The organism is Chthonomonas sp., assembly GCA_016788425.1.
Lineage (GTDB): Bacteria > Armatimonadota > Fimbriimonadia > Fimbriimonadales > Fimbriimonadaceae > JAEURQ01.
In genome coordinates this window covers 398,320-455,990 of record JAEURQ010000004.1, presented here as the reverse complement: position 1 = coordinate 455,990, position 57,671 = coordinate 398,320, and the positions used below count along the sequence as shown (strand labels likewise).

At 58.1% G+C, this 57,671-nt stretch carries 55 protein-coding genes and 1 tRNA gene (2 of these 56 only partly in view); 23 read left to right on the top strand and 33 right to left on the bottom strand.

All coding sequences use genetic code 11. From position 1 onward, the window contains the following. Positions 1-1,153 carry the 5' portion of a CofH family radical SAM protein gene (locus JNJ45_12020; GenBank protein ID MBL8049396.1) on the bottom strand. Its footprint begins 5 nt before the window's first position, so the window shows 1,153 of its 1,158 coding nt (coding positions 1-1,153); the start codon lies at positions 1,151-1,153; its stop codon lies off the left edge, out of view. 141 nt (positions 1,154-1,294) lie between these two features. Between JNJ45_12020 and JNJ45_12015 the strand changes: the two genes are divergently transcribed. Continuing rightward, on the top strand, positions 1,295-1,993 hold the full coding sequence (locus tag JNJ45_12015) for a polysaccharide deacetylase family protein (GenBank protein MBL8049395.1): 699 nt from the start codon (positions 1,295-1,297) through the stop codon (positions 1,991-1,993). Here JNJ45_12015 and JNJ45_12010 read toward each other — a convergent pair. The 5 genes from JNJ45_12010 to JNJ45_11990 are packed head-to-tail and all read right to left on the bottom strand — an operon-like array spanning position 1,968 to position 4,834. Continuing rightward, positions 1,968-2,282: a hypothetical protein gene (locus JNJ45_12010; protein MBL8049394.1), complete on the bottom strand. Its 315-nt coding sequence runs from the start codon at positions 2,280-2,282 to the stop codon at positions 1,968-1,970. The two genes, JNJ45_12015 and JNJ45_12010, sit on opposite strands and share 26 nt — an antisense overlap. 1 nt (position 2,283) lies before the next feature. Beyond that, complete coding sequence (gene folB, locus JNJ45_12005; protein MBL8049393.1) at positions 2,284-2,649, bottom strand: dihydroneopterin aldolase; 366 nt, start codon at positions 2,647-2,649, stop codon at positions 2,284-2,286. Between the two features lie 6 nt (positions 2,650-2,655). Then, a complete protein-coding gene (locus JNJ45_12000) occupies positions 2,656-2,964 on the bottom strand; it encodes an MGMT family protein (GenBank protein MBL8049392.1) in 309 nt (102 codons plus the stop codon). Then, positions 2,961-4,115, bottom strand: a complete 1,155-nt coding sequence (locus JNJ45_11995; protein MBL8049391.1) for an amidohydrolase family protein — start codon at positions 4,113-4,115, stop codon at positions 2,961-2,963. Before JNJ45_11995 ends, JNJ45_12000 begins: the two co-directional genes overlap by 4 nt. Beyond that, positions 4,112-4,834 (bottom strand): prepilin-type N-terminal cleavage/methylation domain-containing protein, encoded by a 723-nt coding sequence (locus tag JNJ45_11990; protein MBL8049390.1) that lies wholly within the window; start codon positions 4,832-4,834, stop codon positions 4,112-4,114. Before JNJ45_11990 ends, JNJ45_11995 begins: the two co-directional genes overlap by 4 nt. Before the next feature lie 88 nt (positions 4,835-4,922). Between JNJ45_11990 and JNJ45_11985 the strand changes: the two genes are divergently transcribed. The 4 genes from JNJ45_11985 (at position 4,923) to JNJ45_11970 (ending at position 8,988) form a co-directional block, all read left to right on the top strand. Then, positions 4,923-5,942 carry an LCP family protein gene (locus tag JNJ45_11985; GenBank protein MBL8049389.1) on the top strand — a complete coding sequence of 340 codons (1,020 nt, stop codon included), beginning with the start codon at positions 4,923-4,925 and terminating at the stop codon, positions 5,940-5,942. A 3-nt stretch (positions 5,943-5,945) separates the two neighbouring features. Next, entirely contained in the window at positions 5,946-6,830 is an 885-nt protein-coding gene (locus tag JNJ45_11980; protein MBL8049388.1) for a hypothetical protein, read from the top strand. Positions 6,831-6,888: 58 nt separating this feature from the next. Further along, the gene (locus JNJ45_11975) at positions 6,889-8,751 is read left to right on the top strand and encodes a phosphoenolpyruvate carboxykinase (GTP) (protein ID MBL8049387.1); all 1,863 of its coding nucleotides are present in this window, start codon (positions 6,889-6,891) and stop codon (positions 8,749-8,751) included. 151 nt (positions 8,752-8,902) lie between these two features. Continuing rightward, positions 8,903-8,988: transfer RNA gene (locus JNJ45_11970), tRNA-Leu, on the top strand. Between the two features lie 40 nt (positions 8,989-9,028). Here JNJ45_11970 and JNJ45_11965 read toward each other — a convergent pair. Both JNJ45_11965 and JNJ45_11960 read right to left on the bottom strand, forming a co-directional pair. After that, positions 9,029-11,074: an SIR2 family protein gene (locus tag JNJ45_11965; protein ID MBL8049386.1), complete on the bottom strand. Its 2,046-nt coding sequence runs from the start codon at positions 11,072-11,074 to the stop codon at positions 9,029-9,031. Positions 11,075-11,152: 78 nt separating this feature from the next. Then, on the bottom strand, positions 11,153-12,007 hold the full coding sequence (locus JNJ45_11960; protein MBL8049385.1) for a PEP-CTERM sorting domain-containing protein: 855 nt from the start codon (positions 12,005-12,007) through the stop codon (positions 11,153-11,155). A 245-nt stretch (positions 12,008-12,252) separates the two neighbouring features. Between JNJ45_11960 and JNJ45_11955 the strand changes: the two genes are divergently transcribed. Beyond that, positions 12,253-13,173, top strand: coding sequence for a hypothetical protein (locus JNJ45_11955; protein MBL8049384.1), 921 nt, complete (start codon positions 12,253-12,255; stop codon positions 13,171-13,173). Between the two features lie 39 nt (positions 13,174-13,212). After that, positions 13,213-14,586 (top strand): glycoside hydrolase family 16 protein, encoded by a 1,374-nt coding sequence (locus JNJ45_11950; GenBank protein ID MBL8049383.1) that lies wholly within the window; start codon positions 13,213-13,215, stop codon positions 14,584-14,586. Here JNJ45_11950 and JNJ45_11945 read toward each other — a convergent pair. Further along, positions 14,528-16,348 (bottom strand): hypothetical protein, encoded by a 1,821-nt coding sequence (locus JNJ45_11945; GenBank protein ID MBL8049382.1) that lies wholly within the window; start codon positions 16,346-16,348, stop codon positions 14,528-14,530. The two genes, JNJ45_11950 and JNJ45_11945, sit on opposite strands and share 59 nt — an antisense overlap. Before the next feature lie 162 nt (positions 16,349-16,510). Between JNJ45_11945 and JNJ45_11940 the strand changes: the two genes are divergently transcribed. From JNJ45_11940 to JNJ45_11880, 13 genes are all read left to right on the top strand, one after another. After that, positions 16,511-17,533, top strand: a complete 1,023-nt coding sequence (locus JNJ45_11940) for a LacI family DNA-binding transcriptional regulator (protein ID MBL8049381.1) — start codon at positions 16,511-16,513, stop codon at positions 17,531-17,533. Continuing rightward, entirely contained in the window at positions 17,533-18,387 is an 855-nt protein-coding gene (locus JNJ45_11935) for a prepilin-type N-terminal cleavage/methylation domain-containing protein (protein ID MBL8049380.1), read from the top strand. Before JNJ45_11940 ends, JNJ45_11935 begins: the two co-directional genes overlap by 1 nt. Positions 18,388-18,393: 6 nt before the next feature. Then, the gene (locus tag JNJ45_11930; GenBank protein ID MBL8049379.1) at positions 18,394-18,678 is read left to right on the top strand and encodes a hypothetical protein; all 285 of its coding nucleotides are present in this window, start codon (positions 18,394-18,396) and stop codon (positions 18,676-18,678) included. Positions 18,679-18,692: 14 nt separating this feature from the next. Further along, positions 18,693-21,104: an extracellular solute-binding protein gene (locus tag JNJ45_11925; protein ID MBL8049378.1), complete on the top strand. Its 2,412-nt coding sequence runs from the start codon at positions 18,693-18,695 to the stop codon at positions 21,102-21,104. Continuing rightward, entirely contained in the window at positions 21,101-21,931 is an 831-nt protein-coding gene (locus tag JNJ45_11920) for a carbohydrate ABC transporter permease (protein ID MBL8049377.1), read from the top strand. Before JNJ45_11925 ends, JNJ45_11920 begins: the two co-directional genes overlap by 4 nt. Before the next feature lie 18 nt (positions 21,932-21,949). Then, positions 21,950-23,353, top strand: coding sequence for a beta-glucosidase (locus JNJ45_11915; protein ID MBL8049376.1), 1,404 nt, complete (start codon positions 21,950-21,952; stop codon positions 23,351-23,353). Between the two features lie 128 nt (positions 23,354-23,481). Beyond that, complete coding sequence (locus JNJ45_11910; protein ID MBL8049375.1) at positions 23,482-24,225, top strand: PEP-CTERM sorting domain-containing protein; 744 nt, start codon at positions 23,482-23,484, stop codon at positions 24,223-24,225. 60 nt (positions 24,226-24,285) lie between these two features. Continuing rightward, on the top strand, positions 24,286-25,437 hold the full coding sequence (locus JNJ45_11905; protein ID MBL8049374.1) for a hypothetical protein: 1,152 nt from the start codon (positions 24,286-24,288) through the stop codon (positions 25,435-25,437). Between the two features lie 220 nt (positions 25,438-25,657). After that, positions 25,658-26,536: a DUF4394 domain-containing protein gene (locus JNJ45_11900; protein ID MBL8049373.1), complete on the top strand. Its 879-nt coding sequence runs from the start codon at positions 25,658-25,660 to the stop codon at positions 26,534-26,536. 85 nt (positions 26,537-26,621) lie between these two features. Continuing rightward, positions 26,622-28,202: a GAF domain-containing protein gene (locus JNJ45_11895; GenBank protein MBL8049372.1), complete on the top strand. Its 1,581-nt coding sequence runs from the start codon at positions 26,622-26,624 to the stop codon at positions 28,200-28,202. Continuing rightward, the gene (locus tag JNJ45_11890; protein MBL8049371.1) at positions 28,199-28,882 is read left to right on the top strand and encodes a response regulator transcription factor; all 684 of its coding nucleotides are present in this window, start codon (positions 28,199-28,201) and stop codon (positions 28,880-28,882) included. The genes JNJ45_11895 and JNJ45_11890 overlap by 4 nt, the downstream gene beginning before the upstream one ends. Positions 28,883-29,025: 143 nt before the next feature. Further along, on the top strand, positions 29,026-29,925 hold the full coding sequence (locus tag JNJ45_11885) for a PEP-CTERM sorting domain-containing protein (GenBank protein ID MBL8049370.1): 900 nt from the start codon (positions 29,026-29,028) through the stop codon (positions 29,923-29,925). A gap of 96 nt (positions 29,926-30,021) precedes the next feature. Continuing rightward, positions 30,022-30,990, top strand: a complete 969-nt coding sequence (locus JNJ45_11880; GenBank protein ID MBL8049369.1) for an endonuclease/exonuclease/phosphatase family protein — start codon at positions 30,022-30,024, stop codon at positions 30,988-30,990. Between the two features lie 29 nt (positions 30,991-31,019). Here JNJ45_11880 and JNJ45_11875 read toward each other — a convergent pair whose 3' ends face one another. After that, entirely contained in the window at positions 31,020-31,241 is a 222-nt protein-coding gene (locus JNJ45_11875; protein MBL8049368.1) for a hypothetical protein, read from the bottom strand. A gap of 46 nt (positions 31,242-31,287) precedes the next feature. Here JNJ45_11875 and JNJ45_11870 point away from each other — a divergent pair, with 46 nt between their 5' ends. After that, positions 31,288-31,536, top strand: a complete 249-nt coding sequence (locus tag JNJ45_11870; protein MBL8049367.1) for a hypothetical protein — start codon at positions 31,288-31,290, stop codon at positions 31,534-31,536. 16 nt (positions 31,537-31,552) lie between these two features. Here the strand turns inward: JNJ45_11870 and JNJ45_11865 are convergent, their stop codons facing one another. From JNJ45_11865 to JNJ45_11800, 14 genes are all read right to left on the bottom strand, one after another. Then, the gene (locus JNJ45_11865) at positions 31,553-31,951 is read right to left on the bottom strand and encodes a hypothetical protein (protein ID MBL8049366.1); all 399 of its coding nucleotides are present in this window, start codon (positions 31,949-31,951) and stop codon (positions 31,553-31,555) included. Between the two features lie 664 nt (positions 31,952-32,615). Beyond that, the gene (locus JNJ45_11860; protein MBL8049365.1) at positions 32,616-33,233 is read right to left on the bottom strand and encodes a hypothetical protein; all 618 of its coding nucleotides are present in this window, start codon (positions 33,231-33,233) and stop codon (positions 32,616-32,618) included. Between the two features lie 177 nt (positions 33,234-33,410). Then, positions 33,411-33,935: a hypothetical protein gene (locus JNJ45_11855; GenBank protein MBL8049364.1), complete on the bottom strand. Its 525-nt coding sequence runs from the start codon at positions 33,933-33,935 to the stop codon at positions 33,411-33,413. Between the two features lie 446 nt (positions 33,936-34,381). Beyond that, entirely contained in the window at positions 34,382-34,843 is a 462-nt protein-coding gene (locus tag JNJ45_11850) for a hypothetical protein (GenBank protein ID MBL8049363.1), read from the bottom strand. A 43-nt stretch (positions 34,844-34,886) separates the two neighbouring features. Next, positions 34,887-35,303, bottom strand: coding sequence for a hypothetical protein (locus tag JNJ45_11845; protein MBL8049362.1), 417 nt, complete (start codon positions 35,301-35,303; stop codon positions 34,887-34,889). A 575-nt stretch (positions 35,304-35,878) separates the two neighbouring features. Beyond that, entirely contained in the window at positions 35,879-36,643 is a 765-nt protein-coding gene (locus JNJ45_11840; GenBank protein ID MBL8049361.1) for a hypothetical protein, read from the bottom strand. Positions 36,644-37,174: 531 nt separating this feature from the next. Beyond that, positions 37,175-37,522: a hypothetical protein gene (locus JNJ45_11835; GenBank protein MBL8049360.1), complete on the bottom strand. Its 348-nt coding sequence runs from the start codon at positions 37,520-37,522 to the stop codon at positions 37,175-37,177. Positions 37,523-37,684: 162 nt separating this feature from the next. After that, positions 37,685-38,347 (bottom strand): hypothetical protein, encoded by a 663-nt coding sequence (locus JNJ45_11830; GenBank protein MBL8049359.1) that lies wholly within the window; start codon positions 38,345-38,347, stop codon positions 37,685-37,687. A 10-nt stretch (positions 38,348-38,357) separates the two neighbouring features. Further along, complete coding sequence (locus tag JNJ45_11825) at positions 38,358-42,857, bottom strand: AHH domain-containing protein (GenBank protein MBL8049358.1); 4,500 nt, start codon at positions 42,855-42,857, stop codon at positions 38,358-38,360. Positions 42,858-42,957: 100 nt separating this feature from the next. Next, a complete protein-coding gene (locus tag JNJ45_11820) occupies positions 42,958-44,826 on the bottom strand; it encodes a threonine--tRNA ligase (protein MBL8049357.1) in 1,869 nt (622 codons plus the stop codon). 57 nt (positions 44,827-44,883) lie between these two features. Continuing rightward, entirely contained in the window at positions 44,884-45,165 is a 282-nt protein-coding gene (locus JNJ45_11815; protein ID MBL8049356.1) for a hypothetical protein, read from the bottom strand. Between the two features lie 120 nt (positions 45,166-45,285). Then, positions 45,286-45,819, bottom strand: coding sequence for a phosphotransferase (locus JNJ45_11810; GenBank protein MBL8049355.1), 534 nt, complete (start codon positions 45,817-45,819; stop codon positions 45,286-45,288). A 185-nt stretch (positions 45,820-46,004) separates the two neighbouring features. Further along, positions 46,005-47,393 (bottom strand): Sapep family Mn(2+)-dependent dipeptidase, encoded by a 1,389-nt coding sequence (locus JNJ45_11805; protein MBL8049354.1) that lies wholly within the window; start codon positions 47,391-47,393, stop codon positions 46,005-46,007. A gap of 55 nt (positions 47,394-47,448) precedes the next feature. Continuing rightward, positions 47,449-47,739 carry a hypothetical protein gene (locus JNJ45_11800; GenBank protein MBL8049353.1) on the bottom strand — a complete coding sequence of 97 codons (291 nt, stop codon included), beginning with the start codon at positions 47,737-47,739 and terminating at the stop codon, positions 47,449-47,451. A gap of 508 nt (positions 47,740-48,247) precedes the next feature. On the opposite strand from JNJ45_11800, the gene JNJ45_11795 reads away from it, so the two are divergent. Together JNJ45_11795 and JNJ45_11790 are read left to right on the top strand one after the other, a co-directional pair. Further along, positions 48,248-49,705: a hypothetical protein gene (locus JNJ45_11795; GenBank protein MBL8049352.1), complete on the top strand. Its 1,458-nt coding sequence runs from the start codon at positions 48,248-48,250 to the stop codon at positions 49,703-49,705. Positions 49,706-49,724: 19 nt separating this feature from the next. Next, a complete protein-coding gene (locus JNJ45_11790) occupies positions 49,725-50,549 on the top strand; it encodes a hypothetical protein (GenBank protein ID MBL8049351.1) in 825 nt (274 codons plus the stop codon). Here the strand turns inward: JNJ45_11790 and JNJ45_11785 are convergent. The 9 genes from JNJ45_11785 to JNJ45_11745 form a co-directional block, all read right to left on the bottom strand. After that, positions 50,546-52,006: a DUF1800 domain-containing protein gene (locus JNJ45_11785; protein MBL8049350.1), complete on the bottom strand. Its 1,461-nt coding sequence runs from the start codon at positions 52,004-52,006 to the stop codon at positions 50,546-50,548. The genes JNJ45_11790 and JNJ45_11785 overlap by 4 nt on opposite strands. A 31-nt stretch (positions 52,007-52,037) precedes the next feature. Then, positions 52,038-52,733, bottom strand: coding sequence for a hypothetical protein (locus JNJ45_11780; protein ID MBL8049349.1), 696 nt, complete (start codon positions 52,731-52,733; stop codon positions 52,038-52,040). Further along, positions 52,730-53,488, bottom strand: coding sequence for an imidazole glycerol phosphate synthase subunit HisF (gene hisF, locus JNJ45_11775; protein MBL8049348.1), 759 nt, complete (start codon positions 53,486-53,488; stop codon positions 52,730-52,732). Before hisF ends, JNJ45_11780 begins: the two co-directional genes overlap by 4 nt. Beyond that, the gene (hisH, locus tag JNJ45_11770) at positions 53,478-54,038 is read right to left on the bottom strand and encodes an imidazole glycerol phosphate synthase subunit HisH (GenBank protein MBL8049347.1); all 561 of its coding nucleotides are present in this window, start codon (positions 54,036-54,038) and stop codon (positions 53,478-53,480) included. The genes hisF and hisH overlap by 11 nt, the downstream gene beginning before the upstream one ends. Beyond that, entirely contained in the window at positions 54,035-54,622 is a 588-nt protein-coding gene (hisB, locus tag JNJ45_11765) for an imidazoleglycerol-phosphate dehydratase HisB (GenBank protein ID MBL8049346.1), read from the bottom strand. Before hisB ends, hisH begins: the two co-directional genes overlap by 4 nt. Then, positions 54,619-55,857, bottom strand: coding sequence for a histidinol dehydrogenase (gene hisD / locus JNJ45_11760; GenBank protein ID MBL8049345.1), 1,239 nt, complete (start codon positions 55,855-55,857; stop codon positions 54,619-54,621). The genes hisB and hisD overlap by 4 nt, the downstream gene beginning before the upstream one ends. Beyond that, positions 55,854-56,723 (bottom strand): ATP phosphoribosyltransferase, encoded by an 870-nt coding sequence (locus JNJ45_11755; protein MBL8049344.1) that lies wholly within the window; start codon positions 56,721-56,723, stop codon positions 55,854-55,856. Before JNJ45_11755 ends, hisD begins: the two co-directional genes overlap by 4 nt. Further along, positions 56,720-57,091 carry a phosphoribosyl-AMP cyclohydrolase gene (hisI, locus tag JNJ45_11750; protein MBL8049343.1) on the bottom strand — a complete coding sequence of 124 codons (372 nt, stop codon included), beginning with the start codon at positions 57,089-57,091 and terminating at the stop codon, positions 56,720-56,722. Before hisI ends, JNJ45_11755 begins: the two co-directional genes overlap by 4 nt. A gap of 208 nt (positions 57,092-57,299) precedes the next feature. After that, on the bottom strand, positions 57,300-57,671 hold the final stretch of the coding sequence (locus JNJ45_11745; GenBank protein ID MBL8049342.1) for an efflux RND transporter permease subunit. The gene runs 2,838 nt beyond the window's last position; only the last 372 of its 3,210 coding nucleotides appear in the window; its start codon lies off the right edge, out of view; it ends in the stop codon at positions 57,300-57,302.

Sequence of the window (57,671 nt, the reverse complement as noted above, 5' to 3'; positions counted from 1 at the left end):
CCATGACGAGCGGTTGCAACGGTCGTCGCTCCATCGTCTCGGGTTGCTCGCGGACAATCTCGTTGTAGAGGCTGTCGCGCTCCACCGGAATGCGACCCACTTGCGAGATCATGCGCACCATGTTTTCGTGGGTCAGCACCTGCGATTTGTTCCCCCAATCGCCTTCCTTGTAGGTGATCTCGTACTCGTGGACGAGGCCGTCGGTGTCGTCGGCACCATACCAAAGGGCGGCTTGCGTCACCGGCACCGTGTTCATAATCCAGAAGCTCTTGATGTGGTCGAAATTGTCTAGCATCAGGCGGCTGATCGCGATGTTGCGAAGGTCGTCGTCGGCGGTCGGGCCTTTGATGTCGTCCAGTTCGGTCCGTTCCGGGTGGAAACTCAGCGGCGTCATCGTCAGGAAGTGGCCGGTCTCGTCTTGCAGGTCGCGAATCTGCACGAGGTGATCCACGCGCTCGGCGGCCGTTTCAATGTGTCCGTAGAGCATGGTGGCGTATTGCTTAAGATCGAGTTTGGCCGCGACGCGCGCGACTTCCTTCCATTCCTCGCCATTCAGCTTTTTGCCGAACAGCTCTAGGTGAACGCGCTCCGAAAGAATCTCAATGCCGCCGCCGGGCAACGAGTCGAGCCCGGCTTCCATCAGATCGCGGAGGGCTTGCTCGATGCTGACCTTGCCAATCTGCGCGATTTGGACAATTTCCACCGCGGTGAAAGCCTTGACGTGGACCTCGGGGCGCACCCGTTTGACGGTGCGGATGATCTCCATGTAGTAGTCGTACTTGAGGCGCGGGTTGATGCCGCCGACCATGTGGATTTCGGTCATCGGAATGTTTGCGTGCCAGCCCAGCCGACGCTCCACTTCCGCCATATCGTATTCGTAGGGGGCGGGACCGCCCTTTTTGGCATAGAACGAACAGAATTTGCAGAACTTGTTGCAGATGTTCGTGTAGTTGATATGCTGGTTGCGAACGTAGAACGTGCGCGCGCCATGCTTGCGCTCGCGAACGATGTTCGCCAGGGCACCGACGCCCGTGAGGTTCGGCGTGGCGTACAGCGTGAGGCCATCCTCAAAGGAGAGTCGTTGGCCGGCATCCACCTTGCGGTAGATGTCCATGAGGTCGGGGCCAAACACACGCTCAGGCGTTTGCAACATACTCACTTTATACCCAACTTTCAATCAAAACTGAAAGTTCCCAGTTTCGTTTCTGACGTACAATGGGTCGTGATCGTGTATCTCGTCGGAACGGCTTTAATCTGGCCGAAAGTGCCAATGCCACCGCAATATCCGGCGACGATGAGCGGTAAAACGGTGTGCCTCAACCGGCCCAGCAACTTCACAGAAAAGGTTGTGGCGCTCACCTTCGACGACGGACCGAGTCCGTTTACCACGCCCCGAATTCTGCGCACGCTGGCCAAGTACGATGCGCGCGCCACGTTCTTTATGGTCGGCCAAATGGTGCCGCACCGCGAATGGCTGGTTCGGCACATCGCTTCCCTGGGCCACGAGATTGGCAACCACTCTCATTCGCATCGGCCGCGACCACCCCAGGCGGTGGCCAAGTTTGAGGTGGACGGCACCGAGGATAAGCTGGCTGCGATCCTTGGCTACGGGCCACGCACGTACCGCCCGCCGTACGGCATCGAAGATTCGTCCACCACGGTCCGGGCCCGCCAAAAAGGCATGCCGATTGTGCTGTGGACGGGCGACACGTTGGACTGGAAATTTAAGTCGGCTCAACCGGTCATCACGCGGGCCATCTCCGCCTTGAAACCCGGCGCGGTTCTGCTGATGCACGACATCCACGAGCACACGGCCAACGCGGTTCCCGCGATCATGGCCGTGATCCATCAGCGCGGTTACAAGTGCATCACGATCAGCGAGATGATGACCAAGTGGAACGATCTCGCCCTTCGCGAAATCGCCGAGAAGAAGGCCAAGGCGGCCGCCGCTGCCGCGGCGGCAAAAGCTACGCAGTCGGGCGCTGGAAAGTAGAGCTCACCCGCTCCTTCCAAAACGGAAGCACCGGGTGATATCGTCGAATCAGTAGTTCGCCGCGCGTCATGCCCGGGAACTCGGCGGCCAACGCTTGCACAATGCGGGGATAGCTCTTACGGAGGCCCAGCGCATGGAGAGGAACGGCGATGCGCTCGAGAGCTTCGACCAAGGTCGCAGAACCAACTTCCTGCCCGGGTTCGAACGCAAACATGCCTCGCACGTCGAAGGCCGCTCGAGGCGAATGCGGTCGGCGGATCGTCGCCATGATGGTCACGGTGGAGCTCATGTCAGTCCTCCGCGCTGAATTCGCGCGTCACGCGAACCTCAGCCACGATGCACGGCATGGGCGGGTACGGTTTGGCGATGGAAATGGTGCCGCCGACGATGGCCGGGAACGTCGCCACCAGCGCGTGGGTGACCTTGCTACACAGGAACTCTAGGGTCTGCACCGAGCTTTCCAAAATCACGTCGCGCACCATGTTGGCGACCTCGGCGTAATCCACGGTGCCGTCAATGCTGTCGGTTTCGCCGGCCAATTCTTCGACCACGAGCTCGACATCCACGAGCAGGCGGTGTCCGACCTCGCGTTCGGCGGCGGGCACCCCATGATAGGCGTAGACCTCAAGGTCGTGAATCGCGATCGTCGTTTGCATCAGCCCTTATTGTTCTCCATCCCAAAAGAATGCGCGCGCCACCCGGTCGCCGTTGAATCCGACGCCTTCGGATTCCAGCAGGCGGCGTTGTTCGGCAGCGAGGCGTGGGTCGCGGCGGGCCGTGGCCATGCTGCCATCACTCGCCGTGACGCGCCACCAAGGGAGGTCGTCGTCCCACGCGGCGGCCATCACCTGCCCGACTTGGCGAGCGCCGAAAAACACGCTGGAGAGTTGACCGACCGCCTTATAGCCGAGAACTCGCCCGGCGGGAATTGTGCGCACGAGCTCGTAGATGGGTTCTTGGCCGGTCTTCATCGCGGATTCACGATCCACTCCACCTGCTCGGGCGTGCCTTGCGCAATAAGATCGTCGGCGGTTTCCGCTTGGGAGTGAATCGCGATGAGCGGCACCCGGAGGCCGGGCTCGATGCGCCAGTCTTGAAGGCCGACGCTCGACGCGCCGAGTTCCGTGGCGACGTTCCACACCTCTTGCGCGGACACGTGATGCCCCCGGCGATGGCTGGTGGCGAGGGCTTCTTGCATCTCTAGGAACATGTCGATCGGGCCGGTGCTTGCCGCCGAGTCGAGCCCAAGCCCAACGGGCATTCCGGCATCGAGCATCTCGCGCAGGCGCATCGGCGGACACTTGAGGTGCAAGTTGCTGCGCGGGTTGTGCGCGACGCTCACGCCAGTGGGGACGAGCCGCTGAATTTCGGCGACCGAGATATCGCAGGCATGGACAATCTGCACGCCCGGGCGCGCAAGGCCCAGACTCTCGAACTCGCCGATGACGGTTTTGCCCGAGGCGCGGCTCGGCAATCCAACGAGATCGTAGAAGTCTTGAAGCGGCCCTTCGGCCGCGCCAAAGAGCTGCGATTCGTACTCGGTTTCGGCGACGTGAATCGTCAGCGGATGCGGCGCGCGGGCGAACTCGCGCAGCAAGTCGGGAAAGACGGTGTGCACCGCGTGCGGATTGGGAAACACGCGGAGTTCGGGCGTATCCAACTCGGCGGCGCGGGCGCGGGCCGGAGCCACGACGCTATCGCCAACCCCCATCGTCAAAATCTCCTGGAAAACGATGCCTTGCAATCCGGCTTCGCGCATGGCCGCGACCGAACCGGGACGGTCGGAGTGCTCATGGATGTACGCAACCCCGGCCAGCCGGTTTTCGCGAGCCGCGAGCATGCAACTATCCACCACCTCGTCGGCGGTTTGCGTGAGCTTGCGGGCGACCAGCGCCTTGATCCAATCCCAATAGCCCAGCGCGGGGTCAACCTCGCCCATAAGCGAGCGATACTCGAGGTGGCTATGCGCGTTGACAAACGCGGGGCTCAGGACGAACGGTTCGGGAATGCCGGTTTGCGGGCCGACGCGAACGATGACATCGCCATCGAGCTCGACCTCCAATCCCTGGCGGAGTTCGCCCGCCATCATTACGCCGGACGGGCGCAACAGTCGGCGGCTCAAAGGTCAATTCCCCAAGCGGTTTGAAGTTGGAAATAGTTTTGGCTCTTCACGTGAAAGTCTCCGAACAGAACGTTGTACCGATACTGGCGGAGTTTTTGGCCCGCCCCAGGATCGTTGAGGTCCAGTTTGCCTCCGTCGCCATGCCAGTGTCCACTGGCATCAAACAGCACGTTGACGTTCGCGGGAAGCTGAAACTGGGTGCTGGAGAAATACTTGAACGCGATTTCGGTGCGGAAGAAATAGCTGCTGCCGTACACGCGAAACATGCTCGGCGAGGTCGTAAACGGAATCGTGGGGTGACTATCGAGTGTGCGGCTACCGGTGTCGCTGGGACATTGGAACACCGCCTGCGTCTTCACCTGCCCGCCCGCCGCGGCCACGCTACTAAAGTTTTGTTGCGCGCGGACATACGGGCCAAGCGCCTCGTGAATCAGCGGCATGTAAGGAATTCGGGAGGCGAAGTCGGGAAAGTCGCTCCATATCTCCGGCGTGTATTTGTCGGTTGGGTCCACCGCGTGCGGAAAAATGTCGTCGTTGTCGCCCATGTAGAGCACCATGGCTTGGCCGATCTGCTTGAGATTGCTGATGCAAGTGGTGTTGCGGGCGCTGGCTTTGGCGCGGGCAAAGGTCGGAAACAGCAACGCGGCGAGGATGGCGATGATCGCGATGACCACCAGCAATTCGATCAGGGTGAAGGCGCGCCGTTGCTGCACATCCATAAGATACGATATTTCGGCATTTTTCCGTGCCCGGGCACCAAACTCGCGGGTGTAACGTTGCTGGACATTGGTACCCTTAAGGTTCGTTTTGAAAAAGCGTCGTCCCTCTCCCGCCGTCCGCATTCTTGGCGGCTTCGTTTGGCTTGTTCTCTGCCTTGGCGCCCTTGGCGCGGGCACGTTCTTTGGTTTCACGGGCCAGAGCGGTTTGGCCGCCGAGGTTGTCAAACAAACGCTCGCCCGAGTTGAGCCGCGCGAAGTGTTCGACCAACGCGATTACGTTAACATCCTCATTCTCGGCATCGACGAGAACCGCTACTACAAGCCGCGCGACAGCAAGGAAGCCGGACAAGTCCTGGAAGGGGGTCGCAGCGACGTGATGATGGTCGCGCACCTCGACTTCGACACGAAGAAGATCAGCGGCCTTTCGATTTCGCGCGACATTGCGATTGCGCTGGACGGAGGTAACCGCCACAAAATCAACGCTTACTACGAGCGAGGCGGCCCCGATATGGCGCGCCGCGCCGCCGAGTCAGTAATCGGGCTCCCGATTCAAAAGGTGATTGACTTTAAGTATTCCGACTTCCGCGAGATCGTTGACGCGATCGGCGGGGTCGAGGTGGATGTCGAGAAGCGGATGCTCTACCACGACTATCGTGGCGACCTGCACGTCGACCTTACGCCCGGTCGGCATCACCTGGATGGCAAGGAAGCCGAGGGCTTTGTCCGTTATCGCAAGGCCGACGCAAAGGCGGCTCGCGAGTTGGGTCTGCGTCCGGATACCGACGAAGAGCGTCAGAAGCGCCAACGCGCGCTGATGCTGGAGATTAAGAAGAAGATCGAATCCAACCCGCGCACGCTGCCCAGTTTTGCCAACGCGATGATGGCCACGTTGGGCAAAAACCTGACCGAGCGCGAGTTCGCCGCGATCATTTTGTTCGGGCGCAACGTGGGCTCGGATAACGTGAAGATGGACACGGTGCCCTACATTGACCTGGGAATTCAGCCCGGCATCGGCTGGATCATGGACGTGGATCGGGATAAGCTTCCGGCCAAGTTGGAAGAGCTCGGCTTTACCGAGAGCTCCTCGGCCACCGCCTCCAACCGCTAAGCGATGATGTGGCTGCACACCGAGAACTTCGCGCCCAACGAACCCGAAGGGACGCGCAAAAGTAACCTCGTCACCAAGAAGGAATTCCGGCTGATGCTGCTGGGGTTTGGCGCCATATTCCTCGCGCTGATTCCGATTTACTACCGCGCGCGCAAGGATAGCTACCGCGAAATTTGTAGCCAAAACATGAAGGCGATCGCGGCGGCCATTGACGCCTATTGCAACGACCAAGAGGGCTACTACCCGCTTCCCTTCTACGTGGCCGCCGATGGCGCGCCGCAAATGGAGGACGGCAACGTGATCAGTTGGGTGTCGCTGGTGAAGCCTTACATGAACTCGCGAAAATCGTTCGTGTGCCCCGCCGCCGAACCCGACGAAATTGTCAAGAACTTTGTTGGCCAGGGCAAGGTGGTCGAGAGTTCGTACGGCGTGGTCGCCGGGGTATTCGTTCAGGTGACGGATGATGGGCGGATGGTCACCATTCGCAAGGACGAAGTGGCCGACCCGAGCAACGTCGCGATGCTCACGGAGACCAGCAACCGCGGGTCGCAGCAAAGTTTTGACCCGCTGCCGTTTGAGGATGGCCAAGCGAAAACCCAGCCGTGGAGCGGTTTTCTGGTGGGCTACGAGATGGACAACCTCTCTCCCGACGTGCAGGATGGCAAGGACGTGATTCGCTCGAACTTTGTGACGCGGCTCGCGTTTCGCGGCACCGACAAGGGATCGTTCGAAAAGGCCGAGGGGCGGCACGAGTTCAACTACGTGGTGTACGCCGGCGGTCAGCGCGGCAAACTGCTGGCCAAGGACGCGTTTGTTTCGCGAAACCGGGACAACAACCCGATTGCGCCGTGGTGGCCCACAAATAACCGCGGTTTCCTTCGTAAATAGGGCACTGTTCAGGTAGAATCAAGGGGTACTTGGCTTCAACGGCGAGGTCTTTCAACTTATGGCAACGGCAACTCCCGCTACCGCGTTTTCCTTTCCCGATTTCCTGACCAACAAACTCGTTCGCAAGTGGGTGACCTCGCTTGTGGACCTTTGTAAGCCCGATCACGTTGTGTTCTGCAACGGTTCGCAAGAGGAATACGACCGCCTTTGCCAGCAGATGGTGGATGCTGGCACGTTCATTCGCTTGAACGAGGACAAGCGCCCCAACTCCTATTTGTGTCGCAGCGACCCCAGCGACGTGGCGCGCGTTGAAGACCGCACCTTTATCTGCGCCGAGCGTAAGAGCGATGCTGGTCCGACCAACAACTGGGTGGACCCCGACGACATGCGCAAGACCATGAAGGGCCTGTTTGACGGCTGCATGATCGGGCGCACAATGTACGTGGTTCCGTTCAGCATGGGTCCGGTGGGCGGCCCGATCTCGCAGATCGGCGTCGAAATCACCGACTCCGCCTACGTGGTGGTGAACATGCGCATCATGACGCGCATGGGCGAGCACGTGTGGGCGGCGCTCGGCGACAAGGATTTCGTACGCTGCGTGCATAGCGTCGGCCTGCCGCTGGTGAACGGTCAAGAAGACACCGCCTGGCCGTGCAACAAGGACACGAAGTACATCGTTCACTATCCCGAAAAGCGCGAGATTTGGAGCTACGGCTCGGGCTACGGCGGCAACGCCTTGCTCGGCAAAAAGTGCTTCGCGCTGCGCATCGCCAGCACCATGGCTCGCGACGAAAACTGGATGGCCGAGCACATGCTGATTTTGGGCGTGGAAGACCCCGAAGGCCGCAAGACTTACGTGGCCGCCGCCTTCCCCAGCGCGTGTGGCAAAACCAATTTCGCCATGCTCATTCCGCCGAGCGGATTCGACGGTTGGAAGGTCACCACGGTCGGCGACGACATCGCTTGGATTAAGCCGGGCGAAGATGGCCGCCTCTACGCGATCAATCCGGAAGCCGGGTTCTTTGGCGTGGCGCCGGGCACGGGTTACAAAACGAACCCGAACGCCATGGAATCTTGCGCGAGCAACACGATTTTCACTAACGTAGCCCTGACCGACGACGGCGACGTGTGGTGGGAAGGCATGACGAGCGAAAAGCCCGCTCACCTCATTGACTGGCTGGGCCAAGACTGGACCCCGGATTGTGGTCGCGTGAGTTCGCACCCCAACGCCCGCTTTACCGCCCCCGCTTCGCAGTGCCCCTCGATTGATGATCGCTGGGAAGATACGGCCGGCGTCCCGATTTCAGCGTTCATGTTTGGCGGTCGCCGTCAGAGCACGGTGCCCCTGGTTTACCAAGCCTTCAACTGGAACTTTGGCGTGTATCTCGCCGCGACGATCGGTTCCGAAACGACCGCCGCTGCCGCTGGTGCGGTCGGCGTAGTACGCCGCGACCCGTTTGCGATGCTTCCCTTCTGTGGCTATCACATGGCCGACTACTTTAATCACTGGCTGCAAATGGGCCGGCAACTGCCCGACCCGCCCCGCATTTTCTGCGTCAACTGGTTCCGCCAAGACGAAGATGGCAAGTTCCTTTGGCCGGGCTTCGGCGAGAACATGCGCGTACTGCAATGGGTGGTCGAGCGCAGCCGTGGCCGCGCGACTGGGATCGAATCGCCGCTCGGTTGGATGCCGCGCTACACCTCGCTGAACTGGGACGGACTGGACTTTACGAAGGAGCAGTTCAACCGCCTGATGGCCGTGGACGCGACCCTGTGGAAGCAGGAAGTTCTGCAACACGAAGAGCTGTTCGAGCGCATGTACGACAAGATGCCAAAGGAGTTCACATTTATGCGCGAGCTTCTGCTCTCGAGCATCTGGCGTAGCAACGACACCTGGAAGATCGAGTCGTACAACTCGTAAGTCGTTGTTGGTTTGAGTGATGGATCCCCGGGGGTTTCGCCCCCGGGGATTCTGTTTTGTTGCCGGTCGTTGGTTCAGCGTCGGCCAGCCTAACCAGCCCCGTTTTGGGCCGCTCTGCAGCGGGTCTAGGGTAACATCTCGACTCCGCACTGGGCGAGTGGCGAAATTGGTAGACGCACTGGATTTAGGTTCCAGCGGTTAATAGCCGTGAGAGTTCGACTCTCTCCTCGCCCACCAAATCCTCAACTGCATTTCGGACTCGTCCTACACACTGGATCTAAGCGTGGACTTGAATCGATTTCCACGCATGCCAACTGTCCAAGCAGTTTACCGAAACTCGATCAGCGAGAACATTCGCAAGCTCCCTTAGCCAAGAAATGTGTGCATGCTTTTCCCGTTCCGCTTCATCAAGAAGGACCTCATAGGACCAATTACCGGTCCGAACAGAGTGCAAGCACACAATTTCTTTTATTCGCTTCAATACACTATTGAAATTAACTTGGTCACCACAAATCAACTTGTACATCGCTAATTCCGCATCAACCACATCTACACGTTTTCCTGCACGGGTCGCCTCAGCTTTGGCGATATGCTTCCAGGCCTCTAATTCTTGCCCGCCCTCTAACAAGACCTTACCAAAATTTGCCAAGTTATTTGAGTTTTTGGGCTCAACTCTGATCGCGGACCGAAACATTCTCTCGGCAAGGTAACCATTGCTTCGTATGTTCCAAAGGAACAATGCATAGTTGCCTATGTTGTTTGCATTACTAGGGTCTAATTCAACTGCGAGTTTATAGAGCTTCTCGGCTCTATCGTAGTCGTGACGAACGTTGTCCAGGAAAGCCGCAAAATTACCAATGATTCCCGCATTGTCCGGGGAAATCTGAATTGCTTTCTCATACATTGCTTCGACCTTATCATCACCCGCTTTTCCGTGCAAAAATCTAGCATAGTTTCCGATGAAAATTGCATTTTCTGGTTCTATCGAAAGTGCTGACTGATACAGGCGGTCGGCGCTGATCCTATCTTTTCTAATGTTTGCAAGGAAATTGGCAAGATTGCAAAGATTGCCAGCCATTTTCGGTGCCAGGCGGGCCGCTCTCTCGTACTCCTCTTGAGCACGATCATCATCACCTTGAACTAAATGTAAGAAGTTGGCAAAATTCCCTGCTAGCTCGGCCGAGTTCGGCAGTGCTTTAATCGCTTCCATATATATCCTTTCTGTTTCATTTTCTGTCGACGCAGAGTTTGCTTGTAGGTCCCATTGCCACCATGATCGATCCGTTCGATCGACTTCTGCTTCTTTTGCCATAAGACCCAGGAGTGGATTCAAGTCCGAAGCAGTCGAGTTATTGAAATCCAGCCGAGCTCTCTTTAAACTATCTTGAATCATTCTTATTCGATCAGTTGCTATTTCCTCAATACTTTCGATTCCCACTCTCAATCCAATCACATCAGAAAGTAAGACCATTAATTCGTCGAATCCTCGAATTGGTACCACAAATCCGTTCGCAGCATCAACAAGTGATAGGACATTTTCATTCGGAACACTATCTTCCTCGTGATAGCACCAGTATAGGCCCGAAGGATACCCGCCAGAACCAACAGACGACAGTACCTTCATGAGACCTGGATCATTACCACCGTAGCCAATTACGACCAGCGTATGGTTCCTACAGAAGGATTGAAGCTTCTCTCGTACTACTGACTGCAATTCTTCAATTTCAGTAGTTCTGCTTTTTGGACCAAGTAGCAAGTCTCTATGAATTTTGTAAATAGTCGGCCTCGTAGGTATAGATGGAATAAATCCGCTGAGCGATTCGTGACCACAAACAAATGGGTAAACTCGGCTGGTCGCCATTAATGTCTCCGCTACTAAATTATCAAAGTTTGTTGTCATTACCAAACTTCCCATACCTGCCTGCATTAGTTGAGAAAGGATGTAGTAGCCGACAGACGGAGTTGCGGTCCGTAGGGCTCTCTCTAGATACTCGTAACCTGCATCGGGGTCATGCCCATACGTAAGTTCGTAAACTTGCGAATAACTCGCAGCAAGGTTATTTTTATCGAAATCCGGAATCTTAAGGCTATCCGAATCTGCCCACGTCAGTGGGTCTTCGCTTTTTGTGTATGCCTCCGCACGCTCGTGAAGAATTTCTATCCAATCCTGTACCATCGCCTTAGCTGGCTTTATTTTGGAGTTTACTGAAGCCCCGGCACCCAGCAGAAATGCAATCTTTCTTTCGGAACCGTACTTCACCCGGTCTCCGATTTCACGGGCAAGGCCCTGTGCACTCATTTTTCTAAGATTGACTTTGGACATTCGAATTCCGCATACATTCTTACACAACAGAACCCCGCCGAGGCGGGGTTCTGTGAGAGACAACGAAGTTTTCCGAACTTACTTCTTCTTGCGGCGGAGAAGTGCCACGGCGCCGAGGCCAAGGGCCAGGGCCGAACCCGGTTCCGGAACCACGTTGAAGCTGTACACGTGGAACTGGCGAGCGGCGAGAGCCGAGCTTCCCACCGAAACACCATTGATGTTCGTGTTCAGCACGTTAGCTACGGCCGTACCCGGAAGGGCGATGCCGTTGCCGAACTGCGAGTTGAAACCACCCGAGACTAGGTAGTACGAACCCAGGCCAAGCGTCGCCGCGAGCGAGCTCAGGTTGCCGGTGCCAGCATCGTCGTCCGTCCCGAGCAGCGTGCCGCTCGACGAATACAGGGCGATTTCGCTGTCAAACGCGTCCGAACCTTCCGTGTCGAACACGAAAGCACCAGCGGCGTAGGAACCGACGCTCGTCACCGTACCAGCGGCAAACGTGAAGCTCACGTCGGTCCAGTTGGCGTCCACACCCGAATCGTTGAACGACTCGAACGCTTCGAAGTTGTAGTTGTCGCCCGCGGTCATCCAAGCCAGCACCGAGATGGTCGAGTCAACGGCTTGCGTACCGGACCAAGTGTTTCCGACCGCGCTTTGCACACCAAGACTCACGCCGAAGGTTTGATTGGTGATGTTCCAGCGAGCTTCGCTGAGGAACGAACCAACCCCACCATCATTGAGGTTGCCTTGAATGCGAAGGCTACTGGCAAGCATGGTAGTTGCCGTGACGCCGCCGAACGAGCCGTTGCCAGCGCTTGCGACCGGGCCATCCGAATTGTAGGGGCCAGCGCCCGAGAAGGTGTTGGCTTGCGCCATGCTGATCGACGCGACCAGACCCAACAGGGCCGTCGCCTTGAGCGAATTGAATTTCATCTTCTAATCTCCTTAAAATCGGCGGAAACCGCCAACAGCTCTTGCGAGCACGAATCAAGTCTACAGCACACTTTGGCCTTTACATGGCGTGTAAGAAAACTATAAGAGGAAGCCCGTACAAATACGGGCAAACTGAGCCAAAAATCGCGCTTTTTTCCTGACCATTTGAAAAGTTTTTGTCGCATTCATTGCTGACCAATTGGACAGTCGTTGTTATCCGTTAGCTATCCAAGTAGACTGTAGACATGAAGAGTTTCTTGGCCGCAGTTTTCGCCAGTGCCGTCACAATTGCGGGGGCTCAGATTCCCGGTCTCAAGGGTCCGAAGATTGACCTGGGCGTGGACGCCCTTTTCAAGAAGGGTCCGGCGATCACCACGAACATCAAGGACGCGAAGTGGGAGGTCACCGACAAAGACGACTTTAATCCACCGACGAAGCCGATTGGCACGCTGGCTCGGACCGATCGCGGCGGATTCATTTTGCAAGCGGGCGGCTGGCTCGGCGAGATGCAAAGCTACTGCCTCCACGCGGGCACGCACGGCCCCAGCAAGGGCGAAGCCTACTTCTATGCCCCGCCGAAAGGGCCCTACGAAAAGCTCGTCAGCATCATTGTCGAGAATTCGTACAGCAAGCCGGAGGTGCCGCAGCGCAGCATTCAATCGCTGCTGTGGGCGATGATGGCTCGCACCAAGTTCAGCCAGCTCAGCCGCGACCTGCAAGCCACCGCCGCCAAGCTGTTGACCGCCAAGCAGATCAGCGACCTCAACGGCGGAGCGTTGCAGTTTCTTTCCGACGAGTTGATGGCCAAGGGCCTGGTGAAAGAGCCGCCGCTGGTGCGCCAGGTGATGGAGGCGGAGAATCGCCTGCGCAAGACCTTCGAGAATCCCGCCTCGACGTTCGGCGATCTCGAAGCCATCGCCGTGCTCAATGGCGAAATCGGGTGGGGCGAGGGCAGCCGCCAAGCTCCGCGAGGACGCTGGAATCTGCATCCGGAAGGATTTTACGTGCGGTACCTGCCGAGCGGCTACAGCCACACGCAGGTTCAAGTTTGGGTGCCAGAGGGCGCGGCCTGCATCGGCAAAGAGCTGAATCTGGGCACGCAGATCGCTGTTCCGGGGAACACCGCCCGCCAGCGATTGCTGCAGTCCGGTCGTTTTTACGAATAACTTATAGGCATTCGAAATGACTTGGTGTAAGATAGTTTCGTGAACTTGCGAAACGTTTCTCGCACCGTGGCGGGGCTTACTTTGATGCCGATGGCGGGCGCTCAGGTGCTCAATGCCGGCTTTGAGCTGGGCTCAGGGTCTCAGACGTTTACGAACTGGTCCACTTACGGCAACGCCTACCGCGACCAAACGCAGCCGTACAGCGGCGCATACAGCCTCAAGTTGTTCGGCAACTTCACGGGTGGCGCGAATAGCACGGGTGCCTTCCAGGTTCTCGATTTTAAGCCTGGCAAGCGCGTGGAAGCGACGGTGTGGGCGATGAATCGCTCTGCCGACGCCATGGCCGGCAACAACACCGCGTACCTGCGCATCAGCTTCCGCAATGCGGCGAATGTGGACCTGGTGGCGAGCGAGTCGAAGCGCATTACGGCCAGCACCACGCGCAACGTCTTCCAACAGCTTTCGGCGAGTCTCGACCCCGCGCCGGTCGGCACCACCAAGTGCGTGGTCCAACTCATTTTTCAGCAAGCCAGTTCCACGCCAAACGCGGCCGGCTCGGTGCTCTTCGACCAGATTCAGGTGAAGTCTGGTGCCCGCGGCCGCGAGCTTCTTGTCTTCGCCGACGAGTTCAATGGCACCACCCTGGGCAACACTTGGGAGCCGATGATCGGCGACGGTTCGGCGTACGGCAACCCCGGCTGGGGCAACAACGAACTGCAGTACTACACCAGCCGCCCCGAGAACGTCAGCGTCTCGGGCGGTCTGCTGCGCATCATCGCGCGCCGCGAGAACTATGGCGGTAAGCAATACACCTCGGCGCGGCTGCGCTCGAAGGGTCGGCTCGACTTTACCTACGGGCGAATCGAAGCGCGAATGAAGGTGGTCAGCGGAACCGGACTTTGGCCGGCGTTTTGGATGCTCCCGAGTTCCACGAAGTACGGCGGTTGGGCGAGCAGCGGCGAGATTGACATTATTGAGACTGTGAACGCGGCGACCAATGCGCACTACACGGTTCACCACGGCGGCCCGTGGCCGGACAATCAGAGCATCGGCACGAGCACTTTCCTGAGCACCGGTTGGGCGGCGGCGTTCCACACCTATGCGCTGGAATGGCGACCCGATTCGCTGCGGTGGCTGGTGGATGGCGTCGAGCGCTACCGACTCAACAGCACGTCATGGCTCAGCACGGTCGGCAGCTGGAATCAGCGCGCCCCGTTTGACGAGCCGTTCCACGTGCTGCTCAACCTCGCCGTCGGCGGGAACTGGCCCGGCAATCCGAACGCGGGCACGCCCTTCCCCGCCGAGCTCCAAGTCGATTGGGTCCGGTTGTATCAGGAAAGCGAGGCGTCGCCGGTCAACGATATTCCGCTGCATCTAAGAAGATTTTTTGCGGGCTACCCGACCCAGCCATAACGAGCACAAAGCCCGTTTTCATCCGACTCAAATCCTGACCGGCGAGATCAATGGTGTACTCGCGCCACTCCTTGGTCAGGGTCAGTTCGCGAGCGCCCGTGCCCGAGTCGCCGTACTTTTTGTCGGCTTTGAGGATGCCGCACTCGACCTTGACCTTCTCTCCGCCACGTTCACCGCGCATCCAAAAGTGCAAGCCGTGAGCCGCCGAAAGGTCCACCGCACCGGGGAGTTCGCCCCAGTCGTTGGCGGGATATTGGAAGACCAGTCCCGCCCAACCATCCGGCTTTTCGAAGCTAAAACTGGCGCAGCGGGTGCCGACTTTTGGCTGGACCGGGCTGTTGAAATCCACCTTGAAGGCGGCGGTGTCACCCATAAATCCGCTCGGCACGAAGGTGAGATTTTCGCCTGAATCTTGGTAGATTGCAAGCGGCAACTTGACCTTGAGCCCGCCGCCTTTGATCGCGTTGGGGTCGTCCACGAAGATGGGGATGTTCGCCACGCCGGTGTTGCCCGCCTCATCAAAGACGTAAGCGAAGATTCGGTAGGCGCCATGCTCCTTCGGCATCCGGAACTCAGCGCTCGTCGCGTCAGACTTCACCAGGGCGTCCGGATAGCCTTCGGGCACCACCTCGTCGCGACCCGCAGAGAGGCGCTGCTTTACCTCGCCAGTGAGTACCCACTTAACCGTGAGCGGCCGACCTTCGGGGTCTTTGGCCGAGAGCTTGGCGGTGATCGTTTGGCCGGGCTGAAGGTGATCGGTCTGCGAGGTGGTCAGAGATTCCACGCGCGGACATTGGTTGGCGCGCGGCTTCCCGGTCCAAAATTTGGCCATCACGTCCACTGCCTCGGTCGGCTTGCCGCCGGGCATCAGCATGCCAAACCAGGTCGCGGTGGCCTCCTGCTTGTTGCCCCACAGGAACGCGTACGCACCGAGGCAGTTGCCGGGGTTATCGAGGACCGCCTTTTGATAGGACTCCTCGTAGAACCGGGCCTTTGCGCTGCTCGTCGGTTCGAGCCCGGCTCCCCAACGCGTAGACTTGAGTTCCCACGGGCCCGGCGGGCCAAACTCGGTGACGATGTACGGCTTCTTGCCGCCCTGCTTGGCGTACCGCTCGGCGAGGCTAACCGCGCCGCCGTAGCTGTTGACGCCGATGATATCGATGCTGGGGCAGAGTTCCTGGATGCGGCGTACTTTCGAGTCGCCGATCTCGGCGACCACGGTCATCGTCGGGTGGTTCGGGTCGAGTTTTTTGCTCATCGCGGCGATGTCTTCGATCGCTCGCCACACGGCGAGGTCCTCGCCCGAGCCTTCCATTTCGTTGCCAAACGCCCAGAGCAAAAGCGCGGGATGGTCTTTGTATCGCATCACCGCCTGCCGGCACATCTCAAACTGTTTCTTCACCTCGGCGGCGTTGGTGTAGTCGAACACGTTGTTGTGTTGGAGCCAAATGCCGAGCGTGACGCTCACGCCATCCTTGTGGGCTTGGTCGAGCATCGGCTCCAGGTCGTCTGCGCCCCATGTGCGGGTCGAGTTGCCACCGACTTCCAGGAAAAGTTGGCGGCTACCACTGCCGCCCGCGCCCTTGATAAAGTAGGGTTTGCCGTTGCGGATGAGCTTAAAGCTGCCGGGCTTGCCTTCGAGTCGCACCACTGAATTCTTGGTCTTGGGTTGCATGAGGCTCCAGCCGGTGCATGTGAGCACCGTTACGCCCGCGATCGCGAGTCCGATCCAACGCCATTGAGAAACGTTTCTCGCTGCCATTTCCGTACCTTACCCAATGCCGATCGCCATGTGAGCCACGAATTTCTAAGATTTGAACGGAAATCGGCGATGTGAGAAAATATTCATGCCCAGCCCTTGCATTTGGGAAAACTTCCTGTATAATGCCTTCAATCGCAGAGAAGCGAAACGTTTCGGAGCAGCATGGCAGCGACGATCAAAGACATAGCAAAGAAGCTAAATATCTCGGTCAGCACGGTGAGCTACGCCCTCAATGGCGGACCTCGCTCGGTGCCCGATGAGATTCGGCTACGAGTTCTGGAAACCGCCAAGGAACTGAACTACCGACCGAACCGCGTGGCCCGCTCAATGGTCACCGGAAAGAGCGACACCATCGGAATTGTGCCGCCCGAAGTCTCGGACAACGTGTTCCTGAGCCCCTATCTTCACCTTGCCCTCAACGGCATCATCAACGAGGCTGGACGTTTGCACAACGACGTTCTGCTGTTCACGCGTTGCTCGGAAACCGAGCGCGACGAACTTGCCTCGGTGCTCGTAGATGGCCGTGTGGACGGCGTGATTTTCATTGCCCCGCACTTCAGCGAGAAATCGGTGGAGCTCGCCGCGAGCATGCACTCGCCGTGCGTGAGCGTCAGCGGCGTGCCGCTCGATGGCGTGCTGAGTTTCTGCGTGGACAACGAGGGCGGCGTCAGCGCCGTGTTGGACCACCTGTTCCAACTAGGGCATCGCAAGATCGCCCACATTGCGGGCCGACTGGACATGCAGGATGCGATCGTCCGACTCCAAGCCTATCAGGCGTTTCTGCGCGGCAAACATATTCCGTATCGCGAGGAGTGGGTCGGCATGGGGCAATTCACCATTGATGGTGGTCGCCGCGCCATGGCTCAGCTGCTCGCTCTGCCCGATCCGCCCACCGCGGTGTTCTGCGCCAACGATGAAATGGCGATCGGCGCGCTTGTCCAGGCGTACAGTCAGGGCAAACGCGTGCCGGACGACATCAGCATCGCCGGATTCGACATGACTCCGGGTAGCGAACACGTGTACCCGGGCATCACCACCGTGGAGCAACCGATCGGCGAAATGAGCGCTGCCGCGGTGCGCGCCGTACGGGCCTTGGCCGATGGCCAGGAACCCACCGACCAATCCGTTTTTCAATCTCGGCTCGTCGTCAGAGCCTCGACTTCCCGTCCAATGGAGCACAAATAATGCAACGTAAGCAATCGGCATTTACCCTCATCGAACTCTTGGTTGTGATCGCCATTATTGCGATCCTTGCGGCCATTCTGTTCCCCGTCTTTACTCAGGCCAAAACGGCGGCAAAGAAAGCCCAAACCGTCTCGAACATGAAGCAAACGCTGATGGCGTTTCAGCTGTATATGGGCGACAACGACGACACCTACCCGAAGCGCGGCACGATGAACGGCAACGGCCGATCTTGGCAGACCGGCAGCTGTAACGAAGCCGAATGGGGCTGCCCGACCTGGGACAAGATGATCTACAAGTACCAAAAGAGCTATCCGATTTACGAATCGGGCCTGGATCGCTCGCCGCGCAAACCGTCGAACCTCGGCGATATTAAGCGCTCGTTCCGCGTCGCGGCGAACCTGGTGCGTGGCGTTGGTGGCGTGAACACCTGGGGTGGCACTGCTGAGAACAACGTGACCGTTTACACGGCGACGGCGATTGCGCTTCCGGCAGACTCGATCATGCTCACCGAGCAACGCAACGAGGGCCAGTTCTACACCACGGACTTCTGGATTTGGTCTGCATTCTGGGAGCAATGGGTATGGGGCACGGCCTCCGCCCATACGATTTCGTATAAGAACATTAACGCCGCGCAGTTGTGGTCGGGCATTGACTACGCCTCGGGCAACGGCACCGCTAACTTTGGCTTCGCCGATGGACACACCAAGGCGTTTCCGGATGGCTACATCTTCCCTGGCTATCGCCAAAGCAATGGCGTGGGCCGCCCGGTGAACACTGCGCTGAAGGGCGTGTGCGTTGACGCCGACGACTGGGGTGGCGGCGATGCCACGAACGACTGCCCGCTTCCGCAGTGAGATCCCGTGGCTGAGAAAACTAAGAAAGAACTCCCGCTTGGCGTCGTGATTGGCGCCATCGCCGTGGCCGTGATCCTCACCGTCTTCGTGATTGCGAAGGCGGTGATGGGGCCGGGCGACCTCCCCGCGCCGAAGATCAAGGTGAAGGAAGAGATTCCCGCCCACCTTAAGGGCAAGCTCTCGCCCGAGATGGAAGCCCAGATTCGAGAGCAGACCGCCAAATACGGCGAAATTGACCCGAACGCGGGCCAGGCTCCCACGCCGCACACCGCGCCGCCGAACGGCAATTAGGAACCAAACCGACCATGAGGCGAACGTTGTTAGGGTGCCTACGCCCCTGGTTGCTCTGCCTGGCCCTTCTCGTTCTCCGAGTTCCGGCTGGGGCGGCGCCCGTTCAACTTCGCCTTGTGGTGTGGGATGGCGACGAAAGTCTCCGCGTTCTGCGGTCGGTCACCGCCGAGTTTGAGCGCGCCCACCCGGGCATTAAAGTCAAGCTCGAAAACGTTGACTATCGCTACTACTTTCAGCGGCTGCTGAGCCAGGTGGCAGGGCGCACGGCGCCGGATGTGGCCCAGTTAGACCCGCCAAACATGCAGCTTTTTGCTCGGCGCGATGCGCTGGCGGCCCTCGACCCGATGATTGAGGCCACGCCGGAGTTCAAACTGGCCGACTACTACGGCCCGATTGTCCAAGTTTTCCGGCTGAAGGAGAAGCTTTTCGTGCTCCCGCGCGACATCGCTCCGATCGGGCTGATCTACTACAACAAGCGCCTGTTCCGCGAGGCCGGACTAGATTTGCCGGACGGGTCCTGGACCTGGGATTGGGAGCCCCGGCCCGAACTCGGCAGCAAGTGCTTTACCTACGCGATGCAGCGCCTTACGCAGACCGACGCGAAAGGCAAAGTGAAGCGGTGGGGGTTTGCGCCCTCCTGGACTGGGGCGTTCACCGACACGCTTGTGTTCAGTCAGGGAGCCCGGTTCGTCAACCATCCCGAGCACTTTGACAAGCTCAACTTTACCGATCCCCGGATCATTAAGGCGTTCGATTGGGTGGCCGAACTCGCGACAAAGAAGCATTGGCTTCCCAGCCAAACCGAGATGAGCTCGGTGGCCCAAGCCACGGCGGTGGACCTCTTTATTGCCCAGCGCGCGGCGATGTATCAGTGCGGAATCTGGGACGTGCCGCACATTCGCCAGGCTTTGAAACCGGGCTCCGCCGGGTTCTTCGACTGGGATATCACGACTGCACCGGGATACCGAGACCCCGCGACGGGCGTGGTGTCGCGGGCCGCGCCGTCGGGCGGTTCGGGCTACGCGATCATGGCGGGCTCCGAGCACCCGGCCGAGGCGTGGAAGCTGGTGCAATGGATGGCTGGCGCGCCGGGCATGCGAGCCATGGCTCGCGCGGGCATCGCTCAGCCCGCGATCCAAAGCCTGGCCCGAGGCTCCGATTGGGTTGTCGGACCCGACACTCCGCTGGAGCAGCGCTACCCCGCCAACCGCTTGGCGACCGACGTGGCGGTGAAGTCGGTTGTGTTTCCGCCGACGGCGGAATATTGGGGCGAGGTGAGCAGCCTGGTCTTCGCCAAAACGGAACCCATTTATGTGGGCTCGACCACGGCCAAAGCCGCTTTAACCGAGGGCAATGAGGTCGCTACGGCGCGCCTCAAAACCATCCTCAAAGAGGAGAATCTCCCCCGCTTCAACTGGGTGATCGGCGGACTCGCCGGGATGGGTCTGCTGGGCGCGGTGATCGGATGGGTCTATTGGCCCGAGCGAGGCCGAGCGCGCACTCAAGCCGAGCGCGCGGAAGGACGAGTGAGCTTCTGGTTCTTGTCGCCGTGGATCATCGGCACGCTCCTGTTTGCCGTCGGGCCCATGATCTTTTCGCTCCTCATGAGCTTCACGAATTGGGATATTATCCGTCCCGCCGAATGGCGCGGTGTGGGCAACTTCCAAGAGGCATTCCTGCACGATTCTCGCTTTTGGCAATCGGTGAAGGTAACGACAATTTTCACGGTTGCGTCAGTTCCGTTGGGGCTGGCGTTTGCTCTCATGCTGGCGCTACTGCTGAACGTCCGGGTGAAGGGCATGCCGCTGTACCGGACGTTCTTCTATCTACCGTCACTCGCGAGCGCGGTGGCTTCCGCGCTCATTTGGCGCAAGGTGTTTCAGCCCGAAGGCGGCTTGCTCAACACGGTTTTGTTTGGCGCTGATGGCAGCCGCGATCCGCTCGGTTTGCTCTCGGTCCTCAACACGAACGGCCAACTTCCTAACTGGCTCGGCGACGAGAAACTCGCGCTTTCGAGCCTCATCATCATGAGCCTTTGGGGCGTCGGTGGCAGCATGGTCATCCTGCTGGCCGGGCTGCAAGCGATCCCCGAGGTGTACTACGAAGCGGCGACCCTCGACGGGGCCGGACCGTTGTCGCGGTTCCGCGTGGTCACGTTCCCGATGGTCTCGCCGGCGCTTTTCTTCTCGCTGATCACGGGTGTAATCGGCGCTTTCCAAGCCTTTACTCAGGCGTTCGCGATGACCCAAGGCGGACCGAATGACGCGACACGCTTTTACATGTTGCACCTTTACGATAACTCGTTCGGTAACTTGCGCATGGGTTACGCGTCGGCGCTCGCATGGCTTCTGTTTGCCGTTGTCTTCCTGATCACCAAGGTGCAGTGGAAGCTTAACCGCTATGTTTATTACGAGGGTGCGGCATGAAGATGTACCGCGGCAAGTGGTTGGTAACCATCCTGCTCATCGTTGGGAGTTTGATTTTCTTACTTCCCTTCTATGTTTCGCTGGCGATGAGTCTGAAGACGCCGCAAGAACTTGCCACCACGCCTGCCTGGAGTTGGCCGCAACAGGTGACGTGGGCGAACTACCACGAAGTTCTCTCGAATCCCAACGTCAAGTTCGCTAAGCTTTTCTCGAACACGGTGATCATCGCGACGGTCGCGACTTTCGGAGTTATTCTCAGTGCCAGCCTCGTCGCTTACGCGTTTGCGAAAATGAAGTTTGCGGGACGGGACCGCCTCTTTGTGGTGTTGCTGAGCACGATGATGTTGCCGGCAATCGTCACCACGATTCCCACCTACTACTTGTTTAAAGAATTGCGCTGGGTGAACACAATCCTGCCGCTGACCGTGCCCGCATTTTTCGGGGGTGGCGCGTTCAACATCTTCTTGTTGCGCCAGTTCTTTATGGGCATCCCCAAGGAGCTCGACGAGGCCGCCAAGATGGAGGGCGCCAGCCACTGGACGATCTATGCGCGCATCATATTGCCGCTGTCTTCCAGCGCGCTCGCCACCGTCGGCATCTTCTGCTTCATCTACAATTGGCGCGACTTTATGGGGCCGCTTATCTACTTAAACGACCCCGACAAGCAGACACTCGAACTTGGCCTGGCAACCTACAACTCGTTGCGCGCCGAGCAATGGCATTTGCTCATGGCGGGGAGCGTGCTCGTGACCATTCCGCTGATCCTCATTTTTCTCGCCGGACAACGCTATTTTGTGAAGGGTTTAGCCCTCACTGGATTTAAGTAAAAGGAAACAACAACGAACATGAACTTTCAACGTGACTTTGTGTGGGGGACCGCAACTGCCGCTTATCAAGTGGAGGGCGCGGCGATGAGTGAGGGGCGCGGACTTTCGGTGTGGGATACGTTCTGCCAACGACCCGGCGCGGTAGCCAATGGCGACACCGGGAACGTGGCGTGCGACCACTACAATCGTTATCCGGAAGACCTCGCGATTATGGCCGACCTTGGCATTCAAGCCTATCGGTTTTCGTTCTCTTGGTCGCGCCTCATTCCCGGCGGCCGAGGCGCGCTGAATCCGCATGGGTTTGAATTTTATGATCGCCTGATCGACTCGCTGCTGGAAAAAGGTATCACGCCCTACCCAACGCTGTTCCACTGGGATTACCCGCACGAGCTGTTCCGCGAAGGCGGCTGGCTGAACCCCGATTCGGTCGAGTGGTTTGGCGAATACACGCAGGTGGTGGCCAGTCGCTACGCCGATCGCGTGGACAATTGGTGGACGCTCAACGAGCCGCCCTGCTTCCTTGGGCTCGGCCACGTCGTGGGCACGCACGCGCCCGGTTTGAAGCTGGACTGGCCCGAATTTTTCCTCGCGACCAAGCACGCCATGATGGCGCATGGTCGCGCCACGCAGGTGCTCCGCAACGTGTCGCGCAAGCCGATTCGCGTGGGGTACGTGCCGATTAGCCACATCGCGATCCCGTTCGACGAGTCGCCCGAGAACATCGAGGCGGCGCGCGAGTTTACGTTCGGCGTGCCGACCAAGGACCGCCAGTTCTGGTATTCCCGCCTCTATCTCGACCCGGTCGTTCTGGGCGAATGGCCCGAGGAATGCGTTCGCGTGCTCACCGACCACGGCCCGGAAGTCACCGATGAAGACCTGGACCTCATCAGCCAGCCGATTGACATGCTCGGCCTCAACTACTATTCAGCGCCGCGCGTTCGGCGCGGAGAGGATGGCGGTGTGGAGGTGGTGCCGTGGCCCGCGGGTCACCCGGCGAGCGCCTTCGATTGGCCGGTCGCGCCAGAAGGGCTGTATTGGTCAGTGCGATTCCACCACGAACGCTATGGTCTGCCCATGATGATCGCGGAGAACGGACTCAGTTGTCGCGACTGGGTGTCGGAGGATGGCAGCGTCCACGACCCGCAGCGCATTGACTATCTCTCGCGCCACCTGCGCCAGCTTCACCGCGCCGAGCGCGAGGGGCTAGGCATTGAAGGCTACTTCCACTGGTCGCTGCTCGACAACTTCGAGTGGGCCGAGGGCTACCGACACCGATTCGGCCTCGTCCACGTGGATTTCGAAACTCAAAAGCGCACGCCGAAAGATTCGGCGTACTGGTATCGGGACGTCATCGCCCGCAACGGTTTGGCCGCTCCATCGGAGCTGCCGAAATTCGCTAAGATCGGAGGCACCCTTTCGTGATGCCCGTAATCTTGCGAGGTTTATTGGAGATTTTCAAGTTGAACTTGGACATCGCCAAAAGTTCAAGTATAAAGAACTTGCGAAACGTTTCGCGAAGCGTTTCGAACCATTCAAAGGAGAATAAAAACATGAAACTGAATAAGGCTTGGTCCCTTATCCTCACGGCTGCAGTTGCTGGTACAGCACATGCCGGACTCTCGTCGTACTCACAGAACTTCGAATCGCTCAACGCGGCAAGCCCCACGGCCCTCTCGGGTGACGGCTGGAAGATTTTTGCCAACGTGTTCAATCCGAGCGGCGGCTACCTTTACGGTTATGGCGTGTTCCCCGCCCCCAATGGCGGCGCGGGCTTTTCGGCCATCGCCGGCGGCGAAGGTGGAGCGAACCAGGGTTCGCAGTACATCAACACGTACAGCGACTACAACAACGGCGACCACGCCAATGGCAACCGCATCGAAGCCAATATCTTCCAAGAACAGGTAATCGGCTCGGCAGACCTCGCTCAAACGTATACGTTCAAGTTCGATTACAAGGCCTCGTCCATGTTCGGACCGAACGGTAGCACAACGACGGGCGCGTTCATCAAGGTGCTCAACCCGTTTAACGGTTACTCGCTGGAAGCGTTTCCGCTGCTGAACACGACGACTGCCTCGGGCAGCGTTTGGTCGGAGAACAACACTCTGTCGATCAACATCAACAACAACTGGAACGGCTACATTCTGCAATTCGGCTTTATCAACAACGCCACGCAGTATCAAGGTTCGGGGATGTACTACGACAACATCTCGTTCGGAGCCGTACCAGAGCCCAGCGGGATTCTCGCCATGGGCCTCGGAGCTTTTGCGCTCTTGCGCAAACGGAGTCGACGCTAAGACTCGCAAGACCGGGGTGGGCAACCCACCCCGGAGGAATATCAACGGAGATTAATCTGAATGCAACTGAAAACAACTCGCTCTCTTGTCCTCTTGTTTGGCGCGGCTCTGGCCACGGGCGCCTCGGCTAACCTTTCGAACTACACTCAAAACTTCGACAGCCTTAACGCTGCTTCCCCCTCCGCGCTCTCGGACGACGGCTGGAAGGTTTTCGGCAACGTGTTTAATCCGAGCGGCGGATACCTTTATGGTTACGGCACGTTTCCGGCACCCAACGGGACGGCTGGTTTTTGCTCCATCGCTGGTGGCGAAGGCGGCCCCAACCAGGGATCGCAGTACATCAACTGCTACAGCGACTACAACAACGGCGACCACGCCAATGGCAACCGCATTGAAGCCAACGTGTTCCAAGAGCAAATCGTTGGTGTTGGCGATCTCGGCAAGACCTATCGGTTCACCTTCGATTACAAGGCGTCGTTCACGTCTGGGCCTTCGGGTAGCACCGTAACGCAAGCGTTCATCAAGGTGCTCAACCCCAACAACGGCTACAGCCTCGACTTCTTCCCCACGATCACGACGACCAGCGCCAGCAACGTCAACTGGTCGGAAGGCAACTTCATTGATGTTCCGATTCAAAGTTCGTGGACGGGCAATATTCTGCAGTTCGGCTTCTTGAGCAATGCGACCAGCTATCAGGGCACGGGCGTTTACTACGACAACATCTCGTTTATGGAGTTGGGCTCGGGCTCCACGATTGGCGGCACCGTGAACCTGGGCAGCTACGCGGGTACGGCGACGGGTAGCGCCACCGTCGTGCTGAACTACCAGATCACCGATATGTCCGATGCCGTTCTCAGCTCGGGCACGGTTTCGGTCATGCCATCGGGCGGTTCGGCCACGTATAGTGTGCCGGCGGGTTCGGCTACGGGAAACGTCAAGGTGAAGTTATTCGGCGGTACCTGGCTCAAGCGCAGCGCCTCGACTACGGTCGGCGCGTCGAACGCCAACATCGTGCTTCCCAATGGCAATGTAACGACCACGGGCGGCACCGAGCTGGTGGATATCGCTGACTACTCCTCGCTCGCCGCGGCCTTTGATGGCGTGCAAGGCGACGGCACTTATGTCTCGGCTGCCGACCTGAACAAGGACGCGATCATTGATATCGCCGACTACTCGATCCTGGCCGCTTCGTTCGACCTGACCGACGACTAAGGTTCCCAAACACGATAACCTCTCCTATCGGGCCGTCTTCGGACGGCCCGATTTTTATGGCCCTTTTATAACTCCTTAGGTTCCCCAGGTAAATCTTACAGCGTTAGATGAACAGTTGATGACAACCCTGAACAGATGATGAACAAGCCGCGATTCGGCACCGAAACTCTCTTATAGTCAGTACATCTGCGGCTCGTTTGAGTTCTGCAGGAGAGAAACTATGAAAACTCGTGTTTTGATGATGGCTGTGCTGGGAATCGCCGCGGCCGCCAGTCAAGCCGCAACCGTTTTTGGTCTGAGTACCCGAAACGAGTTGGTGCGCTTCGACTCGGCGACACCGGGGACTTTGCAGCAAGCCTCGTTCATTCAAGGTCTTGCCTCCAACGAATCGTTGGTCGGTATGGATTTCCGACCCGCGAACGGCACGCTTTACGGCGTCGGTTCGTTTGGTCGCATTTACACCATCAACACCAGCAACGGTATGGCGACCTTCGTGTCGTCGATCGTGAACGGTACGACTGGCGCGCCGATCAGCCTGATGGGCACCGAATTCGGCATCGACTTCAACCCGGTTCCGGACCGCCTCCGCATCACAAGCAACCTGGGCCAAAACCTGCGCATCAACGTGGCAACCGGTGGAACCACCATCGACGGCACGCTGAACCAAGCAGTCGGTACGCCCTACATCGTGGCTTCGGCTTACACCAACAGCTTTGCTGGTGCAACCACCACTACGCTGTATAACATCGACTCGGCTTCGGACATGTTGACGATTCAAACCCCGCCGAACAATGGCACGCAAGTGAACGTTGGCATGTTGGGTATGAACGTGAGCGCACTGGCGGGCATGGATATCCTGACCGTCGGTAGCACCAACACGGCCTACGCCGCCCTCCAGGTCGCTGGTATGCAAGGTTCGCGATTCGCGATGATTAACCTCGCTACGGGTGCCGCCACCGATATCGGCATGATCGGAATGGAACAAACCAGCGACTCGCTGGCCATTCGCGACATCGCCGTGATGCCCGTGCCCGAACCGGCTTCGGTTCTGGTGATGGGTCTTGGCGCCGCCGCTCTTCTCCTGCGGCGACGACGCTAAACCTCTCCCTGGGGGTCGATTTCTGTTTCCGATCGGCCCCCAACTTTCATTTTCCGTGTCTCCTCGCGTTAAACTAGGCTTGGCCATGCCGCTGAGCAAGAACTCGATCGCCTTACGTCCGATGCAACCGGAGGAGCAAGGGCCAATTTTGGCCGCCATCCTCGGTTCGGTAGATGTCGGCGTGATGCTCACCGACCTCGATCACGTCACCATTGCCGCTAATGAGCAGCTTGGCCGGATGTTCGGCTTTGCCCACGACGACGCCGTTCACGAAGATCCTGAATCAGTCCGCAGTTGGGTGCGCTCGCGCATCGTGGATGTCGAAGCGTGGGAGCGCAACCTGTTGCACGTTTACGCCGATGCCAACCACTCTCAAGTGGACGAGCTTGTGTTGCAGAATCCTCACCAAGTCCTAGAGCGCCACACCAGCCCCGTGCTCGACGAGCTCGGTCAGCCGTTTGCCCGCCTGTGGACCTTTGAGGACCGCACCTCCAGCCACCACCAGCGCAAGGTCCAAGACCTGCTGCAGGAGCTGAGCCTCCACTTCGACCCGAAGCCGCACGTGGTGTACGACAAGATCGTGCGCTCGCTGAGCGAGTTCTACAATTCCACCAGCGTGTTGAGCATTCTCCATGGTGACATGATGCATTTTCAGGCCATCGCCAGCCCGATTCCCGAAGTGCAAGCGATGACCCAAAACGAGCTGAGCAACACGTATTGCCAATTCTGTTTGGAGATTGATGCCCCCATCATTGTGCAAAACGCACTCGACGATCCGCGCCACGCCGTGATTCTGCCGGCGACCATCGGCGTCACCCGCTATGTGGGCGTTCCCTTGAGAAAGCCCGACGGCGAGATCATCGGCACCCTCTGCATTCTTGACCACTATTCCGACGTCGACGTGACCGACGACGACCTGCGCCTGCTCACGGTGATGGGTATGCGCGTGAGCGTGGAACTCGAGCGCGAAGCGCGTCTGCAATCGTTGGAACGCGACTTGGAGGCGGCCGAGGCCACCATGATCCAAACCGAAAAGCTGGCCGTGACCGGCACTTTGGCCGCAAGCGTGGCGCACGACATCCGCAACATCGTCAGCGCCGTACGTCTTGATTTGCAAGACAACAACGAGTCGGCCGACATGCGCCTAAGCCGCGCTGCCAGCCACATGGACCGCTTCAACGTGCTGGCGGCGAGACTGCTTTCCTATGTGAAGCCAAAAAAAGTGGCTCGCCAATCGGTGCATCTGGAAGATGTTGTCGAGCGTTCGGTCGCCATGATCGAGCGGCATCTGCAAGTGACGCGCACCGCGCTTTCGGTGGAGTTTCCCGAACAGCTGCCGCCGGTGCAAGCTGACGCCGGGCGCCTTGAGCACCTGATGATGAACCTGCTGCTCAACGCGCTGCAAGCCATGCCACAAAAGGGCGAGATTCGCATTTGCGGCGGCATGGACGAAAACCGCGTGTGGATGGAGCTTGCCGATACCGGCCCGGGCATGAGCGCCGAACAGGTGGCGCGCGCCTTTGAACCCTTTGTGAGCTCCCGGCCCGACGGTTTTGGGCTGGGCCTTTATAGCTGTCGCCAAATAATGCGCGAGATGGATGGTTCCATTACGTGCCGATCTGGCGTTGGAGAAGGAACAACCTTCCGGTTGGAGTTTCCGAGATGATTCCCCGCGTTCTCCTTGTTGATGACGATATCTTTTTGGCGAACAGCCTGAGCCGGCTGCTCTCGGCCAACGGATTTCATGTCGCCATCGAATCCACTATCGCCGACGCCTGGGAGAGCGTGCAGCGGCAAGAGCCGCACCTGCTGATTCTCGACCTGAGTCTGCCCGATGGCGATGGCAACGAGCTTTGCCGTCGCCTGCGCACGAAGTACCAGTTCCCGATCCTGATGCTCACCTCGCGCAGCACCTCGCTGGATAAGGTGACCGGCCTGGGCTTGGGCGCGGACGATTACCTGACGAAGCCGTTTGATCCGCACGAGTTGGTGGCGCGTTTGCGCGCCTTGCAGCGGCGCTTGCCAACGCTCGGCGGACACCTTGGAATGCAGCCCGTGATTGAGGCGGGCAACCTGACGATTAGCGAGCCCGAGCGCGAGGTCCGCGTGAACGATGCGGCCCTGGCGGTGACGCCGACCGAGTACGCGCTGTTGCGGGAACTCGCGCTGAACCAAGAGCGGGCTGTGGAGCGCAACGAGCTGTTCAAGGGCGTGTGGGGCTACGACGCCGAATTCGCCAGCAACACGCTGGATGTTTTGATTTACCGTCTGCGCGGCAAACTTTCCAAGGCAAATTCCGAGAAAAACATTGTCACAATTCGCGGACATGGCTTCCGCTTGAAGTAGGCGTCCCGGTAATATTGCCTGACTCTTAACTTTTATATCTTCTTTATGCTTTGCGGCGAACTATTTGCTGTATAGTGTGTTTACTCGGGGTTTCCTGGGGATTCCGTTGGTCAGTTTGGCCAACTTTTGAAAGAGAGACGAATATGAAGAACTCACTTAAGGCTCTTGGCCTCGTGGCTTTCGGCGTAGCTTCGGCTGCTTCGTACGCACAAAATACGACTGCAATTCTGACCACGGCTGATGGTCACCTGTTCCACTACGGTAGCTCGAGCACGAGTGCAACGACGACGATGCCGACCCTGACAACGGGCGCACCGCCCTCGTCGGCGTTCCGAATCGCCAGCACTCCCACCTATGTGCGCCACGCCTTCAACTACGGTTGGCACTATCGAGTTGGCGCTGACACTCGCGAGCGCGCCGTGGCAAACATGACCAGCCGTACGCTAACGGGCACGAACCAAGTGGACTACACCGCCGATATGGTGGGCGCAGGTGGCACGGCGGTCGCTGGCCTCACGCTCTCCATGCGATTGAAGCTCGTGAGCTTCGGCGTTAACTCGGCTCGCCTGGAATCGACCATGGTCGTGACCAACAACAGCACGGCAGTGCAATCGGTGGACCTGTTCGCTGTGAGCGACATGGACCTTGGTACGTCGTCGGGCAACGTGGTTGCTCCGCTGATGATCAACCCCGGCTTCCGCCAGTTGACCGTGACCCACCCATCCGCCACCGGCGGTCCGTGGCTGGCCAAGTTCATCGGCATCCGCGCCGATGGCTCGGGTAGCGGCGGCTTCTCTGCTGTCAACGGCCAAATGTCGGACACCGGCATCGACAACTTCATCCCCGACCTCAACCCCGGCGGTCAAGTCGCTGGCGACTGGGCTGAAGTTATGCAGTGGCGCAACGGCCAACTCGCTGTTGGTGCTTCGATGACGGCCGTCAACTACGTTGAAATCGCTGGCGCTGGACAACCGGTTCCGGAGCCGGGCTCGATCCTCGCTCTCGGCCTCGGTGCAGTTGCTCTGCTCCGCCGCAAGAAGTAAGCGCTCCTTTCTTCTAAGCTCCTTAAAGGCTCCCGGTTCGCCGGGAGCCTTTTTGATGTTGGGAACCTTGCCGCCCGGCGGCGGGTTGAGACTTGGGTGTGGCGACGCTACTTCTTCCCGGGCCTGGTGCTCGCCATTCTGATTCTCAAAGCCGTGGTCGAGGAGCGCTTTTTCCTGGGCGACCTGGCCAACGGGACGCCCCCGATCGTCTGGCTAGTACTAACCGGTTTGCTCCTGGTGGTGGCCGCGGCCCGCAAACGATGGCGCGAGGTCGGGTTCTACGCGGCGGCTCTGGTGGCGTTTGCCGCGCTGGATTGGCGACCGAGTTTCGGACCGGGCGCGGGACCGGTAAAGCCGGCCGCCGGCACGATTCGCTTTTTGCAGTTGAACGCCTTCATGCAGATCAATGGGTCGGATCGCCTGGCCGAGCTCATCCGCAAATTTGAGCCGGACGTGGTGACGATGCAGGAGGCCGACGTGCACGACAAGCCGGGTCCGCGCATTGCCGAGTTGCGGGCGCGGCTGCCGGACTACCAATTTGCGCATGACGGGCAGATGCTGACCGCCGTGCGAGGCCGGGTGGAGCGGCAAATCTCGATACCGCTTACGCACAATTTTGCCTATCGCCCGCTGCTGCTGACCCACGCCGAGGTGAAAGGGCGGCGGCTGGTGGTGGGGAATGTGCACCTGGTTCCGCAGGGCTACACCCTGTATATGCCCACCTCCGAAGAGTGGTTGCCGCGGCTACTGCGCTTCGGCCCGGCGCATCGTCGGCAAGCGGAGGAACTCCATCGGGTGGTGCCCGGCAACGCGTTCTTGGTGGGAGATTTCAACCACACGCCGCAGGGAATTGCCTACCGGCTGTTCCGTAGCAAATGGCAGGATGGGTTTGAGGCGGGCGGCCAGGGCCTCGGCCACACCATCGAGATCCGGCAACGCTTTAAGCGGATTGACTATGTGCTCGTGCCTCGGTCGGCGGCCGTGCTCAACGCGTGGGTTCCGGATGACGTGGCGAGCGACCATCTGGCGGTAATTGTGGACGTGGCGCGGGATTCGCTGCGGTGACTTAGGGCATGTGCGACCGCTGGCACGCCCTACGGCTGAGGTTTTCCGTCATCTCCGGGCCTCTTTCGGAAGCCAAACACCATCACAAGAGGAGTGCCTACGATAACGATGATCGCGGCCACCTTATCTGGCCCGAAGCCAATTGGATAGATGGACGAAAAGATGATCTGAACCAGAAACACAAATCCGATCCCGGCAATAATTGCGCGCCCAAAACGGATAGCGATTGCCCTGATTTCGTTCGACTTCACTTGTTTCACTGCAAAGCTCCGGTAAGCTATCCTACCTAGCTTCGTCATGCAAACTCGCGCTTTCGCCGCCCCCGAGTGCGAATACACCTACACCGCGGAGTCGCCCATTGAACAAATTGAGGTGTTGGTGGTGACCGCCGACCGCCAAACGTTGCTCGCCCGAACCACGCAAACTGGATTCTTTGGCGGCGTGCAGGCCGCCGTTCCCCACACCATAACCATTTCGGAAATTCCCGATGCCAGCACCGGCTTACCTTGGACGGTTGCGCTAACTCTGACTACAGTTCGACCTTAGGTCGGTTTGCTAGCGGTTAACAATCATCTTCCCAGGCGGTGGTGCCGGGGTGCGCAATAACTTTCTCGCGCACAAACTTGAACACCTCATCCCTTTCCTCGATGGAAACCATGCGATTTAACAGCTTGCGGAAGATGCCGCCATCGATAAGCGTGAACACGCGCCATTCGTCGGCGTTCTCATCCGTGGACGTGCAGACGACATACACGCTGCCCTTCGGAAACTGCACATTCACAAGGTAACCAAACCCTTCGGGGATAAACTCGTCCTCGACCGTGTATTTGGCGCGAAGCTCAGTCGCCAACCAGGTGGCCAGGCTCGTGCCAAACACGCCCGGGTTGGTGTGGGCATCCTCGCCCGGCACGATTGGAAACGCGGTCGAACTGAAGATAATGTGGTCGCTATCGTTTGGCATGGTTGTTTGTTTCTTTACTCTAAGTCTGCTTTTATTCGTAGGACGCGGCTAGTATCAACACACTCTACTCAGGAATGAGCTTGAGCATGCCCGAGACAATGCCATAGCCTGGGAGTCGTTCACCCATGCGGCCCCTGAACATCGCGAGGTCAAGGCTCTCTGTCAAACAGAGGAGGGTAGTACTCGTCAAGGACCGACCTCACAAAACGTATCTGTGCGTCAAGCTCTGGTCCCTTGTCGAGCGCGAGGTTATTAAGAATAAAGTGAAACGGCTTGTGTACTTCTGGAGGCAGAAACCACATGGGAGAACTTTCCAAGACCATGGGCACCTTCCGCAAACCTGTCCGTGATTTCGGATTAATATCGTCTCCGTACAAGATCCAGACCGACAAGTTGACCAATGGTGGCTGAATTATGCGCGAGAGCCCGATATCCACAAGGTACAGCCACGGCGACCGGTGCAATGTGCAGCATACGCCCAGTCTCTGAAAACCCTGTTCCACAAACCAATTTTGAATTTCCCTTGCCATGACATGGCCCGGAGTTTTCATTTCGCGTTTACGTGGCATTTCTTCGAATCTCTCCCTTACTTTCTTCTCCTCAATCGCCTTGCGTCCAAATCAGTGACCGGCTGGCGCGAACTCTTGAGTCACTGTACCATGACTTAGTGGTTCAGATTTTCTCCGTTTGGCATTGGCTCCAAGGTTCGCATGTAATGGCTTGCAACCTTGATGACCTGTTCAAATCGTGGTCCCTTGCCCTTACCGATCGCACGCCACACGCAGCCGATGAGATCGAAAGACATGTTGTATGCCATGTGTGTCGAGCCTCTTAAGACAGGTAAGCCGAATAATACGTTCCTAGGAGACCCGAGGCAGTGCTCTAGCCTTAAATCCGGTGAGCGAGCCAAAATCTCGACCATGAGGATGTCGCCTATCGTATAAGCGAGATGCTTCGTCTCATCACAAATCACAGGCCCTTCAGCAATGTGCTCTAGTCCGTGAGGAATGCCTGACAATCTAAAGCGCTCCAGCATCGCATCCACTTCTTCTTTGGATGGTGCTCGCCACTTCGCTTGCTCATAGAAAAGCTTCTCTAGTGCGGCAACCCGCTCCTCAGATGTGCAGTTCACGAGGTCGATTCCGAAGGTCCCTGACAACTGCTCCAACGAAGCCTGAACGGATGAGTGGAGGTTGGCGACGTAATGCTTGTAGCACTTTCGCAACTCCGCTTTTGGCCAACCAGCCAGGTCACCGATCGGATACAGAGTGTACAGAATCATGGTTTCCTCCTGCCGGAAAGCCTACTCCTAAAGGTCATTTGAGCAAATGCCTAAAAGGTTTCTCATGGCAGCCACCTCGATTCAATCCCGACGCCTCCTTTCGAATGCTACCCATAGGACCACTGCGCCAGCCACGAAGCCCGCTACTATCCACGTCCAGGATCCGTGCATGTATTCCTAATCCTGATCCGCGCCACCAGGGCTTGCACACAGACTCTGATCAAGAGGAAGAATACCCATCGCGGGTTCCCAATAGTGCGTTTTGTCAACGAGAATATATCTGAGGCAATTCGCGAAGCCCCATGGCGGTAGTAACAATTTTTCGAAAATCGGAGCGCCATTTGGTGGGTTCTCGACGATCCAACAGGTATCGAGCGACTCCTCTGAATACTGCACAATATCTTGGGCTGAGTAGAACAGCGGAAGCGACTGACAACGCAATGGTACTAACTCACACCCGAGCACTTCAAACAATCCTATCTGAAATCCCTTGTCCACGATTATCGCGCTGAACCCGATTCCAAGCCGGTCGATGTCCGAGACGACCGCTTGCGCGTTCGGTCGACATGGATAATGGACAGGTGAAGCGACCACCCTCAAGAGCTGCTTTCCGCGATGGGTAACAAGTCCGCCAGCAAAGCCTTGCCGTTCTAAATCCACCGAGAAGACGGTTCCTCGTTCAATTCGCAGCCTCTTCCCCATGCCTTTTACCCTCCTAGCCTCGCCGTCAACTCTAACGCTTATAGCCCCCTTCCGGGACAGTAACGCGCGATCCACCTATCGTACTATCTTTTGAAATCTACCCGCAGACCAACGACGTAACTATGACATCATTTATTTCGAAGTCACCTTTCAAAGGAGAGTCCCCGCCAACCTTGACCAAGAACGAACTGCCGAAACCTCTCTGTAACATAGATTGTGCTGCGACCCCAGACTCGAAAGATGTCGAGGCCATTCGAATCCCCAATGTCACGTGCTCTGAGGTAACCAGTGCGAACGTGTTGACCACATACCGAACAATTGAATTCATGATCTGTTGACGTTACATTTTTTATCGTACCGTGTATGACAACTTCGAACCATTCGGGAGTTCCCGGCCGAGTGTGAGCCGGGACCAAATCCAACTGGTGCAAGCTCAATGACGCAATCTACTTCGCCACAACCTTACTCACCATCATCCCTGAGCAATCCCAAATCCAATCCGCCGGCATCGAAATCGCACTGCTGAAGACAGCCGGGCCAAGTCGAGCAGCGGGCCGGATGAGCTCTACACTTGTCGGAGTTAACAGCGGACGCAACTTCATTACGAGTTCTCTGAACTCGGGGCCCGACAAACTAGCATTCGCTTCAAAATCATCAACCAGGTCAAGATTGTCGATCAGGGTGGCGAAGTAACTCGAGCTAAACGCCTCTTCAAACTTTCTGTTCGCCGCCTCGATTTGCATCATCAGGGCAGCAGGCGCTTCCTTCCCACGAAAATGCGGAAGAGAGACGCTCCAGGCACTGACATGTCCGGCAGAACAGACCATGCGAGGGACGCGCTGCTTGAGGCCAACGTCCGGCGCGGGTGGAATGCCCGCCGGTTCAACGAAATTGAGCTCGTAAATCAACGATCATCCTTAGCGAAACAATGCCAACAGCCTACACCATGCGTTAGAGCTCACTACTCATGATCTCTCCGTTGTTCAGGAGAACCTTTGTAAACTTCTCTCCTTGAAAGACTATGATGGGGGCGTTGCCGCTTAAGTCCCTTATTCGTTTGCCTCGATTCTCCGTTGACCAAATCATCTTCTTCAATAGTTCGAACTTGACTCGCTCTCTTTGCGAGTCATCAGATCGCAGCGACTTGTCCGCGAGCTCCGCAATGGTCACAGTTGGTGGCATAGACAGAGTCTCGAATTCTTCATGATCTACCATGTAGATCTGGAACAGGTTGAGCCAGGTAGCAACATCTCTCCTAGATTCATCCGGCTTTCCACTCGCTGGCAGGTTGACCTTAGCATTGAGGAGCAGAAGCGCAACAAGACCGATCGCTACCGACAGAATAATGACCTTGGCTGTACTTCTCATCTTGGTTCCTCCGCCTTACCTTGCAGTATTGTCCAAGTACTCAAATGTTGTTCCCTGCGGCTTCATCGCCACGGGATCGATTGTAAGAGCGACGCTTAAGCTCCTCTTATTGTCAACTGGAAAATCGCTCGTCACGAATCCTTCATTGAACCTATAAATGCGATAACCATGGCAAGATATGTGGACGGAATCGCCCTTCCACCGAACGGAAACCATCGGCTTATAAGGACTCATCTGGTAATTGATTGACATGCGGAGGATAACTTTCCATGCTTCTGGGGAAGATATCACGAGGTGCCGTAAGACCTTTTCCTCCATCACGCTATTCACCAGGCTCACCGTGACCTTCGAGTTCTTTGGATCGGTCCATGTCCTTAGAACTCTGTCGCTCGTATAGTCGTTCCACGGATCACCAGTTGAACATCCAACTACGGAAAGAATCAGTACCGAGGAAAGCAGACTGCGATTGGAATTCATCCTAGTGCGCCCCCTTACCCATGGCCATTGTAGACAACAGGTCCGCCTTCGAACAAGAATCTACGTCGTGGATGCCGCTTGTCACTTGATGCTCCAGTTTACTTGGTTCGTAAGCCAAAGAGCTGTGGATTTTGAGGGCGTCCGGGAATGCTCCAAATAATCTTGTTTTTAAGGTGCTTTAGAAAGCCCGGAGACATTGCCCACGTCTCTCCTTTGTTACGACAATTACCCGATGTATCGACCTCCACTAGTCCGGTTTGGTGGTCAACGACTAAAAGCCACACGCTGCTTGCATCGAACTGAGCAGCTAGGCCTTTCGTGCTAAGGATATTGTAAATATCATTTCGATGTTCCTTAACAAGGCTCGTAACATCATAGACATCGCGAGCATCTGTTTCACTAAAGGCGCCAGGCTTGTAAACAACTACAGGTTTATAGTTCCTGGGAGCCCGTGGAAACTTTCTGTGTGGACTGAACTCCACATCAACGACTTTAGGAGGGAATGTCTTGACTAGGTATGCTTGTAGATCAAGCATAGACGATTGCGGTAAGGTTGTCACCAGCTTCCCACGTTTAACATTTCCAAGTCCGTCAATCAGAGTTGTCGTACCCTTGTGCAGCAACTTGATTCGAACATCCCAATCTCGAAACTCCTTAGACTTTTGCCCTGTTTTAGCAATCTCCTCTAGTCTCAATCCACTGTCTCCTATCAGAGAGGTAAGCTCATGCCAATCCTCGATCAACCTGGAGTTAACTCCATTGTTTACATTGATTCCAAATGGACAATACCAAACGCGAGCGGTATCTGCTATGGCGTCAGGGTAACCGAACCCAGTGGCGAATAGCAGGAGTATCATCTTCATCGGAATGGCACCGGATTTTCTGGAATTAGACCTAGCTTGGTCGCGGAAATGTCGCTGAACTATTTGCACCATCAGTAGCGTAGCCCATGGAAATACGCTAAACCTGGCCCAACTCATTTTCCCCGACCTCAAGGTTACCGCAACGCACCCACTACTTTCCAACCTTCTGTTCACTTCCATCAAACCGCCAGACTACCGTAGAGTTGATGCTGGTCACGCGAACCACTGGTGTCTTCCCATGAACGGTCTTGTAGGGCGTGCCCGGTGGGACCAGCAGACGAAACTCGACGGGAACACGAGATTTGGAACGCTGTTCCAGCTCTTGCTCAACACGCTCGGGTGACGGACTGACTCCTGTCAGCCGTGCAAGCCGGTCCCATGCGGCAAGATACTCAAGACCTTGTTGCGTAGTTTGTAGTCCATGACTAGGTCTGTTTCTTGCGGGAAAGAACGCAGGATACAGTACGACTGCTAGACTAACACACAAAAGGGCTAGCAGGCTCACTATCAGTCGCCGGCTTCTATTTTGTATCATTGGCGTGCTTCGATTGGGCAAAGGCCCTCCGTGGGATCCCAATAGTGGGTCCGTTCAACGAGAAGGCACCTGAGGCAATTCACAAGGCCCCAAGGCGGCAACATCATCATGGCAAAGACCTGCTCTCCGGCTGGAGCATAATCCATGAACCCAACCATCTCCAATGTCTCGTCCGAGTACTCGGCGACGAAATGAGCATACTGGAAAAGAGGAAGTTTTTCGTAGCGCGTCGGCACTATTCCCGACCCGACCACTGTAAACAAGCCCATCTTAAACCCTTTATCAACAATGATTGCGCTAAACCCAATGCCTTGCTTATCGATGTCGTCAATGACCGCATTCAAGGTAGGAGGCTCAATGTAGTGGGAGGGAGAAGCAACAACGCGTAGAAACGGTTTCCCGCGGTGGGTTACCAAACAACCAGCAAACCCTTGCCCTTCTAGGTCTACGGAGAACACGGTCCCCCGCTCGATTCGTGGTTTTGCTGCCATCCTCCCTTGCCGTTATCAAACGAACATGTCTCGCAAAAGAATACCCTGGCCCTCCATGTATGCCCAGTATTTCTGGTAGACCTTGAGTTTGGGCTCGTCGAGGAGGGGGCGAGTGATCAGCCCCTTGCTGCCCTTCGGCATGAAAAGAGCGTCCGGGCGCATGGTGCAGATGGCCTCGCGCAGAATACTTCTCAGTTTTGGCGTTTGATGGTTCGGGAATGTAAAGCCAGTAAGGTGGTTTGCGATTACAACTTCGACGAATTCGCTAGTCACAACAGGTGTGTTGCAACCTAACGGCACCTGACTAATTCCGGCACCATCATGGAACTCGCTCGAAAGGCGTGGGAATTCTACAGGCGATCCATGTTGCACTGCAATACGTATGTCACTTTGTTGGTGAAGTACGTTAAGAGCAAAGTATTTACTGCCAGAAATGTCCGGTAACGGCAACACCTCGGCGGACGGTTCAATAAGGTGCCGAAGCAATTGAAACGCCCTTTCGGAAACCACCGGTGCCTCCAACATCCAGCTCACTGTGTCAGCCTTTCTTACTCTTCTCGTATTGATCGTCAGGTCAGGCACAGACCAACTGCCTGCCATGGGTTCGTGCTTACAGAATTGCATTTCCAGCTCATAGACTGGAAGCAGTTGCGTCACGAAATCTGCGTTGCAATCCAAGAAGTACAGACTACTTGTAAGCATCTTTAAAGAGAGCCTCAGCAATATCTCGAAGAATTTGCTCAGCGTGTTCCCTCGAAGTTGCGCCAGCTAACCTTGCGTTGACGTTTTTGTAATACGCGATCGTGTGCATTCTTCTATGATACGAGGCTGGAAGGGCCACGCCATTGATGGCATCGTCGATGTTTATTCCGAGGCGTTGGAGAACTTTCCTTGATGGTTCAGCTGCCTTTGCAGCCCACGCGACGATATGGTGTGCGTGTTCCCCCGGTTGCACGGCACGCCCTACCATAGCCATTTGGTGCCTAAGTTTGCTGCTTCGACCGACTCGGGGAGCGGCGGATATAAGCTTCAGAGGTGCTTGCACCAACCGTGAACTGGCACGTGCTGCTAAACGGCCAGCAATTCCATATCCGCCAATCGCAAGGTCATTGGCGAACCCAACAACTTGTCCAGCGCCGTACGCAGTACTACCGTAATTTACGGACTCGTTGGCATCGCCAACCCCGAGGGCCTCTCCGAGCCACTTTCGAGCGTACTTTGTCCCGCCAAAAGTCAGAGTATCGCCCCAACCAGCGAAGAAGTCAGACCAAGACAGGCCGAGGGGGTCAAAAGCTCCTACCGGCCCGCTACCACAGTACCCATACAGGTTAATCCCACCCGCGTAGCCGATGGGGTCGCGGGTGACCCATCGCCCATTTGCGGGGTCGTAGTATCGGTTTTGGCAGTACACCAAGCCCGTTTCGGTATCTGTTCTGTACCCCGACCTGGCGTTGTAGCCAAAGCGATGCAGCTCGTTGTTGAAGTTGCTGGGGTAGAGGAAGTTCTTTTGTCCCCACGCGTTATACGCGCTGTGGATTAACGTGGCCATTGGTTGGCCGTTCGGACCGAGTTGCTCCGGACACACTATGTGCGTAGCATTGCCCTGCCAGTCGAAGAGATAATCTCCGCGATACGCTTGGCCGACCATGGACTCCACGTCCTCCTCCTCCGGTCCCGGACTTACCGGTGGCGGATTGTAGTTGCGGGCGACGAGGCCGTCGGGCGCGAAAACGTTAATGGAGTAGGTGAACCCGCTCGGCGAACGCTCCAGAACCGCGTTCCCGCCATCGTAATAGTAGTACACGCGGCCCGAGGGTGTGGACGTACTGCTCGCCTGTGACCACGCTCGCAGATTGTCCGCGCGGTAATTTGCGGACCACGTAGTGTTTGCAAGATTCGGGAACGCAGTGAGTCGATTGTTGTGGTCATAGACCGCCGTTTTGCCCGCGTAGGTGGTTGGATTGCCGTTTCCATCGTAAGCAAATCCAGTGCCGACCAGCTGGTTGTTCAGGTTGAACTGGCGCGTTTGTCCGCGGAAAGTCGTGGGATTATCCGCATTATCGTACGCGTTGTTCTCGGTAAATCCGCCAAACCGGGTGCTGGTTTCCTGAGTCAATCGATCCTTGAGGATCGCACCTGAGTCGGCTTGCCGCGAGTACGTGGTGTTACCGATAAACTGCGCACCTTGAGGACCGCTGCCAGGTGGGTGGATGGACTGCGACCAAGCTTTGAGGTTCCGAGCACCATCGAACTGGTTCATCGAGAACTCAGAAAGAACAGTCGTGCCCTTGAGGTTCGTTAGCTGGTTGAGCAGTTTTGCTGGGGTGAACGTGTAATTTGTGATCCCACCCAGTGGCGTTGAGCGCTGCTTTTGCATGCCGTCCGCATAGTAACTGCTGGTCGTTGTTCCTAGCGGTGACGTCATTGACGTATAGCGGCCGGACTTGTCGTACGAATAGACCCATGTTCCGGCCGGGTTGATCATCTTCTTGCGTGATCCGTCCGGATAGAACTCGTAGTTGAATGTCACGGCTGGCGTGGACGTGTAGGTCGTAACCGTCGACAGGACGTTGCCCAGATCATCCAACGTGACGGAGCGAGTTCCGCTCCCATCTGTGATTGCAGTAACTTCTCCCGTGAGCTGGTCCAGAGATAGCGAGAAGGCTTCTCCTCCGACCACGCTGGCAAGGGCACCATCAATGAGGTCGTAATTGTATTGACGCGTCATCCCCTTGCCATCAATGGTTTGGGTAACTTGACCATCCAGATTGTAGCCAGTGATCCGAATTGTATCTGGACCGCTCGTGGCGGTGGTTCCAGGATACTGAATCAGCGTGGGTCGTCCGTTTAGATCGTAGGTCGTCCTCGTCGAACTGAGGTTTCCATCCTTGAACACGCGGGGAGCATAGAAGGAGTTATATGTGGCGGACCAGTCTTCACCCGAGCCGCTTTGGTTCAACACATTCCATTCGGTGTCGAACGCGAGAGTGGTGCTGCGAACAACATTATTGGCGGAATCACGAATGATGCCGCCAATGGCAGGACCTCCGACGTAGGCGTAGATCGTTTCGGACTTCGAGCGCAGCCCCAGGTTGAGGAGGTTCTGCGGCGTGTACGAGATTGTAGGTTGGTCGGCAAGATTGTATTCCTGATCAGTCACCGAGCCCAAGGCATCTTCTGTGCGGACGACATTTCCGCGAGCATCGTAAGTGAACGTGACTTGCTCCAGAACGCCGTTTGTGGTGGCACCATTGGTCACTTGACTTGGTTGACCTTTCTTCGCAGTTTGCGGATATGTCAGGGTCACGGTATGTTGCGCTTCGGCGTTGTTGCCAGGCGTGACCAAGCTTGTGACTAATCCCTCAACGTCAGATGGATTGTTGGGTGTTGTAGGACGATAGTTAATGAAGGTGGACTGGGTGTTACCCGTGTTTACTTGACCAGGGATTGGCGAACGAACTTCCTTAATCGTGTTAAGGGGCTGAGAGTTTCCGCCCGTGTTATAAATGATTTGAGTCGGCGTTTCAATTAATGGCGCATTCGGCAAGTTTGCGTTGACTCGCGATATTTTATGAATTCGATTGCCGCCATTCCCATCATTGATCAGGGTGCGTAATCCGCGAGGAGTTTGGGTGCTCTTAAGGTTCCCGAGCGAATCGTAGGCGCTGGACCAAACCCGGTTTTGCGAATCCCTAGCTTCGGTTACCTTAAACGGTGCACTACTTTCGGCGTAAACATAGCTGGATGTTACTTGGCCAGCAGCATCAATCGTCTCAGTGATCTGACCAAAGCCGTCAAATCTTAGCGAGCTCTTTCGCTCCAGAACCCGCGTGCCGTTAACCGGGGCCGTCAGATTCTTGATCGTTGCAGAATCCAGACCGTATTCGATCTCAACCCGATTATTGTTGGAGTCATCCATCGTTACAACGCGGTTTTCGGCGTCAAATCCGAGGGTTGTCGCGCTGAGATTGCCGGCGTGATTTACGGATTTGACTTGCGTGAGGCGCCGGTACGTCAGCCCGTTTGGACCGCCGAAATCGCCATGAACAAATTCCGTTTCAATGGGCAGACTTGTATCAGCGGCAACGCCCATCTGCGAAATTGAGCGAAGTTCGTAAGTCGTCAGCAGGCGATCTTCAATCTTTGCGTAGTTGGTCTCGGCATCAACACTGTAGATTCGCTTACGGCCAAAAATATCGGTGCTGCTTGTGTAGTTCCCTTGGCCGTCGGTGGCAAGAGCGAGCAGAGTTTCGTTTTGAGAATTCTTGATCGCGGTTAAGTTACGAACCGTATGATAGATGTTTTGCCAATTATCCGTAGCACTGACATAGACCTGCACTGGCCGTTGCTCGGCTGTATAGTGGAGGGTTACGAAATTGCCAACCTTGTCGACGATCTTGCTTAAGCGATAGGCCGACTCTCCCGTGATTCCTGAGTAACCATCATCAACCGGACTGCCAGCCCCGAAGATCAGTTCACCACCGTCCTTTTGGCTTAGGCGAACGAGAGTTGAAGATGTTTCGAAGTCATACTCCCAGGTCGCTAATGCGTACTCGTTCCCAATGCCATCTACCTTGTCCAAGATGATCGAGGGATTTGAGGATGTTGGAATCTGGTTTAGGGCATTCTCAAAGAACACCTTACTTCCGTTAGGAAGGACTAGATCGAAGAACCTTGGGTACGCCGGAGTTTGTCCGACACTACCATTGCGGACAATGAACACATTGTTGTAAGGGTGCGTGTATCTCGGACCAAATCCCGTGTCCATGGGCGTTGAGCCTTCCGTAAAGCTGGGCGCAAAACTAATATCGGGACCGAAAAAGTTAGAGATGTCCATCCCTGCGGATGGGCTGACGATGCTGACGCAAGTCCCTAAGTCGACATGAATGGAAGCTTGGGGATTGGGACTCGGTGCCGGGGCAACCGCGGGTTGTTCGACGAACTGATGGCTTGGAGCTGCAACAAGGTACAGTGCGGACAGATTTGTGAGGGTTGCAGAATGAGCGCCAAGCACATTTGTCGCGTCTTCTTTTCGGTGAGCCTCATGAACGATCCCCAGCGTCCGGATTGGCTCCGGCAAGTGAAGCGAGGTTGCCGCCGACAACGGAGTTCCAGCGAATGCGGGCACGATTGACTGGGCAAGGAGAAGCGCACTAAGGGCGAAAGACAAAAGGCGTTGACGTTTCATTTCAACCACTACTCTCGCCGTTTTACCCGTGCCGATTTGTGTTAGCTACCCTTTGCAACACTTTTTTGCAAAAATCTTTTTACACTTGGGCCGCCCAGCCTTATAGCTCCGACTGAATCCGCGCCACGAACTCCGCAATCGGCATCGCGCCGAGGTCGGGGGTTTCGCCTCGACCGCGAACGCCCACGGTCCCGTTCTCCAGATCGCGGTCGCCGATAATCAGCATGTAAGGAATTTTCATTCGCGTGTTCTCGCGGATCTTTTTGCCGATCGTCTCGCGGCTATCGTCCACCGAAACGCGCAGCCCCAGGTTGGGCAAAGCGCTCACGTGCTCGCTGGCGTAGGGCGTCCATTCCGGATCGAGTTCGGGCATAAGAAACTGCGCGCCGCGCAGAGCCGTAGCTAGCTGATACGCCGCCGCATTGTGCCGGTCGGCAATCGGCAAAATCGCCACCTGCACCGGCGCCAGCCACGTGGGAAACGCGCCCGAGTATTGCTCGGTCAGCAGGCCAATCATGCGCTCCATGCTGCCAAAAGGCGCACGGTGAATCATGATCGGGCGGTGCGGCTTGCCATCCTCGCCGATGTATTCCAGCTGGAATCGCTCGGGAAGGTTGTAGTCCACCTGCACGGTGCCCATTTGCCATTCGCGACCGATGGCGTCCTTGATAATCAGGTCGAGTTTGGGGCCGTAGAACGCGGCATCGCCGGGCGACACCTCGTACTCCAAGCCCACCTTATCGCACGCTTCAATGATCGCTTTGGTCGCGGCCACCCAGTTGTCATCGTGACCCACATACTTGTCGCTGCTGGGGTCTTTGGTGCCCACGCGCACGCGATATTCGTGCAGGCCAAGCTTCTCGAGCACCGCCTTCATCAGGTCCACCACGCCCAGAAACTCATCCTGAAGTTGGTCGGGCGTAACGAAGAGGTGCGCGTCATCTTGCGTAAATCCACGAGCCCGCAAAATGCCATGCACTTCCCCGCTTTGCTCGTAGCGGTGCACCGTGCCGAACTCGGCGTATCGCACCGGCAGGTCGCGATAACTGCGCAACTGCGAGGCATAAATTTCGATATGGAATGGACAGTTCATGGGCTTGAGAATGTAGGTGTCCTTCTCCTCATCCTCCATAAACGGGAACATCTTATCGCGGTAATTGATAATGTGGCCCGACTTTTCGTACAGCCGAATGTTGCCGATCATCGGCGTCACCACGGGTTCGTACCCGCGCCGCAGTTGCTCGCCCTGCAGAAAGTCCGTCATGGTCTGCCGAATCGTGGCGCCCTTGGGCAGCCACAGGGCGAGGCCCGTGCCCACGCGCGGCGAGAACATGAACAGGCCCAGGTCCTTGCCCAAAATGCGGTGGTCGCGCTTTTTCGCCTCTTCCAGCATATGCAAGTAGGCTTCTAGCTGCTCGGCGGTTTCAAAGGCCGTGCCATAAATGCGCGTGAGCTGCTTGTTCTTTACGTCGCCGCGCCAGTAAGCGCCGGCAATCGTCATGAGCTTAAAGTTCTTAATCTCCTTGGTGGTTTCCACGTGCGGGCCGCGGCACAGGTCCATAAAGCGGTGGAGTTTGCCCTCGCGATCGGTGCGTTGCTGGTCGTAAAAGCTGATGGCTTCGCCCTCAGGGATGGCGTCGAGGAGTTGGAGTTTGTATTCAGCCACGGCCGCGCCGTTGCCGGGGATATTTTCATCCAGAATCATGGCTCGCGCTTGGTCGCGGCTCACTTCCTGCCGCTCAATTCGCATGTCGAGCTTGCTCAGCTCTTTCATCTTCTTTTCGATGCGGGCGAGGTCTTCTTCGCGCAGCGGCTCGGGGAAATCGATGTCGTAGTAGAAGCCGTTTTCAACGGGCGGCCCGATGCTGAGCTTGACTTGGGGGAAGAGTTCCTGCACGGCCTGAGCCATGAGGTGCGCGGCCGAGTGCCGCAAGCGATAAAGGTACGAATCTTCGTAGCGTTCTGCCATGATGTTGCCTCCCTAACCAAGGGAATAGGTTGTTAGGTGAGATTATAGCGCAAGACCCTAAAGGCCATACTTCGCGCGCAATTCGGCGATGACCAGCTTTGCGTCGAGTCCCTCGCCGCGGGCAAACGAAGCCTGCCCTTCCATCACACCCTCGATAAAGTCGCGATGCTCAATGAAGCGGCAATATGCCTCATAACTCTCCGGATCCACGACCACCATCTTGACCTTGCCGTTCACGGTCAAGGCGATCGGCTCCTTGGTGGTCTCGATGTCCTGCGCAAAGGACTTTGTCTGCCGGACGAAGTCGCTCAACGGAAAAACGCGCTTAACGCTAATCATGCCGGTGTTAGCTTACGCTATTTTTACTGCAAATTCACAGTGAATTTCATCAATTTCGCCGAGGTAATAGGCCGAGTCACGCAAGCGAGAAGGGACTTCTCTCACCGATAGACTAGGTTGCTAAGTGAGATTATCGTGCATGGCGGCAAGGAATTCGGCATCCGGTTCGTCGCACTCGAGTTGGTCGATGAGCGACCATTCGATCATCCGGTTGATGCTCCAGCCGAATGCTTCGTGTAGCTGTTGCAGTCTTTGTCGCAGGTGGATGATCCGCTCGCGGCCGACGAGCGGATTGCGGAGCCATGCCACGGCTTCGAAACAGGGTTCGCCGACGAGGCCCTTGGGGTCAATGAGGAGCCAAGTCTCTTGAGGGCCGAGCAGGATGTTCTCGGGGTGGAGATCGCCGTGCAAGAACCCCGGCTCGCGCTGGTCGGGCAGAGCGCTTTGGCGGAAGTAGTCGGCGAGCGGAAGGCATTGCGCGGTTGGGAGGTTGGCGATGGCGCGCCGAAAGCCAATGAAGATTTCGGTCTTAGCCGAGTCGGACAGGTCGCTCTGAGCCAAGGTTGTTCCCGGCCAAATGCGCTCCATGAGGATCGCGCCCGTGGCCGGGTCGCTGGCGAAGATGCGCGGAGTCATCTCCGATGGCAAGAGCATGGTCGCGGCGAATCCGGACGTGAGTTCCTCGCCTTGGAACGGCAGCTTGAGAACTCGATAGGCCGTCGCGAAGATACGCGAGCAATGCCCACTCGGCAGCTCTTCGTCAGGCTGAAATCCGAACGGGAACTCCAGTTACTTCTCCTATCTTGCTTTCCGTGTTCAGTCGCCGGCCAGCGGCTCTCTCAGCCCAATTCACTAAGCTCCAAAATCACGCGCGCGTAAATCTTCGCCATCCGCAAGACGTGCGCGACCTTAATCCGCTCGTCGGTCTGATGAGCCTCGCCATCGCCTTGCCAACCGGTGCCAATCGCGACCGTGTTCGGGACCGCGCGGGCGTAGGTGCCGCCGCCGATCACCATCGGTTCGCCGCGCTCGCCAGTTTCCACTTCCACCGCGTCGAGCACGGTGCGGGTCAGGGGGTGGTCCACCGGGAAGTAGAGCGGCGGGCTATCTCGATCGACATCCAGCGCGTAGCCGCCAGGCAGTTTCGCCAGAAACTTTTCGCACTTCGCCTTAAGCTGATCGCCGGTCCAGGTGACCGGGTAGCGCACGTTATAAAGCAGCCGCACGCGACCGTTTTCGGTGGTCACGATGCCCAAGTTTGAGGTCAATTCCGAAATCTCGTCCGAGCCGTGAATGCCAATGCCCATGCCGCTAATGTGCGAGGTCTCGAACAGCACCTCATAGTCGTGCTTGCTCGCCACCGGCGCCAGTTCCATCAGGAACCGCAGAATGCGGGCAGCTGCGCTGTCGCCGCCATAGGGCCATGCGCCATGCGCCGCCTTGCCCTTGGCGAAAATCTTGAGCACGTCGCCTTCCCACACAAAGCTGAGGTTCTTGTCCCAGGCGTCGCTCAGCTTGCCCTCAAACTCCTTGCGATAGGTCGCGGCGATGCGCACGCTAGCCTCGCAGGAATCGATGACGATGTTGGGGCGCTGCCCGCCCTTGATGCCGAGCAGGGCCATTTCGCCTTCAATCAGCGGGCGGCTCACGGTGAGATTGCCGATGCCTTTTTCCGCGTAAACAAGCGGCCAACCGGCGTCCGGCGCAAAGCCATAGGTCGGAGCTTCGTCCTCGGCGGCGTACTTGTCAATGCACTTGAAGCCCGACTCCTCGTTGCAACCAAAGGCCATGCGGATGCGGCTCTTGAGGTTCGGCACGCACTCCTTGATGGCGCGGCAGGCGAAGAATGCCGCCACGCTCGGACCCTTGTCGTCGGTCGCGCCGCGCGCGTAAAGGTAGTCGCCGTCAATCTCCGCGCCGAACGGCTCGTGCTTCCAGCCGGGTCCCACCGGCACGACGTCGAGGTGGCCGAAAATCGCGACAAGGTTCTTGCCTTGCCCAAAATCGCCATAGCCAATGTAGCCATCCAGGTCCTTGGTTGCCATCCCGGCGTCGCGGCACCAGTTCAGAGCGAGGTCCAGAGCTTCGCGGTTTTCGCGACCAAACGGAGCGCCGGGCTCGGCTGGACCTTCGATCGACGCGATCTGGAGCATCGAGCGCAGGCTGGCGACCATCTCGCTTTCGTGGGCTTCCAACCAAGCTTGAACCTGGGAAATGGGAGTTGACATAAAGCGAAGGCTACCCGAGGGAACGGGTAGCCGGGAAAACTCGCGAATGGTTAGCTCAGCGCGAGGCGAGCTTTTCGTGAATCGGATGCTTCTTCAGCAAAGAAGCGACTTCGTCGTTCAGGATCTTGGGATCGCTGGCCTTGACGCGCTTCTCCAGATATTGAAGATTGCTTTCCAAGTTGATCAGGGTGAAGCCGAGGTCGGTCGTAAAGCCGAGGGCACTTTCCAGGTCCGAACCACTCACCCGTCGCTGTTCCGAAAGGTTGCTGAGATCGACCGAAAAACTGCTGAAGTCAGTCTGCAGACCGTTGAATTCGCGGCGAAACTCCTGAACGCGGGAGTTCATCAAGCGATTCTCCTCCGTCAGTCGGGCCACCTCGTGGCGTAGTGCGGCCAAATCAACGTTGCTTGAAGCTGCGGGCGCTTCGGAGGGTTTCCCCACGAAGGCACACAACCCTAACACGCCGAGACAACCGAGCGTAGCTGTAACCTGATTCAACCGTACCAATTTTCTAGACCTCTCCAAGGTCACTGCAGACTGTCCCCAAACTGGGACAAAACTGTATTTTCTCACGTATTGTATCGCCCTCCTCTCTGGAAGGGACGCAGTAATAATACTGGTTGTAGCCCAAAAATTGCGATGGTTGTCACATTTTCTCAAAAGAATTGTCCACCTTTCCTCTGAGCTACGTTCAAGAAGACTGCCAAACCCGCCTCCAGGTTCAGAAAAGCCAGCAATCGTGCGGGGTCAATCTCAAAAACCTAAAGTTCATTCCACATGCCGCCGAAGATTTCACATGGCAAATCGTGTTTTTGAAATTTGATGGTCAAAAACCGCGAGCCGAGGTCAACAAGTGAGTCTACGGATCAACACGAATACCCAAGCGCTGAACGCCCTGCGCAACCTCAACTCCACTGTGGGTGAGTTAGGGGCTAGTATTTCGCGCCTTTCCACCGGCATGCGGATCAACCGCGCCGGCGACGACCCCGCCGGGCTAATTATCTCGGAAGGGATGCGCGCCCAACTTCAGGGCATCGATCAGGCGATCCGCAATTCGCAAGATGCGGTGAACATGACCAAGACGGCGGAAGCCGCTCTGGAAGAAGTGCAGCGCCTCGTCCGCAACTTGCGCGGTCTCGCCGTCGCCAGCGCCAACACGGCGGTTGTGGACTCGGCCTCGCTGCAAGCCAACCAAAGTCAAATTCGCTCGACTCTGCAATCGATTGACCGGATTGCCGAGCAGACCGCCTGGGGCAACAAGAAGATCCTTGACGGCACGGCCGGCGCGGTGGCCAACGTCACCGACATTACTAACGTCAGCGGCATCTACATGAGCGGCACGTTTGGCGGCGAGCCGATCATCAACGGTTCTATTCAAGTTCTTAAGCAAACCGCGGCCACCAAGGCCACCACCACGCTCGGCAACGCGTTTGCCAGCGGCAACGCGGTGGTCACGCAGACGGGCTCGTTCGTCATCAACGGCTACAGCATCGCCAGCAGCGGTTCGGAAACCGTGAACAGCCTGGTCGCCAAGGTGAACAACCTCTCGGCTTCCACCGGCGTGGTTGCTTCGGTTGTGCCGAACGGCGCGAACGTCTCGATCAAGCTCGAGGCCAATCAATACGGCAGCCAATTCGGCCTCAACTTCTTCGATCCCTCGAACATTATTCACAATGCGGCGAGCGCATCCGCAACCGGGATTGACGCGATTTTCGACGTCACGGCGCAGACCACGGCCGGTTCCAAGACAGTCCAGTTTAAGGGCGGTCAAGGTCCTAAGGAAAGCGGTCTGAAGCTGAGTGACACCTTCGGCAACATCGTGACCGTAACCGAAGCCGGGAACGCCGGTCTTGCCGCGTTGACCAACGTTGGCGCGGTGACGGCGGGCAACGTCCGGTTCCAAATCGGCGCGAACGCCAACCAGGCGATCGCATTTAGCATGCCGCAGGTGTACTCGCGCAACCTCGGGCTCGGGATCGTCGGCACAAAGTCGCTGACCGACCTCGACGTAACCACGCAAGTTGGCGCGGAAGAGGCGATGCAGATCGTGGACGCCGCGGTGAACCAGCTTGCTCAGTGGCGCGGCGAACTCGGTTCGTTCCAAGCCAACTTCTTAGATTCCACCGTGAAGTCGCTGAGCGTGGCGAAGGAAAACCTCACCGCCAGCGAAAGCCAAATCCGCGACGCCGACATGGCCGAGGAAATGACGAACTACACGCGGCTGCAGATCCTGCAGCAAAGCGGCATGGCCATGCTCGCGCAGGCCAACCAAACTCCGCAGCAGGTCCTTTCGCTCATCCGCGGTCAGTAGCAGCCGGTAATCTGAGGGCATGACCCTCACCGCCTGCGCCATCGCGTGGAAAATCCGCCCCGCAAGCTCCTTTGAGGAGTTTGTGGGGCATTTGCATGGGCTACTGGCCCAATGTCCGGACGGCTCGCTGGCGGTGCTGCCCGAGTTCTTTTCGCTGGAACTCCTTCCCTTCTTTGGCGGCGACCTCGTGAAGCTCGCGGCGGCCTTCCCCGAGATCGTCAAAGCGATGGAGCGAGTCGCGATGGATCGCGGTCTGGTGATCGTGGGCGGGAGCCATATCGCCAACATTGGTCCGCAATACCAGAACATATCCCCGCTCGTTCGCCAGGCTGGCATTCAGCTTCAGGCCAAACTCAAACTCACCCAGTTTGAGCAGCAAGACATGAACATTTCTGCGGGCCAAGGTTTGCGCGAGCCGATCGACCAGCTCTCCACCCTTATTTGCTACGACAGCGAGTTCCCCGAGGCGGGGCGTATCCTCGCCGAAGCCGGGTGTCGCGTGCTCGCCGTGCCCGCCTTCACTGAGACCGTGCGCGGGTTCCAACGCGTGCGGTGGAGTTGCCAAGCGCGCGCGATTGAAAACCAGATTTTTGTGATCCACTCCTCCCTGGTGGGTTCACTCGAAGTCGAGCCGGTGCCGACCACTTACGGCAGCAGCGCGATTCTTGCGCCGAGCGTGAGTCCATTTGCGGAGAGCGCGGTGCTGGCCGAGACCCCGCTCCACAAGGAAGGCGTGGCGATTGCCACGCTCGACTTCGACCAGTTGGAACTCGCGCGCAACTCCGATGACGTGCGCAATTGGCACGACCGCGACCCGAGTTGCTGGCGCATCGTTCCGCGCTAGCAGAACTGGAATTCCGGCGCGACGAACAGCACCTTGAGCACCGCGTGGGCCATGGCGTTCGGATCACCCGCGGCGGTTTCCGCCGCACTCATGAGAACGCTATAGCTTTTCGCCGATAACTTGCAATCGAGGACGCTGACGAGTTTATCCACCACTTCGGTGGCCGGCGCGTTGCGGCTGAACAAACCGGCGAGGCTGATGCCCAACGGCAAGTTGCGACCCTGGTTTCCGCCGCCACCCCCGCCCGCCAACTGGGGCCGGTTCATCAGGTGATCGGCGAATTTCGCGCGCTCGACCATGGTGGCCGAGGTGATCCAATAGGCGCCGGTGCGCCAACCGCTGACATCGGGCGGATTCATCAGTTCCATACCCATTGAAGTCGACGGGCTCACCGTGGCGAAACCCGGTCGACTGGCCGACAGCAACTTGATGTTCACCCCGTTTTGCGCGTTGATGCGCGGATTCGCCTCGGCTTCTCTTGCCTGCTCGGCGATGTTGCGGCCGATGCCAAGTTGCCGCAAAATCGGGATCGTAAAGTCCACCGGATTTTTCACGACCCGCTGAACCGCCTTCTCACTGTAAAACTCCGGCGCTTCCATGATCGCGCGAATCAGCGCCTTGATTTCTAGGTTGCTGTCGCGGAACTTCTTGGCGAGCCGATCCACAAGCCCGGGCTCCGGATTCTCGTAGGCGAACCAAGACCACATCTTGCCCGCGATAAACCGCGCGGTTTGGGGGTGATCGCAAAGCAGGTCAAGCACGTCTTCGCCCGTGTGGTTGCCTGTCTTGCCGAGCACGGTTTTCGCGCCTTCGTCAAATCTTGTGCGGACAAACCTAAACGATTCCAGGCGTCGCGGAGCGCGAGCCGCTTCGTTCGCGGCGCGTTGCCCCGCACCATACGTCCAACCGGTGAACGCGCGGGCCGCCTCTTGCACATCTTTTTCGGAGTAGTGGCCGATGCCGAGCGTGAAGAGTTCCATCACCTCGCGAGCGAAGTTCTCGTTCGGTTTGCCCTTCACGTTCTCTTGGTTATCCAGCCAAAAAATCATTGCCGGGTCCTTGCTGATGTGGTGCAAAAGGTCGCGGAAGTTGTCGGTGCCGTACGCCCGAAGCGTGCTGATATTGTTCAGCATCGCATAGGCGCTATCCACTTTCATGCTGGCCGTGGCGAAGTGGTTGTGCCAGAAGATCGTCATTTTCTCTTCGAGCGGTCGGCGAGTCATAACCAGGCGCGTGTACCAAATGCCCTGCGCCACGCGCATGTTGATAATGCCGCGATCGTTGACAAACGAATCCGGCGTCAGCTCGTAGCCCGGATCGACGTTCTCGTAATTGAGGAGCAGGTCCATCGCGCCCTTACTGCCGTTTGCCCCGTAGTAATCGAGCTCCGCCTCGCTTGCGCCAAGCCCAAACCTGCGCAGCAGGTGGGCGACCTTTTCGCGTTCCGTCAATGCCATGCCGAGTCGGACGTTCAAACCTGGGTGTGGTTCACTGATTTAGCCTCCGCAATTCCTCCAGATTTAAGTGCCCTTGGTAAATCGCCATGCCAAGCGCCACATCAATCCGCTGGCGGCTCAACTCTTCTACTTCGGCAATCGTGGTAATGCCTCCCGCAGCCACCAAACGCTTGGTGGTTTGTGCTCGCAAATCGGCGAACAACGCCAGATCGGTGCCGCCCAGCTTCCCTTCGCGATCCACGCACGTGCACAGAAAGCCCGCGCACACCGGCTCGAAGGCGGCCATAGCTTCGGCGGGCGATAGCTTGAGCGTCTCGCGCCACCCCTTCACCGCGATCTTGCCGCCGAGTGAATCAATCGCAACGATCACGCGTTCGAGCCCAATCGAGCGGGCGACCACTCGCACAAAGGCCTGGTCGGGCTGGCCATCGCGAAACGCCGCCGAACCCAAAATCACCTGGTTGGCCCCGGCTGCTACCGCGGCTTTCGCCGCCGCGACCGACCGGATTCCGCCGCCCACGCGAACCGTGAAGTTGGCCGCAACACGCTCAACCATGCCCGCGTTATCGCCCAGACCCAGCGCCGCGTCCAGGTCAATCACATGCAACAGCGGGAACCCCGCGAAGGCGGCTATGGTCTCGGCCAGGTCGCGTTCCAAGACCAAATCGCGACCCTGACGAAGCTGGACAACCCGCCCGCCCATCAGGTCAATGCAAGGAATGATCATGCTGGGCGCACCTCAATTCCCGCGGCGCGAAGCGCCGCGCGGACCTCGCCGACGCGCATGCCTTCAAGGTGAAAGATGCTCGCGGCGAGACCGGCCTCACAATCGGTTTGCTGAAAGAGCTCAACAAAGCTCGCCGGACCCGACGCACCGCCACTGGCAATGACGGGCGCATTTACGCGATCGCAAACCGCGGCGGTCAGCGGAATGTCGAAGCCGCTCCGCACCCCGTCGGCATCCATGCTGGTCAGCAAAATCTCGCCCGCTCCGCGTCGCACCCCTTCGGCGGCCCAATGCACAGCGTCTAAATCGGTGCCGAGTCGGCCGCCGTGCGTCACCACCTGCCAACTGTCGTCCACCCGCCGCGCGTCGATGGCGAGCACCACCGCTTGCCGACCTAACGCCTCGGCGAGTGCGGAGATCAGCTCAGGATTCTGCACCGCCGAGGTGTTCACGGCCACCTTGTCCGCGCCGGCTTCGAACAGGCGGCGAGCGTCCGGCACCGATCTCACGCCGCCACCAACCGTGAGCGGGACGAACACTTCTCGGGCCGTCGCCGCGATCACGTCGACGAGGCTCTGCCGACTTTCTGGCGTTGCCCCGATATCTAAGAACACGATCTCATCCGCGCCTTCCGCGGAGTACCGCGCGGCGAGTTCAACCGGGTCGCCGGCGTCGCGCAGGTCCACGAAATTGGTGCCCTTGACCACCCGCCCACCGGTGACATCCAGGCAAGGAATGATGCGCTTAGCCGGCATCGGTGGCCCACCTCCGCATGAATTCCAACCCGGCTGCGCCGGACTTTTCCGGGTGGAACTGCGCGCCGGTTACCCGGCCTGAGCGCACGGCGGCGACAAACGGGTGGCCGTGTTCGGCCATGCCCCACGCCGCGTCGCTCTGCGTCACGGCGTAGCTATTCGCAAAGTAAAACCAATCTTCCTGCGCCCCAAATTGAACCCGCGCCCAACCCATGTGCGGCGTGCGCACGCCGCAGCCAAACGCCTTCACGTCGCCACGCAGCAAGCCCAAACCAGATTGTCCGGGCGCTTCCTCGCTGGAATCGAACAGGGCCTGCATGCCCAAACAGATTCCGAGCAAGGGCCGGTCGAAGGCTCGCAACCGCTCCGCCCCGGCGGTGCCCAACGCCTGCATCATTGCGCCGAAGTGCCCGACGCCAGGCAGGACCATGCGATTTAAGTCGTCCCACGATTCGTCGAGCCGTACGCGACGGGTCGCGAGATTCAAGTGGCGGAAGGCGTTTTCGAGCGAGAAAAGGTTCCCCGCCCCGTAGTCCAGAATCCCGATCATAGCAACCCCTTGGTCGAGGGCAGTTGGTCCTTGAGGCTCGCATCAAGCGAACACGCGTACCGCATGGCCCTTGCCCAACCCTTGAACACCGCTTCTAGTCGGTGGTGACTGCTGCGCCCATAGAGCACTTTGACGTGGACGTTTCCTCGGACCGCCCGCGCGAAGCCTTCGAAGAAATCAGGCACCGTCTCGACCGTTAGGCCCCCTAACGTTTTGGCACGAATTCCATCGGTGTAGACGCAACTGGCTCGGCCCCCGAGGTCAAGGGCAACCACAACGAGAGTCTCATCCATGGTCTGCACCCAATATCCGGCCCGGTTGATTCCGCGCCGGTCGCCGAGCGCGGCGTCGAACAACTCGCCGATAACGATGCCGACATCCTCCACCGTGTGGTGCTGATCCACATGAAGGTCACCCGTCGCCTTCAAGCTCAGATCGAACCCGCCATGCCGGGCAAATAGCTGCAGCATGTGATCCAAAAATCCGATTCCGGTGTCCACTTGGGCCCGACCCCCGCCCTCAATCGTCAGCGACCCGGTGATCTGGGTTTCGGTGGTGTTTCTGGTTCTGGTTGCGATCCTCATACGGGTTCTCCCTGTCGAATCTCGATGCTTCGGGCGTGGCCTTCTAACCCTTCGGCGCGCGCCAACCGCGCTCCCGCGCTGGCCACGTTGGCCAGGGCGGAAGGAGACAATTGCTGGACAGTCACCACGCGAAGAAAGTCCATCACGCTCAGCCCGCCATGTCGCCGCGCCGCGCCGCCCGTCGGCAGCACGTGGTTCGGCCCGGTCACGTAGTCGCCCGCCGCCTCGGGGCTAGTGCTCCCAATGAAGATGCTTCCCGCGTGCTGGATGTCATCAATGTCTTCCGGATCGAGCAAACAAAGGTGCTCGGCGGCAATCTCGTTGGCCAAATCCAGAGCCGCGGAGCGGCTCGGCACCACGGCAATGAAGCTGCCTTGCGCCAGTGACTGCTTGGCCACCGCCGCGGTCGGCAGGGTCGCCAGCTGGCGCGCGACCTCGGCTTGCACGAGCACGGCCAACTGGGCCGACGTCGTGATGAAGATCGCTGATGCCGTCGCATCGTGCTCGGCTTGAGCGAGGAGGTCCGCCGCGATCCAGGCGGGGTTGCCTTGCGAACCGACGATTACAACCTCCGTCGGACCCGCCAAAAAGTCGATGCTCACCGTCCCCGCGAGTAGCTTTTTGGCCGCGGTCACGTACGCGTTGCCCGGCCCGACGATCTTGTCCACCTGGGGGATCGTTTCGGTTCCGAAGGCAAACGCCGCAATAGCCTGCGCGCCACCAAGCGTGGCGATGGCGTCCGCGCCCGCAATCTGGGCGGCGCGTTCCACCGCGGGCGTCGGCTGGGGCGTCGTCAGCCACACCTCACCAACGCCCGCCACCCGGGCGGGAATCGCGGTCATCAGTGCCGTGCTCGGATACGGATAGCGCCCACCGGGAACGTACGCTGCGATGCGCGACAAGGGCCGCAACACCTGCCCGACGCGGTGCCCCGGCGCAAGTTCGGTCATGAACCCTTGCGGCCGTTGCTTTTGGCTGAAGGCGCGAATGTTGCCCGCCGCCACCTGCAAAGCGTCCTCCAAATCGGACGGCACGGTCGGCGTCAGGTCAACTACTTTGCGCGTAAACGACGGGCCGGCGAACCCGTCAAACCGCGCGGCGAACTCGCGAACCGCGTCGTCCCCGCGATCGCGGACGGCGGCCAAAATCGGCTCGACAACGGCTTCGGCTTCGTCCGAAATCAGCTCGCGTTGAGCGAGAATCTTGCGCGCCCCCGCCATATCAACGATCCTCACGGCACCACCTTGTTGAGGCCGTACTCGACAATTCCTTCCGCACCCGCGGCGCGGAGCCGCGGGATAATTTGGCGCACCGTAGCTTCGTCCAGCACGGTGTTGACCGCAACCCAATCGTCGTCGCTCAGCGAAGAAATTGTGGGTCGCTTCAGCGCGGGAAGCTCGGTGAGCACGGCGGCCAAACTTGCCTTGGGCACGTTCATCATCAGGCCGACCTTGCCGATCGCCTCGATCGCGGATTGCAGCAAGAGGGTCAGGTCCTCCAGCTTTTTGCGCTTGCGATCGTCGGCGAGCGCGACCGGGTTCGCGATGAGCTGGGTGTTAGATTCCAGCACGGTTTCCACGATGCGCAGATTGTTCGCCCGCAGCGAAGAACCGGTCTCAGTGACCTCGACAATCGCGTCGGCCAGTGTGGGCGGTTTCACCTCGGTCGCGCCCCAACTAAACTCCACGCGCGCGTTCACGCCGTAGCTCTGCAAGTACCGACGGGTCGCGCCGACGAGTTCGGTGGCGATGGTCTTGCCCTCCAAATCCTGCACCCGGGTAATCGGGCTATCTTCCGGTACCGCGAGCACCCAGCGCACCTTGCCGAAGCTTTGGCGAGCATAAATCAGGTCGGCAAGCGGCACCACGTCAGCCTCGCTTTCGGCGACCCAATCGGCGCCGGTCAGGCCGGCATCGAGGATGCCCTTCTCCACGTACCGCGCCATCTCCTGAGCGCGGATGAGCATGCACTCAATCTCGGGATCATCAATGCTCGGAAAATAGTTGCGCGTGCGGATGGAGATATTGAAACCAGCCCGACGAAACAGCTCGATGGTCGCTGCTTCGAGGCTGCCCTTCGGGATTCCCAGCTTGAGCTTCATGCGTACACCTCGGCGGGATCGAACGCCAGGGTTTGGTCCACAACCCACTCCTCGCCCTGCAACACCTTGGCGAAACAGCTGCGGAAGCCCTCGTGGCAAACTCCGGGGCCGATCGCCCGAACCCGCAGCACCACCGCATCAAAGTCGCAATCGGTGCGCGCTTCCAGCACCTCCAGGCGGTGGCCCGAGGTTTCGCCTTTGCGCCAGAGCTGGCCGCGCGAACGGCTCCAAAACGTCGCGAAGCCCGAGTCGCGAGTGGCGGCCCACGCCTCGGGGTTCATAAAGGCAACCATCAGGACTTCGCCGCTTGCGGCGTCCTGAACGATCGCGGGGACGAGCCCGTTGAGTTTGTCAAAGTCAAGTTTCATTGGTGGTTATAGGAGAGAGGTCGGGAAACAAAAAAGACCCCCCGCGCTGGGCGGGGGGTCTGTTGATTCGTTGGGAAAACGAGGGTGATTTACAGCCTGCTACCGCGGCGCGGATGGATCGCGTTGACGTGATGATGATGCAGGGCGTTGAGTGAAAACTTCACTGGCTTTTATTCTTGCACGGCCTGCGGCAGGTTTGCAACGGGGGTCAAGATCGCGGCCCGGCGGGGACATCGCCGTCGCTCGGACCAGTCGAAGCCGCGCTCGGCTCGACGCCGACCGCGCGCGCCAAATCACGGTCGTGACCGCCGGCTCTCCGCGTGAGATTGTCGAAGAACGCGTACACCACCGGCACCACAAACAGCGTGAGAATGGTGCTCGTGGTAAGGCCGCCGATGACGACCGTCGCCAGCGGGGCTTGCAGTTTGCTGGCCGACCCACTCGCCAGCGCCAGCGGCAACATGCCGAGCACGGCGGCAACGCTGGTCATCAGAATCGGGCGCAAGCGAGTTGGCGCGGCGGTGAGAATCGCCTCGTCGCGAGGCATGCCGCGGGCGCGAAGCTGGTTGGTGTACTCGAC

What these genes read in the sequence shown, in the direction of transcription:
- JNJ45_12015 (MBL8049395.1), top strand. Translation starts at nt 1,295, where the DNA reads ATGAGCGGTAAAACGGTGTGCCTCAACCGGCCCAGCAACTTCACAGAA.
- JNJ45_12010 (MBL8049394.1), bottom strand. Translation starts at nt 2,282, where the DNA reads ATGAGCTCCACCGTGACCATCATGGCGACGATCCGCCGACCGCATTCG.
- folB (MBL8049393.1), bottom strand. Translation starts at nt 2,649, where the DNA reads ATGCAAACGACGATCGCGATTCACGACCTTGAGGTCTACGCCTATCAT.
- JNJ45_12000 (MBL8049392.1), bottom strand. Translation starts at nt 2,964, where the DNA reads ATGAAGACCGGCCAAGAACCCATCTACGAGCTCGTGCGCACAATTCCC.
- JNJ45_11990 (MBL8049390.1), bottom strand. Translation starts at nt 4,834, where the DNA reads ATGGATGTGCAGCAACGGCGCGCCTTCACCCTGATCGAATTGCTGGTG.
- JNJ45_11980 (MBL8049388.1), top strand. Translation starts at nt 5,946, where the DNA reads ATGATGTGGCTGCACACCGAGAACTTCGCGCCCAACGAACCCGAAGGG.
- JNJ45_11975 (MBL8049387.1), top strand. Translation starts at nt 6,889, where the DNA reads ATGGCAACGGCAACTCCCGCTACCGCGTTTTCCTTTCCCGATTTCCTG.
- JNJ45_11965 (MBL8049386.1), bottom strand. Translation starts at nt 11,074, where the DNA reads ATGTCCAAAGTCAATCTTAGAAAAATGAGTGCACAGGGCCTTGCCCGT.
- JNJ45_11960 (MBL8049385.1), bottom strand. Translation starts at nt 12,007, where the DNA reads ATGAAATTCAATTCGCTCAAGGCGACGGCCCTGTTGGGTCTGGTCGCG.
- JNJ45_11955 (MBL8049384.1), top strand. Translation starts at nt 12,253, where the DNA reads ATGAAGAGTTTCTTGGCCGCAGTTTTCGCCAGTGCCGTCACAATTGCG.
- JNJ45_11945 (MBL8049382.1), bottom strand. Translation starts at nt 16,348, where the DNA reads ATGGCAGCGAGAAACGTTTCTCAATGGCGTTGGATCGGACTCGCGATC.
- JNJ45_11940 (MBL8049381.1), top strand. Translation starts at nt 16,511, where the DNA reads ATGGCAGCGACGATCAAAGACATAGCAAAGAAGCTAAATATCTCGGTC.
- JNJ45_11935 (MBL8049380.1), top strand. Translation starts at nt 17,533, where the DNA reads ATGCAACGTAAGCAATCGGCATTTACCCTCATCGAACTCTTGGTTGTG.
- JNJ45_11925 (MBL8049378.1), top strand. Translation starts at nt 18,693, where the DNA reads ATGAGGCGAACGTTGTTAGGGTGCCTACGCCCCTGGTTGCTCTGCCTG.
- JNJ45_11920 (MBL8049377.1), top strand. Translation starts at nt 21,101, where the DNA reads ATGAAGATGTACCGCGGCAAGTGGTTGGTAACCATCCTGCTCATCGTT.
- JNJ45_11915 (MBL8049376.1), top strand. Translation starts at nt 21,950, where the DNA reads ATGAACTTTCAACGTGACTTTGTGTGGGGGACCGCAACTGCCGCTTAT.
- JNJ45_11910 (MBL8049375.1), top strand. Translation starts at nt 23,482, where the DNA reads ATGAAACTGAATAAGGCTTGGTCCCTTATCCTCACGGCTGCAGTTGCT.
- JNJ45_11905 (MBL8049374.1), top strand. Translation starts at nt 24,286, where the DNA reads ATGCAACTGAAAACAACTCGCTCTCTTGTCCTCTTGTTTGGCGCGGCT.
- JNJ45_11900 (MBL8049373.1), top strand. Translation starts at nt 25,658, where the DNA reads ATGAAAACTCGTGTTTTGATGATGGCTGTGCTGGGAATCGCCGCGGCC.
- JNJ45_11895 (MBL8049372.1), top strand. Translation starts at nt 26,622, where the DNA reads ATGCCGCTGAGCAAGAACTCGATCGCCTTACGTCCGATGCAACCGGAG.
- JNJ45_11890 (MBL8049371.1), top strand. Translation starts at nt 28,199, where the DNA reads ATGATTCCCCGCGTTCTCCTTGTTGATGACGATATCTTTTTGGCGAAC.
- JNJ45_11885 (MBL8049370.1), top strand. Translation starts at nt 29,026, where the DNA reads ATGAAGAACTCACTTAAGGCTCTTGGCCTCGTGGCTTTCGGCGTAGCT.
- JNJ45_11870 (MBL8049367.1), top strand. Translation starts at nt 31,288, where the DNA reads ATGCAAACTCGCGCTTTCGCCGCCCCCGAGTGCGAATACACCTACACC.
- JNJ45_11865 (MBL8049366.1), bottom strand. Translation starts at nt 31,951, where the DNA reads ATGCCAAACGATAGCGACCACATTATCTTCAGTTCGACCGCGTTTCCA.
- JNJ45_11860 (MBL8049365.1), bottom strand. Translation starts at nt 33,233, where the DNA reads ATGATTCTGTACACTCTGTATCCGATCGGTGACCTGGCTGGTTGGCCA.
- JNJ45_11855 (MBL8049364.1), bottom strand. Translation starts at nt 33,935, where the DNA reads ATGGGGAAGAGGCTGCGAATTGAACGAGGAACCGTCTTCTCGGTGGAT.
- JNJ45_11845 (MBL8049362.1), bottom strand. Translation starts at nt 35,303, where the DNA reads ATGAGAAGTACAGCCAAGGTCATTATTCTGTCGGTAGCGATCGGTCTT.
- JNJ45_11840 (MBL8049361.1), bottom strand. Translation starts at nt 36,643, where the DNA reads ATGAAGATGATACTCCTGCTATTCGCCACTGGGTTCGGTTACCCTGAC.
- JNJ45_11825 (MBL8049358.1), bottom strand. Translation starts at nt 42,857, where the DNA reads ATGAAACGTCAACGCCTTTTGTCTTTCGCCCTTAGTGCGCTTCTCCTT.
- JNJ45_11820 (MBL8049357.1), bottom strand. Translation starts at nt 44,826, where the DNA reads ATGGCAGAACGCTACGAAGATTCGTACCTTTATCGCTTGCGGCACTCG.
- JNJ45_11815 (MBL8049356.1), bottom strand. Translation starts at nt 45,165, where the DNA reads ATGATTAGCGTTAAGCGCGTTTTTCCGTTGAGCGACTTCGTCCGGCAG.
- JNJ45_11810 (MBL8049355.1), bottom strand. Translation starts at nt 45,819, where the DNA reads ATGCTCTTGCCATCGGAGATGACTCCGCGCATCTTCGCCAGCGACCCG.
- JNJ45_11805 (MBL8049354.1), bottom strand. Translation starts at nt 47,393, where the DNA reads ATGTCAACTCCCATTTCCCAGGTTCAAGCTTGGTTGGAAGCCCACGAA.
- JNJ45_11800 (MBL8049353.1), bottom strand. Translation starts at nt 47,739, where the DNA reads ATGAACTCCCGCGTTCAGGAGTTTCGCCGCGAATTCAACGGTCTGCAG.
- JNJ45_11790 (MBL8049351.1), top strand. Translation starts at nt 49,725, where the DNA reads ATGACCCTCACCGCCTGCGCCATCGCGTGGAAAATCCGCCCCGCAAGC.
- JNJ45_11785 (MBL8049350.1), bottom strand. Translation starts at nt 52,006, where the DNA reads ATGGCATTGACGGAACGCGAAAAGGTCGCCCACCTGCTGCGCAGGTTT.
- JNJ45_11780 (MBL8049349.1), bottom strand. Translation starts at nt 52,733, where the DNA reads ATGATCATTCCTTGCATTGACCTGATGGGCGGGCGGGTTGTCCAGCTT.
- hisF (MBL8049348.1), bottom strand. Translation starts at nt 53,488, where the DNA reads ATGCCGGCTAAGCGCATCATTCCTTGCCTGGATGTCACCGGTGGGCGG.
- hisH (MBL8049347.1), bottom strand. Translation starts at nt 54,038, where the DNA reads ATGATCGGGATTCTGGACTACGGGGCGGGGAACCTTTTCTCGCTCGAA.
- hisB (MBL8049346.1), bottom strand. Translation starts at nt 54,622, where the DNA reads ATGAGGATCGCAACCAGAACCAGAAACACCACCGAAACCCAGATCACC.
- JNJ45_11755 (MBL8049344.1), bottom strand. Translation starts at nt 56,723, where the DNA reads ATGAAGCTCAAGCTGGGAATCCCGAAGGGCAGCCTCGAAGCAGCGACC.
- hisI (MBL8049343.1), bottom strand. Translation starts at nt 57,091, where the DNA reads ATGAAACTTGACTTTGACAAACTCAACGGGCTCGTCCCCGCGATCGTT.